This is a genomic window from Parabacteroides sp. PFB2-10, from assembly GCF_029893085.1.
GTDB lineage: Bacteria > Bacteroidota > Bacteroidia > Bacteroidales > Tannerellaceae > QVMG01.
On sequence record NZ_JARXWI010000004.1, the window covers coordinates 57,672 to 115,342 of the forward strand.

The window sequence follows — 57,671 nt, forward strand, 5'->3', positions numbered from 1 at the left end:
GCTGAAAAGACGGAAAGTGGTAGCATGCGCATACTGGGTAGTCCCGATCCGGCGCAGGAAGAGAAGCGGGGACGCTCCCCCGAATGGCTCGAACTGATCCGGCGGGTAAACGAAGGCAGCGACCAGCACCTGATGAAACTCTATTCGCGCAAGAAGTCAATCACCGAATTCTACAAAGAGGTGACCGAAGAAACACTCGAACGTTATATCTATCCCCGGATCGAACAAATCAACCAGAAGGTGACCCAACTGGCTATACGAACCGGAATCCGTGCTTTTCTGCGGACGGATCTCTCGAACAATACCCTGTTTGTGCAAAACGAAATAGAGGTTTTGCCGGAAAAGACCACCTGCCTCTTCCATTTTGTGAAAGACGAACAGGAGGGATTGCGCTATTTCATTTCGCTTACCAACCGGGAAAAAGAGATCAATCTGAAGGGAAAACGGGCGGTGGTGTTATGCAACAAACCCTCGGTCGTATTGCTTGACAAAGAGATCCACACCATTGAGACGATCGACTCCAAGAAGCTCGAGCCATTCCTGACCAAAGATTATATCAGCGTGCCAGCGGCCTCCGAGAAGATGTATATACGCAACTTCGTGACCAAGGCTTTGTTGGAATACGATGTGCATATCGAAGGCATACCCGTTGCTGCGATTCGTCCTACGCGCCAGGCGAAACTGACGCTCGAGAAGGATCTGAATCAGGATGATGTGTTATTGCTTTCTTTCCTCTATCAGGGCAACCGCACCTTCTTTCGGGAAGACAAAACCCGGAAGGTGGTCGAACTAAAGGAGGAGAAGGGAGAGGTGGCTATCGAATGGTATATGCGCGACATAAAGTGGGAGGAGGAACTGGTTGGCATTCTATTGCGGGAAGGGCTGCAAAAAGAAGGAGTCAACCACTATGTGGCTCCGCCAAAAGAGGATCCCTACCGCCTGATCGAATGGCTTTACCAGAAGAAAGAGATACTGCAATACGACTTCGAACTGGAACAGACCGGCGAACAGGTTTATTACATCGGACCGATCCGGAAAGAGTCTGATCTGGACGAGAAGATCGACTGGTTTGAAGTCAACATCACGGTGGTGGCAGGCGCATTCCGCATTCCGTTCAGCCGTTTCCGCAAGCATATTCTCGAAGGGAGGAAAGAGTTTCTGTTGCCCGACAAGACGATCCTATTATTGCCCGACGAATGGTTTGTGAAATACACGGAACTGTTCCGCTATGGCAGGGAGAAAAACGACCGCCTGCAACTGAAAAAGATACATATAGGCGTCATGGCCTCCGCGCTTATGGAGGAGATCCCAGCCGATAAGCAGGAGCGGCTTCGCAAGCTCTTAGAGGTGCCGGTGCAACATCCTTCGCTGCCTTCCCAGTTGAAAGCGGAATTGCGGCCTTACCAGAAAGAGGGTTTCTATTGGTTGTCGCACCTCTATAATCATCACTTCGGGGGATGTCTGGCCGACGATATGGGGTTGGGTAAGACCTTGCAAATGATCACCCTGTTGCAATCGGTCTATGCCGAGGCAGACCGGAAGAGTGCCGCACCGGCAACAGGGCAGCTCTCCTTGTTCGATCCCTTCCGCTCTGCCTTGCCTGCCAGCCTGGTGGTAGCGCCTACCTCGCTGTTGCATAACTGGAAAAACGAACTGAAGCGCTTCGCACCCGAACTGCGGGTCTTTGTCTATGCCGGAACAAACCGGATGCGTTCCCACTCGGTCCGGGAGGTATTCGACCGGTTCGAGGTGGTGATCACCTCCTATGGTACGATGCGCAACGATATAGAATACATGGCTGCCTATCCGTTTCAGATGATTATACTCGATGAAAGCCAGTATATTAAGAATCCCTCTTCGGTTTCCTACAAGGCGGCCAAACAATTGCAGTCGGATCACCGCTTTGTATTGACCGGTACGCCGATCGAAAATTCCTTAGAAGATCTGTGGGCACAATTCCATTTCATCAACGAAGGACTACTGGGCAATTTCTCTTTTTTCAAGAAAGAGTATATCCAGAAGATCGGGAAAGAGAAACAGGAGGAGAGGGAAAAGCAATTGCGCCGGTTGATCTCACCGTTTATGCTGCGCCGCACGAAGGAAGAGGTAACGCCCGAACTGCCTCCATTGCTGCAGGAGGTGGTCTATTGCGACATGACGGAGGCGCAGGAGGAGGCCTATCTGGCCGAAAAGAACCGGATTCGCAACACCCTGTTGAAAGCAAAAGAGCATCCCGATCAGCGAAACAACACCTTTATTGCCTTAGAAGGATTGAACAGACTACGCCAACTGGCCAACCATCCGCAGATGATCGATCCCGGTTATAAAGAGGATTCCGGCAAGTTCGAGCAGATCATTCTCTTCTTCGAAAACCTGAAAGCACGCGGGCATAAGGTATTGGTCTTCTCGTCGTATGTGAAACACCTGAATCTGCTGGCGGAAAAGTTCGACCGGGAGAGGTGGAAGTATGCCATGTTGACCGGAGAGACCACCAAGCGGGAGGAGGAGATCGAACGATTCAGTAAACGCGACGACGTGCATTGCTTCTTTATCTCCCTGAAAGCGGGAGCAACCGGCCTGAATCTGACGGCGGCCGACTATGTGTTTATCATCGATCCCTGGTGGAACCCCGCGGCGGAGATGCAGGCGTTGAGCCGGGCACACCGTATCGGGCAGGAGAAACCGGTCATTGCCTTCCGGTTTATCTCCTCCAATACCGTAGAAGAAAAAATCATACACCTACAGGAAACCAAAACAGCACTATTCGAAACCTTTGTACAAAACAACAATCCGCTTTCCATGCTTAATTGGAACGAGATCGAGGAGTTGTTTTAGTGTGCGAATCAGCACGAAATTCGTGCGCTTACGCACGTACATCCTATACTCTTTATCCCTATATTTGCCTAACTTAAAGAGGAATGTATGAAAGAAGGCAAAATACTGATCGTTGATGACAACGAAGATGTTCTCTTTGCGCTCCACCTGTTGTTGGAAGCTTATGTGGGACAGATACGTGTGACCACGCATCCGGAAAAGATCGAGCAGTTTATGGAAGCCTATCATCCGGATGTGATTATCCTGGATATGAATTTCAAACGGGATGCCATCAGTGGGCAGGAAGGCTTTCAATGGTTGGAAAAGATCAAAACGGTCGATCCCCAGGTCGTAGTTCTTTTCATGACAGCCTATGCCGATACCGATAAAGCCGTTCGTGCCATCAAAGCCGGTGCCACCGACTTCATTCCCAAGCCCTGGGAGAAGGAGAAACTATTGGCCACCCTTTCGGCAGCGATGGAATTGCGCAAAAGCCGGACGGAGGTGCAGCAGTTAAAAGAGCAGGTCGCGGCATTGGGCGAGACGGCGCACGACAGTCAATATGAGATCATTGGCGAGAGCCAGGCGATGCAAGAGGTGTACTCGACCATTGAAAAGCTACGCGATACCGATGCCAACATATTGATACTGGGCGAGAACGGCACAGGCAAAGACCTCGTTGCACGCGCCCTATACCATCAGTCGCCAAGGGCTGAACGCATCTTCGTGGGTATCGACCTGGGCAGCATTCCCGAGCAGCTCTTCGAAAGCGAATTGTTTGGTTATGAGAAAGGTGCCTTTACCGATGCCCGGAAAGACAAATCGGGACGCTTGGAGGTCGCTTCGGGGGGAACACTTTTCTTAGACGAGATCGGCAACCTGAGCCTGCCGATGCAGGCGAAGCTCCTGACTGCCATTGAGAAGAGGGAGATTGTGCGATTGGGTGCCACCCGGACGATACCGATCGATGTACGATTGATATGCGCTACCAATATAGATATCCACGGCATGGTGGCCGAAGGGCGCTTCCGCCAGGACCTGCTTTACCGCATTAATACCATCGAATTGCATATACCGCCTCTGCGTGAGCGGGGATCGGATATTCAATTATTGGCCGATTACTTCCTGGCTCGCTATGCGCATAAATACAAAAAAGAGATAAAAGGCATTACGCGCGATGGGCGCAATAAGATACAGCAATACGGCTGGCCCGGCAATGTGCGCGAACTGCAACATGCTATCGAGCGTGCCGTCATACTATCCAACGGATCCATGTTGAGGCAGGAAGACTTTATGTTGCGCCCCGCCCCGCAGACAAGTAAGAACACCTCTGAGGAACTCAACCTCTCCCTTCTTGAAAAAGAGGCCATCGAACGGGCGCTCCGCCGGGCTGACGGCAATGTGACACGGGCGGCCGAACTGCTGGGCATCACACGCTTTGCCCTATATCGCAAACTGGAAAAATTAGGATTATGAGACATTCCATGGTCATCCTAAAGATAGCCGGGATCATACTATTATCGCTGGCCGCCGCTTACTTAGTTGTGAAGGGACTCTATTTCACGGCGATCATGGTCGGATTCGGCATCATGGCCTTGGGCATATCGCTCTACCGTGAGCAACAAAAGAGCCTGCGCCGCATGAAACAACTGATATCCAATATTCATTACGGTGACTTAAATGTTTCCTTCCCTATTCAGCCGGGGAAAGAATACGAAAAACAACTGATCGAGGCTATGAACGAAGCCCTGTCGGCCTTTCGCGACCGGCTCTATCAATCGGTCGTTTCGGAAGCGGAAACGGAAGCCTGGCAAAAATTGATTCGTGTATTGACGCACGAGATCATGAACTCTATCGCTCCCATCATCTCCCTCTCGGAAACCGTGACGGAGCGAGCAGAGCAGAATGGCATGAACGAAAAGGATTACGAGATCATGCTGCAGGCCATCCGCACGATCCATCGCCGAAGCAAAGGTTTGTTGGACTTTGTGGAGAACTATCGCAAGCTCACCCGGATACCGGTTCCCGTGTTGCAGCCATTCAGCGTAAAGCCGTTGTTTCAAGATATACAGGAACTATTGTATGCCGAGCAGATCACTTTTACCTATAATGTAAAACCCGACACCTTGCGCATGAATGCCGACCGTTCCCTGATAGAACAGGTATTACTCAATCTGATTAAAAATGCGGCGGAAGCCTGTAAAGAGGTAGAAAACCCGACAATCGAACTCGAGGCTTACCAGCGGGAAGGAAAAACCGTGCTTACGGTTTTCGACAATGGGGAAGGCATTGTTGCTGAAGCACTCGACAAGGTATTTGTGCCTTTCTTCACAACAAAAACAGGAGGATCCGGCATCGGATTAAGCATTTGCCGGCAGATCATCAACCGACACGGAGGCACCATTGCTGTGGACTCCATGCAGGGAAAAGGAACTTTGTTTACGTTGAAAATACCCAATCAACCCTCGTTGTCGTGATAGAGGTAGTCATCGATGAGATCCAATAACTTTTCGGGATTGATAGGCTTTGCCAGATAGTCGTTGAAACCGCTCTCTTTCACCCGCCGCTCGTCATCACCAAAGGCATACGCTGTTACGGCTATGATCGGAACCGTCGTGTTTAATTTACGGATCTCGGCAACCGCTTCATACCCATCCATATTTGGCATCTTGATATCCATCAGGATAATATCCGGATTGTTCTCTTTGAAAAGCCTTACTGCCTCTACGCCGTCGTGGGCATGATAGAGTTCAAAGTCTTTCAGCATGGATTTGAAAAGCGTGTAATTACTGCTGTTATCTTCTGCAATCAATAGTTTCAATCGTTTACCGTCGGCTTTCTGTATCACCTGAACAGCCGTTTTTTTCTCTTCACTCAGGATCGAATCGTCGTAATCCTTTGAAGAACGGATAATATTGTCAGGCAATGTAAACCAGAAGGTAGAGCCTTTGTCCAGTTCCGAATCGACCCCGATCTCGCCGTCCATTTTCTTTACGATCATCTCACAGATAGACAATCCGAGGCCTGTCCCTTGGGCAAAACTGTTTAGTTTTACAAACCGGGTAAATACCTGGCTTGCCCCCTCTTCCGACATACCGCAACCGGTGTCTTTCACATAGAAATAGATTATTCCGTCGCGGTGCTCGTAGCCGAAAGTGATGCTGCCTTCATCGGTAAACTTAACAGCATTGTTAATGAAGTTGTTTACCACCTGGGAAAGCCTGTTCTTGTCTGTGTAAATCATGAAATCAGGCTGCTTGTCGACGAAGGCTAAGCGCACACCCGGTTTCACCTTCAGGCGACCGGATTGTTCGATGTCCGAAAACAAACGGTTGACATCCACATCACCATAAACGAAATCTAAGGTACCGGCTTCAATCTTAGCCAGGTCAAGAATATCATTGATCAACTGCAGCAATAAATCATTGTTGGCATTGATCACGCTAATATATTCTTCCCGCTCCTGCTGGTCTTCGGTCACAGCCAACAAGCCCGAGAAACCAACGATCGCATTCAGGGGCGTGCGTATTTCATGGCTCATATTGGCTAAGAAGGCTGACTTCAGACGATCGGATTCTTCCGCTTTTTCTTTGGCTTGACGCAACTCATGCTCTACAATCTTCTGCCCGGTAACGTCTTCTTTCTTGAATACGACGCCCAACAGAGTGCCGTTATCATCAAAAACAGGAGTCGACAACACATGGATATAGATACCTTCTTCGTTGCAGTCACGGGTTACTTCAACCACTTCTCCCGTTTGCATAGACTTAACTACCGTACATCTGTCGCAATAAGGCAGTTTGCTATCTTTGGAAAGGAAACAGTTATCCGGTCCATATTGCGGACTGCAGGGATAATCGATCTGGTTTTGCCACTTCACCGAAAAGTCCGGCTTGATAAAACGGATCGACGACTGCATATTGTTCATGATAAGCACATTGTCCTCCTGCAGATCCACCAGGCTGTCTTTCATTTTTTTCATACGTAAGAAGAAAATAAAGACCATCACTAAGAATATGCCCAATACAGCCACCACGGCGATCAGGATTTCAAACCGGTATTTCGACAAGAAGTTCTCTTCATCATTGATCAACATATAATGGGCGGGTAGTAACTTCTTGTCAATTCCCAGTTCTTTCAATTTAACCGCGTCAAAGGTATAGACACTCGGTACAATTTCTGGCTTTAGCCTCTTATGATCCACCTTTCCGGAAAGAATATCATAGGCTTGCTTTGCCAAGTCTCTCCCCATATTGCGGTTGTCGTAGTCCGGGATATACCCGCCAACCGCCCAGTGACCCAGGCCGACCGCCGTCAGGGTGAACGTAGGAACGGAAGAGTTGGCGCTCATCATCGTATAGGTCGCATTACCTACAAAATGACCGTCGTTCACATCCACCCGCCAGGTTCCCATCAGGATTGCCGTATGCTCGGGCAGGTTGCGGATTTGTTCGACATTGTCATAGATACCGTTCACGCGTCCATCGATCAAAATCAGGTTATACCCCTTCAAACGTGTCAATTCCTGTTTGACAAACGCCTGAAGAGCAATCCCTCCGTAGGTGTTGTCGGTAATCAGAGCAATATTCTTTGTCTCGGGATACAGGTGATTGATCAATTCCAGGGTGTTTTCCACGTCGTATGAATACAAATAACCCGTCAGGGGAAACTCGCTTTCATACGTTTTGATATCTACATACTCCGGTTCCCATGTTTTCAGCTCCTCCGGAGTGATCTCCGAATCCGGTAGAATAATGGCGTTACGGCTGATCATACCACAAATAATAGGCACATCTTTCAAAGGAATCTCGTCTTGCGAAATATACGACGACCAGGCCTCTTGCCCGAGAATCAATATCAGACCCGGCTCGCGTTCTCCGGTATGCTTTTCCAGTAAATGCTTCATGCGCTCCTTCCATTCCGGCGCTTCGGGCAGACTCTTGCAGTTCATATTCTCCAACTCGATCGGCGCTTTTCCGCCCAACCGGTTATACTCTTCCATGAACTCTGCAATGTTGGCAGACATATTCCGGGTGTCCGGATTATAGGAACTGATGATCAGTATAGGTTTTGTATCATCCGCCCATACTTCAACAGGAAAAATTATCCCTAAAACGAAACATACGATAGCACATCGTAAAGACAATATAATGGAGCGTTTTATGACGCTTAAGCAATTAATCATCGATTAATAAGTAAATATGTTTATACAAATGTAAGAATAATTGGAAGAATCAACAAATTTGCCTTTAAAATCATAGCTATGAAGAAAATAGTATCTTTGCCCTATGATTCCCCAAGAACGAATTCTTACTAAAACAGAAGACGGCAGCCACACGCTGTTTATCCCCTCCATGAATGAGCATTATCATTCCACCAAAGGTGCCATTCAGGAGTCTACCCATGTGTTTATTCAGGCAGGATGGCAGGCAATGCCTCAGCAACGAATCCGCATACTGGAGATTGGTTTTGGTACGGGGTTGAATGCTTTTCTAACATTATGCGAAGCAGATAAATCAGAAAAAGAGATTGATTATTATGCTATCGAGCGTTTCCCGTTGGAAGAGAGCTTGATCGAGGAGCTCAATTACGCCAATGCGGTCGCGCCGCAGAAAAAAGATCTTTTCATATCATTGCACCGGGCACACTGGGGGGAAGCGGTAGCCATCACCGATCGGTTTTCGCTTTATAAGATGGAGGGGGATATCAATAGCTGTCAACTGCCGGAAGGGATAGACCTGATCTTCTTTGATGCCTTTGCTCCCGAGAAACAGCCGGAGATGTGGAACCTGCCATTGTTTGAAAAGCTCTACGCCTCGGCATCGCCGGGCGCTATCTTTGTGACCTATTGCGCCAAAGGCGAAGTGCGTCGCAACCTGCAAACGGCCGGTTTCCAAATGGAACGCCTACCGGGACCTCCGGGCAAACGCCATATGCTGCGCGGGAAGAAGCCATAAAAAAAGCGCTGACAGGCAGCGCTTCTATATTATGAAATGAATTGTTTTTTTACAATAGAGATTCTATTTTCTCTACAAATTTATCTTTTGTCGTAGCACCTACCAGTTTGTCGACCATTTTTCCGTCTTTAAAAAACAACACAGTAGGGATATTGCGAATGCCAAACTGACCTACCACATCATTGTTTTCATCCACGTCCATTTTGCCAATGGTTACACGTCCTTCATAGGCTTCTGCCAGTTCGTCAATAATGGGGGCAACCATGCGGCAGGGGCCACACCATTCTGCCCAGAAATCAAGAACCATAGGTTTGCCTGAGTTTACTAATTCTTCGAAATTTGCATCTGTAATCTGTAGTGCCATAATTGTTTATCTTTATATTTTATTAGTTAATTGTTCGTTTTGCGAAGCCAAAAGTAGTCATTCTTTTGAGCTCAGGCAAGAGCTATCCGTTTATTTTAAACTCGATTTCCTCGTTGCTTTTCAGAAAGTCAATCAGTTCAAGGGTTACTTCCAATTTAATATCTTTTGAAATAAAATCGAGCATCACATTATACTCTTTGTCGACCATTTTGAAGTATAACAAGCTATTTCCCGGATTGTTCTTGATCAATACAGACAATTCGTTTATTATTTTATCGTTTAGACAATGTATCGGAAATGTAATCCTTATAGATTCAATCAGTGTCTCTTTTACATCCTGCAATAGAGCGATCGTTCCAATCTTGAATTCCAATTCCTCTTCGCGCCAACGGCGAGGTTCCATTTTGCCACGTATTAAGAGATACATGCCCGGGCGCCCGTATTTCCCATGTTCGATATAATCTTTTCCAAACAATGGGATTTCGGCGCTGCCAGTGAAGTCTTCTATCTTGAGAATACCATACTGATGACCCGTTTTGGTCGTCCCTTCGCGGAAGTCGGTCACGATCCCTCCCAATACAATATCCCTGCCTTTCAACAGCTCTTTATCATTCAACTCGGCTACGCCGGTATTACAAGCGTAGGTAAGAATCACCCGATACTCGTCGAGTGGATGTGCCGACAGGTAGATTCCTACCAATTCTTTCTCCCGGTTCAATCGTTCCAGATCGCTCCACGATTCGCAAGTCGGAATGGCCGGTTTCGATATCTCCACCACATTGTCCATGCCGAAAAGGGAATTGGCGGCCGATGCCTTATCAATCTGGTATTTATTGCCGTAGCGAATGAGTGTGTCTAAGAACATCTCCCCATCTTTTTCCCCGGCAGCGAAGAACTGTTCGCGTCGGATGCCGAAATTATCGAAAGCGCCTGCCAATGCCAGGGATTCAATATTCTTCTTATTGCATGTAGTAAGCGAAACACGTTCCACGAAATCAAACACACTCCTGAAAGGTTCTTTTTTGCGTTCCTCTATGATATTCCGCACAGCGCTCTCGCCGACTCCTTTCACCGCGCCCAGTCCGAAGCGGATATCTCCTTTTTTGTTGACGGCAAACTTCAGGTTCGACTCATTGACATCAGGACCAAGCACCTGAATATCCATCGCTTTACACTCGTCCATGAACTTGGTGATTTCCGTAATATTCGAAATATTCCGGCTCAACACCGCCGCCATATATTCGGAAGGATAGTGCGCTTTCAGGTAAGCCGTCTGGTAGGATACCCAGGAATAGCAGGTAGCATGGCTCTTGTTGAACGCATAGGAGGCAAACTTCTCCCAGTCGCCCCATATTTTCAACAGGGTCTTCTCATCATGTCCGTTCGCCTTCCCGCCACTGAGGAACTTCTCCTTCAAGGCGTTCATCTTGTCGATAAGCTTTTTCCCCATCGCTTTACGCAACTCATCCGATTGTCCCCGGGTGAAGTTGGCCAATAAACGCGACAAAAGCATGACCTGTTCCTGATACACCGTGATACCGTAGGTGTCTTTCAGGTAGCGTTCCATAATCGGAATATCATACGCAATCTTTTCCCTACCATGCTTACGGGCAATAAACTGAGGAATATACTCCATCGGTCCCGGCCGGTACAGGGCATTCATCGCGATCAGATCCTCAAACTTGGTCGGTTGCAGTTCGCGCAGGTATTTCTGCATCCCCGCCGATTCAAACTGGAACGTACCGGTGGTCTTTCCCGCGCTATATAACTCATAGGTTTTCGCATCCTCAATATCGATCTTGTCGATGTCGATCTTTACGCCGGTGGTTTGCTCAATATTATCGATGGCCTCCTTGATGATCGACAGGGTCTTCAGCCCCAGGAAGTCCATTTTGATCAGTCCCGTATCTTCAATGACCGAGCCTTCATATTGGGTCACCAGCATCTCTTCGCCGGTCTCTTTGTCTTTCGCTGTGCTGACGGGCACCGTGTCCGAAATGTCCGATTTTCCGATGATCACCCCACAGGCATGTACCCCCGTGTTGCGCACGTTCCCTTCGAGCATCTGTGCATATTTCAAGGTGTCGCGCATGATGGGATCCGGCGAGTTGGCCGCCTCTCTGAGTTCGGAAACATGTTCGATTGCTGTCCGCAGGTTCACCTTTTTTCCATCGGGCAGCTTGTCCGGAACCAGCTTGGCCAACCGGTTGGAATCCGCCAGCGGCAGCTTTTGTACGCGCGCCACATCCTTGATGGCCGACTTGGTGGCCATGGTGCCGTAGGTGATGATATGAGCTACCTTCTCTTTTCCGTACTTTTCGGTTACCCAGTCCAATACCTTTCCGCGCCCGTCGTCGTCGAAATCGACATCGATATCAGGCATCGAGATACGGTCGGGATTCAGGAAACGTTCGAACAGCAAATCGTATTTGACCGGGTCGATATCGGTAATGCCCAGACAATAGGCCACGGCAGAACCCGCCGCTGAGCCACGTCCCGGCCCGACAGCCACGCCCATCGCACGTGCCGCCGCAATAAAATCCTGCACAATCAGGAAGTATCCCGGGAATCCCATGCCTTTGATTGTCTCCAATTCAAAGTCGATGCGCTCCCGTATTTCGTCGTTCAACTGTTCGCCATATTTCTTTTCCGCCCCCAGATAGGTCAGGTGGCGCAGGTATTCGTCGTCGTCTTTAAACTCAGGAGGAATAGGGAAGTCGGGCATCAACGGCCCGCTGTCGATCGAATAAAACTCGACCTTCTCAGCAATCTCGAGCGTATTACGCAAGGCCTCCGGCACATCCTGGAACAAGGCGTTCATCTCCGCGGTTGTCTTCATCCATTCCTGCTTGCTGTAACGCATACGCGACGGATCGTCCAGGTCTTTCCCTGTGCTGAGGCAGATCAGGCGATCGTGTGCTTCGGCATCTTCCGCGTTCACAAAATGCACATCGTTCGAGGCAATCAATTTGATATTATGTTTGCGCGCCAATTCGATAAGCACCTTATTGACCTCCACTTGCCGCGGATAGGTTCCGCGCTCGGCATTCGGATCGTTTGTCGGATGCCGTTGCAGTTCGATATAGAAGTCCTCACCGAAAAGATTTTTGAACCACAACAGCGACTCTTCTGCCGCCTCAATATTTCGGTTCATGATATGTTGTGGAAGCTCGCCCCCCAGACAGGCGGAGGTGACGATCAGGTCTTCGTGGTATTTCTCCAGCAACTCTTTGTCGATACGCGGACGCCCGTAGAACCCTTCCGTCCAGGCATACGAGACCATCTTGATCAGGTTTTTATAGCCTTTCAGTGTCTTGGCCAATACAATCAGGTGCCAACCGCTCAGATTTTCTTTGCCCTCTTTGTTGTGTCTCCCGTTTCGGGCGCAGTAGCACTCGCAGCCAAGGATCGGCTTGAACCGCTTTTCCTCTTCCTCCGGCGTTCCTTTGTATTTGGCGTTTAGTTTGTTTACCTTATTGAAAAATTCTTTGACACCAAACATATTACCATGATCGGTAATTGCAATCGCTCGCATACCATCTTTATGCGCTTTGTCCAAAAGGGCATCGATCGATGCCTGCCCGTCGAGCATGGAGTATTGCGTATGTACGTGTAAATGAATGAAAGGTTCCATATCTGTCTTTTTTTCCTGAAAAATTCCTTCAAAGTTACAAAAAGAAGATAGGAGAGACAGCCTATTGTTGATAACTTTTTCAGATTATTCGGCGAATATTTGTTTCTGTTGCATAGGATTGAATGGAGGGAAAAATCGGTTGCAACAATGTGAATATATGTTAATTTGCCCGTTTTCAGATAAAACCCGAATTTACGATTTGTAATTTCGGCAGGACTTTTCGCGCAAAAAAGCGGGACTTCGGAGACAAACTCCCGGGAGAAACACTTTTTAACGTATGGATTTGTAAGTAAAACGTCCGTTTTGCTTACAATCGAGTTTTTAACAATTGAAAAACAACTGCTTCCTCAGAGCAGTTGTTAGTGGATAGTGATTAGTAGTACAGATTGTGCAGATTACACAGTTTTAAATATTCAAATCGGAGAGAAGTTGAAGATACAAGGTATATCAGATCAGTATCTAAAAGCTCCCCTTCTTAGAAAAGAAGGGGGGGACCGCTGCTTGCAGCGGTGGGGTAATTTGAATTCTTTATAAATGTTTTTCCTATTTCTTTGATAGTCACAAATACACAAAACAGAACAAATGTGTGATTTTAAATACATCAAACTACCCCACCATCGCAAGCGATGGTCCACCCCCTTCTTTTCTAAGAAGGGGAGCCTTGGATAGTGATTTCTATAACCTTCACATATTACCTCATTTGATTATTCCGCCGATCTTCGATTTCCATCCAATCTTACCACTACCTACAAATAGGTATATTTAATCATCCTATAACTACGCTCCACACTTTGTCGTATCTTTGTTGCCGGAAAAATAAAATATAAATCATCTGTTGAGGCAAGAAATACATAAGGTGTGCAAATGGCTACTTCCGGCATTATTTATAATGTACTATGGGATCGTAGCCTGCAATACGCATATTCACATTGAAAACGGGGTAACAATCGTACATGCCCACCCGTTTCAAAAAGCACCCGATCAAACGCCTCACACCCATCACTCGCTGGCCGAAATGGTTCTCTTCCACGCCTTGTCGTCCATCCATGCCCTGGATGGAGCCGTACATACCCTATGCGTAGAAAAGAGTATCCAACCGATTATTTTTGTTTTTCATTCCAACCCATCCTATGTTGTCATAGATACCTATCTCTGCAACCATTCACTCCGGGCGCCGCCTGCCGCCTGATCCTCCCGGATAACAGCCTTTTTTTTCGGTTGACAGACACTTTTGTGAAAGTGTTGTTGTTTAGCCTTTTTCACCGCGTGAGAAAAAATCTCAACGCTAAAAAAAGTGTGAGAATAATCTCCTTTTGTTTATCTCCTAAAAAATATAATAATGAAAAATAGTATCCTTTTAGTATTCCTGTTTATCTGTTTGCCGGCCTTTACAGCTTGGGCCGACGACGACGTCGTATTGAATCCTTCCGATGCCAATATCATTGGGCACGTGATAGAGAAAAAAACCGGCGAACACCTCTCGTTCATCAATATCTACCTGGAAGGCACCACCATCGGAACCATGACCGATGCCACCGGCCACTACTACCTGAAGAATCTGCCGGAGGGGAAATTCCGGATATCCATGAAGTCGCTGGGGTATATCACCCAAACGAGGGAATTTACATTAAAAAAAGGGAAAACACTCGAGGTAAACTTCGACGCCGAAGAAGACGCCATTTCATTGGATGGGGTGGTTGTCTCTGCCAATCGCAACGAAACGACCCGTCGACTGGCTCCCTCATTAGTCAATGTGTTGGATACAAAAACATTTGAAACCACCCATTCGACCACCCTGGCCGGTGGACTGAACTTCCAACCGGGCATTCGTGTGGAAAACAATTGCCAGAACTGTGGATTCCAACAGGTGCGCATCAATGGGCTGGAAGGGCCTTACACCCAGATTCTGGTGGATAGCCGACCGATATTCAGCGCCTTAACCGGCGTGTACGGGCTGGAACAGATTCCGGCCAACATGATAGAACGTGTCGAAATCATGCGTGGCGGAGGCTCTGCGCTCTTTGGTTCTTCCGCCATTGCGGGCACCATCAATATCATCACCAAAGAGCCTCTTCGCAATTCGGCACAAATAGCCCACTCGCTGACGATGGTAGGCGGTGAGCGTCCCGACAACAACACCACATTCAACGCTTCGTTAGTGACCGACGACCACAAAGCCGGCATCTACATTTTTGGGCAGAAGCGTTACCGTTCGGCTTACGATCACGACAACGACGGATTCACGGAGTTGGGACTTCTGAATGCCAAAACATTGGGATTCCGCTCATACCTCAAGACAAGCACCTACTCCAAACTCACCTTTGAATATCATAACATAACGGAATTTCGCCGTGGGGGCGACCAGTTAGACCTCCAACCCCATGAAACGAATATCACGGAACAAACCGATCACGACATCAATGGCGGCGGATTGAAATTCGATCTTTTCTCGAAAGATTACAAACACCACCTCAACCTCTATACCTCCGCGCAACATACCGCTCGCAAAAGTTATTACGGCGCCGGGTTTAACGACAAGGCATACGGCAGCACGACCGACCTCACCTTTGTCGGGGGAGCGCAGTATTCCTACGATATGGATCACCTGCTTTTCATGCCGGCGCAACTCACCGGCGGATTGGAATACAGCTACGACGACCTGCAGGACCGTATGCTGGGATATAACCGTACGATCGAACAGACTACGCATATCGAAAGTGCCTTTCTGCAAAACGAATGGAAAAACAACCGATGGAGTTTCCTGATCGGCGGCCGTTTAGACAAACATAACCTGATCGATCATGCGATCTTCAGTCCCCGGGCAAATATGCGTTATAACCCGACCGAAAACATCAACCTGCGCCTCTCTTATTCCAGTGGTTTTCGTGCTCCACAGGCATTCGACGAAGACCTGCATATCACTGCCGTAGGGGGTGATGTGGCGCTGATCAGCCTGGCCGACGACCTGGAAGAGGAAAACTCACAAAGCCTGAGCGCCTCTGTCGACTTTTATCATCGCTTCGGAGGGGTACAAACCAACTTTCTGGTCGAAGGGTTCTACACAGACCTCCGGCATGTATTCATCTTAGAAGAAAATGGGCGCGACAGTCAGGGCAATCTGTTGCTCGAACGTCGCAACGGATCGGGAGCCCGTGTGATGGGGATCAATATGGAAGCTAAAGTGGCTTACTCCTGGATGCAGATACAGGCAGGCGCCACCTTGCAACGCAGTCGCTATAAAGAGGCGGAGAGCTGGAGTGAGAACGAAAATATCGAGCCGCAAAAGAAGATGTTTCGCTCGCCCGACTTCTACGGCTACTTCACTTCTACCTTCACACCGATCCGGCGACTGGGCATTTCGCTGACCGGAACCTATACCGGGAGTATGCTGGTGCAGCACTATGAAGGAGCTATCCCCGAGGATCGCGAAGAGACAACACCGACCTTCTTCGACATGAATGTGAAACTCACCTACGATATACCGCTGTTTCGCTCCACCACCTTGCAGATCAACGGAGGCATACAAAACATCTTCAATGCCTTTCAGAGCGATCACGACAAAGGTCCCGACCGCGATGCCGGATATGTGTATGGTCCCTCTCTCCCTCGCAGCTTCTTTCTGGGATGCAAGTTGAGTTATTAATTTCTTCCAAATATCGACAGAATGATATGAATTTCTGCGGATGTGGTTATCTTTGTGGGAAACAAAGAAGAAACGATGAAAAAAGCAACATTAATCGCTCTGATACTCCTATTGGCTTTTCCTGTTTGGGGGCAAATAGCATGGGGCGTACGTGCCGGAGGGTCGTATTCTTCGCTTGTGCAAAAGGTTGGCGACAAAAATGAGTCGGGCTCCCGTATGGGATTCAGTGTGGCTGGTATGGCCGATATTCCTTTACATTTCATCTATAAGCGATTATCCGTTCGAACCGAGCTGGCTCTGGTAAACCAGGGCGGCTCTTGGTATTCGGGACAAGACATAGAGGGGATGGCTTTTTACAACAGATGCTGGTATAACTCGCTTCATATTCCGATCAACCTGGCTTGGACCTTCCCGTTTTACGATATACGGATAAGCCTGTATGCCGGTCCCTCCCTCGATTTCTCGCTATTCGGGCATATGACCAGCCGGGAAGAGAATCAGCACCTGCTTTTCGGACATACGGCCGAAAAAGACCTGAAGGCCTTTGACCTGGGCATCAATGCCGGATTTGCCGTTGCCTATCGGAGATACTTCCTTTCGGTCAATATCAACGGTGGCACCCTCGATCGCCGGGCGGTTGTTCGTGAAGGCGAATCGCCAGTCTATCAGAACAATGTTACCTTTTCTATCGGATATTACTTCCGCACCCATCACTGAATGGATTGGAGAGGCAGTGCGGTTACTCTTTTTTACACGATAAAAGGGAAAACGATGGATTGTTCCCAGGGGCTTACGCATAATTCATTAGTTTTTTGTTTCTTTGCATGAAAGATATGAAAGAGGTATGGAAAATGAAGAGATGATTCTCCGGACAGAGGATCTGGTAAAGAAATACCGGACGAGAACGGTGGTAAATCATGTTTCCATTAATGTGAAACAGGGTGAAATCGTGGGTCTGCTGGGTCCGAACGGGGCCGGTAAGACGACGACGTTTTATATGACGGTTGGACTGGTAACGCCCAACGAAGGAAGGATATTCCTGAATGATATGGAAATCACTAAGTTTCCGGTCTATAAACGTGCCCGCCACGGTATCGGCTACCTGGCGCAGGAGGCCTCTATCTTCCGGAAGATGACGGTGGAAGACAATCTTCGTTCGGTATTGGAAATGACCGATAAGCCGATGGATTACCAAAAAGATAAACTGGAAAGCCTGATTGCTGAATTTGGTTTGCAGAAGGTGCGCAGAAACCTGGGCGACCAGCTATCGGGAGGGGAGCGTCGTCGCGCGGAGATAGCCCGTTGCCTGGCGATCGACCCGAAATTCATTATGCTCGACGAACCGTTTGCCGGCGTCGACCCGATTGCTGTGCAGGATATTCAAATGATTGTGGCGCAGTTGAAACACAAGAACATCGGTATTCTGATTACCGACCATAATGTGTACGAAACACTGAGTATCTGCGACCGTGCTTACCTGTTGTTTGAAGGAAAGGTGCTTTTCCAGGGATCAGCCGAGCAACTCGCTGACAATGAGATTGTGCGCGAGAAATACCTGGGTAAAGACTTTGTGTTGCGGAAAAAGGATTTCCAAGGCTAAGGCTCTAATCAATAGAGCCTCTTACTATACCTCTTTCAGAAGATTTAATAAAGCCGAGAATCAGATCACGCTCTTTACTCGGTTCGTATTCTGTTTCAATGCTGTGGATAGCCTGCGAGTTGTTAAGCCCGCGCGTGTAAAGCGTACGGTAGATATCCTGGATAAGGAATACCTGGTCGTTGGTGAATCCGCGCCGACGCAATCCAACAATATTAATCCCACAATACACAATCGGGTCGCGTCCGATCAAGGTGTACGGAGGAATATCTTTCCCTACGCGCGAACCTCCCTGAATCATGACATGCGATGAGATGCGGGTGAACTGGTGTACCAGGGTTCCGCCGCTTATAATGGCATAATCATCTACCTCTACTTCGCCGGCCAACTGGGTCGCATTACCAACGATGATATGATCTTTCAGAATACAATCGTGAGCGATATGCGAATAGGCCATGATCAGACAGTGGCTGCCGACGACGGTTCTTCCTTTGGCTTTCGTTCCACGATTGATCGTGACACATTCACGAATGGTGGTGTGATTGCCAATCTCTACCGTTGTTTTCTCTCCCACAAATTTCAAGTCTTGCGGAATACCGGCGATAACGGCTCCGGGAAATATGGAACAATCACTTCCGATACGCGCACCATCCAGAATGGTGGCATGTGGGTAAATGCGACAGTTGTCACCGATAACAACATCTGCTTCAATAACGGCGAAAGGATCGATAGTTACATTCTCCCCAATCTTTGCTTCGGGATGAACAACAGCTAAAGGTGAAATACTCATATCTGTATTATTATTTATTTTTTATTATTTGCGCCATAAATTCCGCTTCGCTTACCAGTTTCTCGCCAACGAAGGCATATCCCTTCATCGTAGCGATGCCACGGCGGATAGGACTTGTCATCTCCAGGCGGAGGATAAGGGTATCACCCGGTACCACCTTCTGGCGGAACTTCACATTATCTATCTTCATAAAGTAGGTCGAATAGCGTTCCGGATCTTCCACGGAGTTGAGAACAAGCAATCCGCCGGCCTGTGCCATAGCTTCGACCTGCAACACACCCGGCATAACCGGTTCCTGCGGGAAGTGACCCGTGAAGAAAGGTTCGTTTGTGGTGATATTCTTAACACCCACAATGTGCTGGCTTCCTACCTCTATGATCTTATCGACCAAAAGGAAAGGATAGCGGTGCGGCAACAACTCACGGATGCGGTTGATATCCATCTCCGGAGCTATGTTCGGATCATATACCGGTGCCTGCACGTCATTTAATTTGATATCCTTGCGGATCGTACGCGCCATCTGGTTGTTGATCTTATGTCCCGGGCGTGTAGCAATGATACGTCCGCGGATCGGCTTGCCGATCAGGGCGATATCGCCAATCACATCGATCAGTTTATGGCGAGCCGGTTCGTTGACAAACACAAGGGGTTTGTTGTTGATATAACCCATCTCCTGCACATTCTTATGCGGAAGCCCCATCATATCGGCCAGTTGATCCAATGATTCTTGCGGGATTTTCTTATCATAAATAACGATAGCGTTATCCAGATCGCCCCCTTTGATCAGGTTGTTCTGCAATAAAGCTTCCACTTCGCGCACAAAAACAAACGTACGTGAGGCAGCCATCTCTTTTGAGAAGTCGCTCAGGTCGTCTAAAGTGGCATATTGATTGGATAATATGGGGGAGTCGAATGAGATAAGTACATTCAGACTGAATTTATCATCGGGAAGAATGATCAGGGAAGAGCCTGTCTTTTCGTCGACAACCTCTATCTTATGCTTGACAATATAAAAGTCTTTCGGGGCATCTTGCTCTTTCACACCAACCTTTTCGATCGCTTCTGTGAAGAAGATAGAGCTACCGTCCAGAATTGGAAACTCCGGAGCGTTTACTTCGATCAGGCAATTGTCGATTTCAGCTGCATACAGAGCCGCCATGGCATGCTCTATGGTGCTTATCTGCACATTGTTTTTCGCAATAACAGTACCACGCTGTGTGTTTACAACATTTTCGGCAAGGGCGTCAATAACGGGCTGATCTTCCAGATCGACACGTTTGATCTTATATCCGTGGTGCTCTGGTGCGGGATGGAAAGTGATTTTGATATCCAGGCCTGAGTGCAGCCCTTTGCCTGCTAAAGAGAAACTATTCGCAAGCGTCTTTTGTTTTTGCATATACTTATTGATTGTTAAGTTTTTCTTTGAGTTGTTCGATCTCCCGCTGCATCTCCCCTAAGGATCTATAGATATCCGGCAGGCGGCGTATGACAGCGCTGGATTTGAAAAATGTTTTTACCTCTATGGCGGGCGAACCCATCAGGTTTGATCCCTCTTTCAGGTTGCTTATGACGCCCGACTGAGCACCCAGATTGACATTATCGCCAATCGTAATATGGCCTCCCAGGCCGACTTGTCCGCCAAACATACAGTGCTTGCCTATTTTAGTAGAACCGGCAATACCCACTTGTGAGGCCATTACCGTGTTTTCGCCTACCTCTACGTTATGGGCAATCTGGATCAGATTGTCTAATTTCACCCCTTTGCGAATGAGGGTCGAGCCCATCACCGCACGGTCGATAGCCGTATTGGCTCCGATCTCTACGTCGTCTTCCAATACAACATTCCCCACCTGCGGGATCTTATTGTAGTTCTCTCCGTCGGGTGCGAAACCAAAACCGTCGGAACCGACCACGGCTCCGGAGTGAATAATGCAACGATCGCCTATGCGACAGTCGGCATACACCGACACATGCGGGTAGACGATACTGTTTTCTCCTACCGTTACGTTGTCACCGATATAGGCAAACGGATATATTTTGCTGCCGGCACCGATCTTTGCCCCTTCTCCGATATAAGCAAAACTGCCTACATAACAATCCTCTCCCAGCGAGGCGGAAGCGGCAATAGATGCATTAGCGTCCACTCCTGTCTTCTTTGGCTTAGCCTGTTCGACCATATTCAGGAGCATGGCTAAGGAGGCATACGCATTGGCCACCCTTATCCGGGTTGCTTTCATTGGTTTTTCAGGCACAAAATCCTGGTTGACAAGGACGATACTGGCCTCTGTCTCATAAATATAATGCGCGTATTTGGGGTTGGCCAGAAAGGTGATTGAACCGGATTGGGCTTCTTCAATCTTTGAGAATGTACACACTTTTACTTCCGGATCGCCTTCCACTGTACCTTTTAAAAAAGCAGCGATTTGTTGAGCAGTAAACTCCATTGCTGTCAAATATATTAATTACACTCTAATTTTACGAACTTTTCATTGTAACCAAAAATGCAAAAATGAGAAAAAATCCTCGTATCGCCTATGATTTGCGGAGAATTATTCCTTTATCAAGCAGATACAAGGCCATTTCCTGTTGCACTTCGCGCGCCGCTTCACGTGCTACCCGCGCAAAATCTTCCGTATGATCGGCATAGATAATCGCCCGGGAAGAATTCACTAACAGGCCGCATTGGTCGTTCATCCCGTAGCGAGCCACCTCTTCCAGACTGCCTCCCTGCGCACCAACACCGGGTACCAGCAGGAAATGATCGGGTGCACACTTACGGATATCTAAGAACATCTCACCCTGGGTCGCGCCAACCACATACATCATCTGATCGTCTGTCGCCCATTCCTGCGACTTCTTCAATACCTTTTCAAACAGGCGCTCACCGTTGGCATCCGTCATAAACTGGAAATCCTGTGACCCTTTGTTGGAGGTCAACGCCAACAGTATAACCCAGCTCTCCGGGTACACCAGGAAAGGCTTCACACTGTCTTCGCCCATATAAGGGGCTACCGTAACGGCATCTACCTTGACATGATCGAAGAACGAACGCGCGTACATCTCGGAGGTATTACCAATATCTCCACGTTTGGCATCCGCAATAATGAATTGATCGGGATAGTTCTCCCGTATATATCGTACTGTCTCTTCAAAAGCAAGCATTCCTTTGGTACCCAGGCTTTCGTAGAAGGCCAGGTTCGGCTTGTAAGCTACGCAGTAGTCGGCCGTTGCGTCAATGATTGCTTTATTAAACGACAGGATCGGATCTGCTTCCTGCAACAGGTGTTGGGGTATTTTCTTCAGGTCGGTATCCAGGCCGACGCACAGGAACGATTGTTTCCTTTGTATGTTTTCGAATAGTTGTTGTTTGTTCATAATAACCAATGAGTTATTTTTAGAGTTCTGATTCTTTCATTCTCTCCGCATTTTCCGCTACGATCAGGTGATCGATACAATCTTGTATGTCACCATCCATAAATGCCGAAAGATTATAAATCGTATAGTTGATACGATGATCCGTAATACGTCCCTGCGGATAGTTGTAGGTACGGATCTTCGCCGAACGGTCACCGGTCGATACCATCGTTTTTCTTTTCGATGAAATGGCCGACAGATGTTCCTGCATTTTCATATCATAGAGACGGGTACGAAGCATCTGCAACGCCATCTCTTTGTTGGCCAACTGCGAACGCGACACCTGACATTGGATCTGTATCCCGGTAGGCTTATGATAAAGCTGCACTTTCGTTTCCACCTTGTTTACGTTCTGTCCGCCAGCCCCGCTGGAACGGGCGGTTTGAAACTCCAGGTCGGCGGGATTGATCTCCACATCTACCTCTTCCGCTTCGGGAAGAACGGCTACCGATGCTGCCGATGTGTGTACCCTTCCTTGTGTTTCCGTGGCCGGAATACGTTGTACCCGGTGTACGCCACTCTCATATTTAAGCGTTCCGTACACATTATCACCGCTTACGGTGAGGATTATTTCTTTGAAACCACCCGACGAGCCTTCGCTACTGCTGGTCACCTCGGTTTTCCAACCTTTCGATTCGCAATATTTCAGATACATTCGGAACAGGTCGCCGGCAAAGATCGCCGCTTCATCGCCACCGGTTCCTCCGCGTATTTCCAGAATCGCGTTTTTGCCATCTTCCGGATCGGCCGGGATCAACAGCAATTTGATCTCTTCCTCCAGTTCCGGAATCCGCCGGGTACAGTTTTCCAGTTCCTCCTTGGCCATCTCGCGCAATTCGGGATCCTGTTCGCTGTCCAAAAGCTGTCGAGCCTCTTCCATCCCGTTCAGGTTGCGAATATATTCTGCTCTTGCCTGGATGATCTTCTCCAGATCGTGATATTCCTTATTCAGCTTGACATACCGTTTCATATCGGCAATCACTGCCGGGTCGGTAATCAATGTACTTACTTCTTCGAAACGGCTTACCAGTCCGTCTAATCTATGTAATAAACTGTTATCAGCCATTTAATTTTTATCAATAAACAAAGCGACCCTTTTCGCTTTCGATGATCAGCTCGTTCGCCGGTGCCTCTTCGACATAGCCTACGATTTGTGCCTCAATGCCGAATTGACGGGATATATCGATCACCTCCCCGGCATGTTCTTCGGACAGATAGATCTCCATGCGGTGTCCCATATTGAATACCTTATACATCTCATCCCAGCTTGTCGCGCTCTGTTCCTGAATGATACGGAACAGCGGCGGGATGGGGAAAAGATTGTTCTTTACCACCCGTTTGTTGTGTACAAAATGCATCACCTTTGTCTGAGCCCCGCCCGAACAATGAACCATCCCGTGAATCTCAGGACGTAGTTTGTCGAGCAACTGCTTGATCACCGGGGCATAGGTGCGGGTCGGCGATAAAACCATCTTACCGGCTGTCATGCCTATCTCCTCGATCACATCGGTCAACTTCAGATTCCCTGAATAAACAAGATCGTCGGGAGTTGCGTTATCATAACTTTCCGGGTATTTCTGCGTCAGGTACTTGGCAAACACATCGTGGCGCGCCGAGGTAAGCCCGTTGCTTCCCATACCGCTATTGTATTCCTTTTCGTAGGTTGCCTTCCCGTAGGATGCCAGTCCGACAATCACATCACCGCCCTGAATACGGGCATTGTCGATCACATCGGCTCTCTTCATGCGGCAGGTCACCGTGCTGTCGACGATGATGGTACGCACCAGGTCGCCCACATCGGCCGTTTCTCCACCGGTAGGATAGCATCCGAATCCCAATTCGCGCAGTTCCGCCAACAATTCGTCGGTGCCATTGATGATCTCTGCAATCACCTCGCCGGTGATTAGGTGTTTGTTGCGTCCGATGGTAGAAGAGACTAAGATATTGTCCGTCGCTCCTACGCAAAGCAGATCATCGATATTCATAATGAGTGCGTCCTGCGCAATGCCTTTCCATACCGAGAGATCGCCTGTCTCTTTCCAATACATATAGGCCAGGGAGGATTTGGTTCCCGCCCCATCCGCATGCATGATATTACAATAATCAGGATCACCCCCCAATATGTCAGGGATAATCTTACAGAAAGCGAAAGGGAATAATCCCTTATCGATATTCTTTATCGCATTGTGTACATCTTCTTTGGAAGCGGAAACTCCACGCTGATTATAACGTTTGTCGCTCATTACCTTCTGTTTTTGGGTGACAAAGGTAACTCTTTAATTGTTAATTGACAATTGACAATTGACAATTCTTTGGTTCATACAGCTATAGAGATGGTCATTTTTCCCTCTATCAGCGTAGCTTTAATACATCCCCCTCCTCAGGGATGTATTCCGGATCCTTTTTATTCATTTTATAAAGGCTCTTTATCTGTATGCCATATTGCTGTGCAATGCTATGCATTGACTCCCCGATCACCACCACATGATCGTAATAAGGCTTGTCGGCTTTCTTTTTCTTTTTCTGCAGATAAACGATATCACCCGGTTGCAATGGGAAGTCTTCCGGCACTTCATTGTATTTGCGTAGGTTTTTCACTTTGAAGTCCAAGTCGTATGCGATTTTCTCAAAGCTATCGTTATTTAATGCTTGCACATAGATCAGCCCGTGTGTCTTATACACGTTTCGCCGGTGTTTCGGTTCCGATTTGATCTGTTTTTCGATCTCTTTTGCAGAGACCTTTTTAGCGCCTTTTCCGCTGTCGAAACGATATAATTCATAGTCTTCGATCATCTTGATCAGTTTGTTGGCGTAGGCTCTATCGGTCGCGTATCCACATTTCTGCAGACCCTGTGCCCATGCTTTGTAGTCGGTTATGCGCAACTTGAAAAGAGAGGCATAGCGCGGTCGATCTGCCAAAAAGTGCGAATGGTCTTCATAGGAATCTTCCACCTTGCGGTATTTGCGAAAACATTCTCCGCGAGCATCATCGTCGTGATAGGCACGCTCCCCTTTCCAATCGGAATGACATTTGATGCCAAAATGATTATTTGATTCGCGTGCCAGTTTGCTTTGCCCGGCACCCGATTCCAAAATTCCCTGCGCCAGTGTGATGCTGGCGGGAATACCATATTTGCGCTGATGCTCGACAGCAAGGCTACTGTATTTGTCGATATATTTTTGATAAGAGGGATTCTTACGCTGAGCCGTAACGGTTGCCGTTGTAAATATCAATAGCAAAAAAATAAAATAACGATGTTTTATTGTCATGACAAACGATCTCATTATAAATTACTTCCCGCAAAGATAGGATTATTGAATTTATTCTTTATATTTGTTGGTATTAATAATCCTTATTGCCATGAAAGAAATAAAAGTTGACGTGAAATTCGAAGAACTTTCTGTTGCTGAATTATCACCTTTGGATGCGGAGCTGATGAACAGAGCCATAGCGGCAGCCCGCGATGCCTATGCTCCCTATTCTCATTTTCATGTGGGTGCAGCCTTGATGTTAACCAATGGGAAGATGGTTGTAGGAAGCAATCAGGAAAACGCTGCCTCCCCTTCGTGTGTGTGTGCCGAAGTAGCTGCCCTTACGCAGGCAGGCGTTCTTTATCCCAAAGTAGCTATTCGTGATATTGCCGTCGTAGCGATGAAGAAAGATCAGGTGACAGAACGGATCTCGCCCTGCGGGAATTGTCGCCAGGTCATGTTGGAACAGGAAAAACGAGGCGGGTCGCCTATCCGTATATTGCTTTGCGGCAAAGAAAAGGTGCAGATCCTCTCTTCTGTAAAGAGTTTGTTGCCACTGTCGTTTTCGGAAGAGGAGCTTTAGTCTTGCTCCGGAGTTGTGTGCGAAATGTTGAATATAAAACAAAGTGTATATTTCTGATCCATCGTAGAAATAAATAAAATAATTGCTTTCGAATTCTTTATTAAGAAAACGATTGTTATTGATGCGTCTGTTTTCGCCTCCTCCCCCTCCCAAAAAAATCCCAAATGTTAAAATATCGATTGTAAGCAAAATGATCATTTTGCTTACAATCTCATACGTTAAAAAATGTTTCTCCCGGGAGTTTGTCTCCAAAGTCCCGCTTTTTTGCGCGCAAAGTCGGGCGGAAATTACAAATCGTAAATTGGGGTTTTTGTCGAAAAGGGTTGATTTAACATTTTGTTACATTTTCGGAATGGCTGAATCGTTACACAATAGGGAGGTAGTAGAATCGCTTTTCCGTTATTATTTCGTAGTTTTATGCTGGAATTCATAAATAGAAAAGACATGATACACGATTCATTACAAAACACCGCTTGGGTGGAGGCTTTACACCCCTTGTTTAAGAAGGCTTTTGATTATATCCTTTCCACTGACCTGAATAGTTTGTCGGATGGGCGTTACGAACTGGAAGGCGACCGGATGTGGCTGAATATTAATACCATCGAAGCGAAGACCAAAGAGGCGGCAGCGATGGAAACACACGATAAATACATCGATATACAGATGCCGCTCTCGGGGGTGGAGACGATTGGCTGGAAGGCCGGAAGCGATCTTGAGGAGACGACGAAACCCTATAACGACGAGAAGGATATCACCTTCTTTGCCGACAAACCAACCTCGTATACAACCATCCATCCGGGTGAGTTTGCGATCTATTTTCCGGAAGACGGACATGCGCCTGGTATAGGCGAGGGAACGATCCGCAAGGTGGTGGTGAAAGTAAAATTGTAAGGATGGAAGAGATCAAACAGCTAATCCATGCCGGCCGGGTGGAGGAGGCGATCGAACAGCTCGACCGCTACCTGGAAACGAATGAGACCTCGGATGAGGCATGGTACGTAAGAGGCAATGCCTACCGCAAGTTGGGAGACTCGCGGCAGGCATTGAACAGTTACCTGCGGGCTATGGAACTGAATCCGGATAGCCCGGCTGTGCAGGCGCATAATATGTTAATCGATATCCTTAATTTCTACAACAAGGATATGTATAATCATTAGAAACTGAGCGTAAACCCACCCATCAGGTTGAATCCCTGCATAGGATAACCTGTGTAGAGCTCATACTTCTGGAACAGCAGGTTGTTGAGTTTTACATACAACCCGAAGGTATCATTGATCGCATAGGTGCCAGTGAAGTTGAGATCGTTCAGGTTTTTCATCTTCTCATCGCCAAAAGAGGGACCGATGTAACGTCCTGTCTGCAGGTTGTAATCCAACGCTAGGGTCAGTTTCTCGATCGGGCGGAGCGTGAAGTTGGCTGTAAACTCAAAGGCGGGAGCGCCGTACGGTTTGTGTTCCGTTACAACGCCGTCATTGTTTTCCGTTGTGACCTTCCAGTTGTTATACACCCCTTTCAATCCCACCTCAAACAGGTTCTGATAAGCATATTTCAGTGAGGCACCAAACAGAAAGTGCTTGGCATCCGGCATAAACAAGGTCATCGCCTGGCTGAAGTCTCTGTTGCTGTTGTATTCGGTCGGGATAAAGAAGCAGTTGTAGTCGGTGATCTGATATCCGCCGAACACATCAAACCAGAAGCCCGGGGCTACGCCACTCTTGATACCCACCATGGCATCCAATAGGTTATAGGACTTTGGTCCGGTGCTCCAGGGGTTGGCATAGCGGTTGACCCGTGAGAGTTCAAACAGGCTGTTGTTGCGCACATGACCACCGGCTTTAGCATAAAACTGGGTCTTATCGCCTATCTCCACATCGAAAGCTACATTGGGAGCAACACGGATCATGTTGAAATCGCCGGTGTTGAACATGATATGGGCGCCCAACAGCAAATGCCAGCTGCCTCCTTCCACCTGATAATAGGGGGAGACGGTGCCGACCAGGTAGTTGTTGTAAGCCGAGTCGAGCGGTGAGCTGTAGAGGAAGTAGTTCATATTCGCCCGTACACCCACCTGCTGGGAGGTGGCGATGGGGGCAAAGAAGTCGACTGTTCCCTGCACGCTGTGTTCGGTGACGCCGTCAATCTCTTTCATATAGGCATACTTCTGGGAGAAGTTGGTATAACTCAGATCTATTTTATAGCCTAAATCGGTGGCTCCGGGATTGGTACCCAAGCCGAGGTTCGCACCAAAACTCTGGTGTACCTGGTTGGTTTCGCGGTCACCGTAGGGCGACACCACATTATCACCCTCATCCTCATCCCCGTTTACAATAGGGGAAGGATATATGCCGAAGTAATTGAAAGCGCTGTATCCGTAGTGTCCGCCCATAGTCAGGGTATGGCGGTCGAACACATGGCGGAAGTTGATGCCTCCCAGGTTGTCGTTCAGTTTGGCTTTGATCTTCTCATTATCCATCCACTCCTGTACATACTTGATGTTCCCGTTCGACGAACGATGTGAGAAAAAGATATTCAACTGATCTTTGGGTGTACTCAGGATATGGTAACCCACATCGCCATTGACGTTGGTGTAATTACCTACCCCGAAGTTCAGGTATCCGCGGCGTTTGTTGTATTCCATTTCGGCGGCAATGTTGCCGGAAGGGAGCAATGTCACCTCTTTGGCAGGAAAGCCTGGGATGGTCGTAGCCGAATAATCGATAGGGATCTTCCGTATTTCCGGCTCTTTCGCCTTGGGTAGGCTATTCACCTTATTGGCATCCTGTACCGTTGGGTCATATTCGCGTTCGAGCGTCATTTCCCGGCTGAGGTTTACCTCTTCCTGGGCGTTTGCATGGAATGAAGCCAATACAAATGCGATGGCACCAATGGCTTTTATATACTTCGTTGTTTTCATCCTCTTACTCTTTGATTTTTTGTAAACGATCTTCTATCATGCCGGCAATATCGTCATTGCCTTTGTAATTATTATTTAAGCTGTTCAGGTAGACCCGTGCCTGCACGTTGTCGCCCTGGCGGATATAGATGTCAGCCCAAAGGATAAATCCACGCGCCAACCAGTATTGGTGCGGAGTGCCGTTTGTGGCAAAATCATCCAATAGTTCGATGGCTTTCGCGTCTTCGTTAGTGTCGTAATAGAGCTGTGCCAACAGGTATTTGGCTTCTGCTCCGTAGGCGGTACGGGTATCGCGGCTTACCTCGCGGAGGTCGTCCATGGCGGCTGTCGCTTTGCCTGCTTTCAGATTGGATTTGGCACGAATGTAGCGCGCTTCGGCAATTAGTTCGGGCGAGAGCTTACCGTCTTTCAACAGTTCGTTGGCGGCAAACAGGGCATCCTGCGATTGGTTGGTGTAATAAGCCGAACGCATCACACCCACCTTGGCAGCCTCTTTATTGACCGGATTCTCGGCAAAGAGTTGCAGTTGCTTGAATGTTTCCAGGGCATCGCCATACCGTTCGCCGATATACTCGATCTCTGCCTTGCGGGCAAGCGATTCTTCGCGGAAATTGGTATCGCCGCTATCCAACACACGGGTGAAAAAGCTGTGAGCCTCGTTGTATTCTTTGTTTCTGAAAGCAATATTCCCCAGGTAATAGTTGGCATTCGAGCTGAAGGCTCCACCCGGGAATGTTTGCAGGTAGTTGGTCAGGCTGCGGCGTGCTCCGTCGTAATCGTTACGCATAAAGAGGCGTTCGGCAGCCAGGTAGGTGAGTGAATCCTGCTCGCTTACTTCGATGCGGACGCTTCCGCCCAGCGAATTCACATATTGTGTATAGGCATTGATATCGTTCAATTCGATATAAACCGAACGCAGGTCGTTCAATGCCACACGAGCCTCTTCGCTTCCCGGGTAGCGGCTGATTACCTTTTTGTAGGCATCGGCAGCCTTTTGCGGTTGGTCTGTATTGAAATGGATCAGGCCCAGTTGCACGCCTGCCTTGCGCGACAAGCTACTGTTGGGGAATTGATTCATCAAAGATTCAAAGGCAGCGACCGCCTGGCTGTGCTCATTCAATAAGACATAGGTGCGTCCCTTTTCGTATAAGGCATCGTCGACATACTGAGATTCCGGGAATTCACGGATGATACGATCCATTTCTCCAATCTTTCCGCGGTAGTCTTTCTGCAATCCCAACACATATCCCTTCTGATAAACCGAATAATCACCGGCTGAAGGCAATGCCTGAGCCGCGCGGTTGTAGTTGGCTTCCGCTTCGGCAAACTGGCGGTTCTGGAACAGACAGTCGCCGATCCGGTTGAAGGCATCGGCGTATGTGGCGGCCTGTTGGTTGCGTTCCAGTTGTGTGTACTGGCGGAATGTTGCCAATGCTTCGTGATAATTCTTTTGTTTGAAGTAGCCGTAGGCCATATTGTAATGAGCCAGGGCAAACATTTCCGTATTGCGTTGACGGCTGTTATTGATAAAGGTGCGGTAGTCCGTGATGGATTGTTGGTAGCGTTCCAAACGATAATAGGACTCTCCGCGCCAGAAATAGGCCTCGTTACGCGCTTCGGGATTCTGGTTCCCCATATCGATTGCCCGCGTGAAGTAACGGATCGCCTCGTCTGTTTTTACGTTTGTGAAGGCCTGTGTACCGAGTTGCAAGAGGATATCCTGTTTAGCTTCCAATATCTTACTGCTCGGTTGTTTGATCTTTTCGATCGAGGTCAAGGCCGCTTCGTAGTTCTTTGTTGTCAGATAAACCTCCACTAAGTAGTCGTTTACCTTATCGGCATAACGGGAATTGGGGAAATCATTCAGGAAATCTTCGAAGATAGAAACCGATTCGCCAAACCCAGTGAAGTTGGTTTCGTGAATAAGCAGGGCGTAATTGTAGAGGGCAACTTCGCGGATCTGCTCGTTGAACGGGGCGGTAGCCGCCGCTTCGAACGCCATTCGGGCATTGTTCTTATCCTTTTGTTTCAGATAGGCCTGCCCGAGATAGAGGTAGGCATTCTGGGTCAGTTCGTCGTTTTCGCTCACCACGCGTCCTAAAGAACGAACAGCCTGGTTCTGGTCTCCTTTGTTAAAGTAGCAGACCCCCAGGATATACAGATCGCCCCGTTTGGGAGAGGTCGCCGCCGCTACATATTTACTCAAGCGATCGATGGCTTTCTCTTCATTGCCTGTGTTGTAATAGGAGTTACCCAGCATGCGATACACCTCAGCATTGTTTTCATTGCCGGGATATAAAGAGAGCATCTCTTCGCCTTCCTGTATGACACGTTCGTATTTATTCTGGATAAAATTGATTTGGGTGATATAGTAAAGCGACTGTTCTTCGTAGGCTTTGAAATTGCGTAAGCGGGCAAATTCCTGCAAGGCACTGTCATAATTGGCTTCGGCATAGTCGATATAGGCCACGTAATAGGCTGCTGCTTCCCGATAGGTAGAACCTATCTGCCGGATGCGGTTGAAGTAACCCTTCGCGGTGCCTCTGTCGCCTGTCTGCAATAAGGAGTAGGCTAAGCGGAATGAATAGGCCTCTTGCTGTTCCGCGCTGAGCATATCGATGTTCGATTCGCGCAGCCAGAAAAGCGCTTTCTGATACTCTTCTTTCCCAAAGTGAACCGAACCGATCATATAATTGATCTCATCCGCATGGCGCGTGTCGGGATAGGTGTCCAGAAAATCCTTTAATACCAGTTCGGCCTCGCCGCGTCCTTGCTGAAAAAAGGCAGAGGCGATCATGTAATCGGCCTCCTGGCGACTGTCGGTGTCGATAGGTTGCTGCTTGAAAGCCTGAAGCTTATCGATCGCTCCCGCATAGTTTTTCAACTCAAACAACTCTTTCCCTTCAATAAACAAACGATTGGGTGATTCGAACTGATAGGTTCGCTGCCCGATGGCCCCATGAGAGGCCAGGATCAGGCATAATGGAATAAGTAATTTTCTCATCACTGCTTAAGCTTTTTTGTACTAATACCTAACAAAGTAACCATTGCCGTGAGCGGCGACCTTCGGTTCAGTTAAAGTCCGCAAGGACTTCTATGTGGATAACCCCGTGCAAGCCATAGGCGCAGCTCGGGGTGGCTGTCTATCCCACGCAAAACAACCCCGTAGCGGGTTGAACCCACTTCGGGGTTCAGCGAGAGGAGCGATCCACGACCCCGGGTTGACACCCGGGGTTATCCAAATGAAAGTCCTTCCGGACTTTGACTGAACCGAAGGTCGTCGCTCACGGCAATAGTTACTTAACAATACTTCGTGTTGCGGACAAAGATAGTGGATTGTTTTCTACAATCCACTAAAATCCACATCCTTAAATAAGATAGACGGAATTTTCCAGCTTGTATTGTGTCGCGGGTCATTTCCTATCTCCAGGATATTGTTACACAAGGTCAGGATATTTCCGGTAATATTCATTTCGGAAACCGGTTGCGAAATCTTTCCGTTTTCGATCAGAAAACCTTCGATACCATACGAGAAATCGCCGGTCGAACTATTGCTGTTTCCGCCATTGAAGCCGGTCACTAAGATCCCTTTGTCCATCGTTCGGATGATGCCCTCTTTGTCTTTCGTACCTAAAGGCATCGTGATAATCGAGGGACCCGATATGGTTGGCTCGACTCCCATCTTATTGGCATTGTAGGTATCGATGAAATAGGTTTTCAACACCCCGTTTTCAATGATCGGCATGCGTTGGGTTGCAATACCTTCCCCGTCGAAATAGCGGGCGCCGAAGGAGCGCATCTGGTGTGGTTCGTCCATAAAGGTGAGGTTTTCCCCTACCACTTTTTGCTGAAGCTTGTCCAACAGGAACGAGTTCTTCTGTTGAATAGCGGATCCATACATGGCGCTGAGAAGCGGAGAGATCAACCGGCTGATATTGAGGTTATCGACAAGCATCGTGTATTTGCCTGACGCCACCTTGCGTTGCCCCAGCTTTTGCAATACGCGCTCTAAGGCGGTTGTCCCTATCCCTTGCTTTTGCAGGGTATCGAAATAGAGCGAAGAGTCCGACCAATAGGATTCGGGACGGGCTTCTCCCTCTCCGTGAATGCTGACACCGGCCGACAGGTGGAAGTAAGAAGAGCTGTTCTCCCCTTCAAAACCATTGCTGGTTACCCGGTAAGAGGCCTCTTTCCCATCTCCATATGAGGTATTGACGGAGATAATACGTGAATCTTTTCCCATGATCTCATCACAGGCTTTCATTGCCAACTCCACTTTACTGTCAGGGTCTATCGAGTCGAACCGGGCATCAAACAATTGAAGATCCGGCTCTCCCCCTTTGTAATAACGCGAAGGATTGGGTAGGGTGCGCGCTTTGTCTTCCGCCAGGAAGCGGGTTGCCTCGATGCCCCCTTTGATAAATACTTCCAATTCCTTCTTGTCTAAGCGATTGGTAGAGTAGCTTCCATAACGTCCGTCGACAAACAACTGGATACTCATACTGTTTTCCGATGCCTGTTGCAGGCGGTCGATCTTGCGGTCGCGCACCTCGAACGAGGAGTTCGATCCATAGTAAATACTGATGCGCGAGGCCTGACATCCGTTCTTCAGGGCATATTCCATCGCCCATTGTGCCAATTTCTTATTTTCTTCCGTTATCATATTAGCTTTCTCCTCCTACCGTTAGTTTACTTACAAGGGCCGATGGCATACCGCAGGTCACCGGACAGCTCTGTCCGTCCTTGCCGCAGCTCCAGGTGCCGTTGTCCATCTTATAGTTATTGCCTACCATCGTCATGTCGGCCAGCGCTTTCGGGCCGTTACCGATGATATTGATATCTTTGATCGGCTGTGTCAATTTGCCGTCTTCGATCAGGTAACCGTCTTTCACAAAGAAGGTGAAGTCGCCGGCACCGATCTGTACCTGTCCGTTGGTGAAATTGGCGGCATAAATACCTTTCTTCACCGTCGAGATGATCTCCTCTTCCGATACATTACCCGCCTCCATATAGGTGGCGCGCATACGCGGTATCGGCATGTGGCGGAACGACTCCCGGCGGCCGTTGCCCGTCGAGGCGATGCCATAATGTTTCGCACTGATGCGGTCGTGCAGGTAGCTGGTCAATACCCCTTCGCGCACGATATAGGTCTTTTGTCCCTCTACCCCATCGTCATCGATATTCACCGATCCGCGGTTGAACGGAATCGTGCCGTCGTCGACCACATTGATGTTCGCGTTACATATTTTCTTATTCAACTGGCTGGAGAATATAGAGGTGTTCTTGCGGTTGAAGTCGGCTTCAAAGGCATGCCCGATTGCTTCATGCAACAGGATGCCCGAACCTCCGGCACCCATCACCACCGGCATCTCGCCTCCCTTCGGCTTGATGGCCTGGAACAGGATAGATGTCTTAGTCACTGCCTCTTTTGCCATCGTGTCGATGATCTCGTCGGTCAGGAATTCCGATCCCATGCGGAACGAGCGCGAAGCATACGAGTTCTCCACCTTATCGCCATCCTGCATGATGCATACCGCTACCATCGTTGCCATCGGGCGGTAGTCGTAATACATCTGTCCTTCGGAGTTGGCAAAAAGAATATGCGAAGTGCTGTCGCCTAAGCTTGCACTCACCTTGATGACCCTGTTGTCTAAAGCGAAGACTCTCTCATTCAACTTCTGTAGATAAGGCATTTTCTCCTTGATGGCGATCTCATCCCAGGCTGTTTTTACCTGATAATAATTATGGCCGATCGTCTTCTCCGTCAGGCCGACCGGCGCTTTGGCACTGACCGTGCCCGTCGCAATACGGGCGGCTGTGCGGGCGGCTGTGAGCATTTCGCTCAGTGTCACGTTTTCCACGTAGGCATAACCGGTCTGATCGCCGGCCAATACACGCACACCCATCCCAAAATCGATATTTGAATGGGCAGAGTTGACCGCACCATCCTGCAAACTGATGTTATTACTGAACGAATGCTCGAAGAAAAGATCCGCATAATCGCCTCCCTTTTCCAGTGCAGCCGTTAACACTTTTCGCAAATCACTCTCCGTCACTCCAAAATGCTCCAGGGCATAAGGAATACTTACCGCCTGATTGATGGCACCCGACGAAAGGGTCTCACCCAATAGCGAGGGTGCAGCTAATGATCCAAGCATCACCATTCCTCCTGTTTTAATAAATTCACGTCTTCTCATTCTATTTATTCATTATCCATTATACGAGTTTTTTTTAGAAGCTCCAATAAAATTCAAATCAGCTTCTTATAATAGGCCAAAGATAATGTTTTTTTAGAAAATCTTTTCAAATACACATTTACCGAATAAGCCTTATTGCTTTGGGAGGAAGGTGTCGATAATATTGGTTTTCAGCGTATAGATGAGGATAACCGGATTGCTGTCTTCGGTAAGGTCGGCGATCAATTTCTTTAAATTATTGTCCGTATTTTTCTCGATATCTTCTTTTTTATCAAGAAAATAGGGAGGTGTGGAATAACCAATGACATAATGATTGTCTGTTGCGTGAAAGGACGAAGCCATCAGGAGCTCATGATAGTTCAAATTATTGACTGTCCCATCGAAGCGAATGCCCTTTTTAAGCTCTTTGTCCCATATACAGGTGTATTGATGTTCCGTTAATAACAATAGGTACTGGTCGGTTTCAATGATTTTGTTAATGCCGGTGAATAGGTTTTGGTTAGCCATTTCTTTAGATAAATCAAAGTAATCCTTCTCCTCGTTTGATTTAAAAAAGAGATCTCCTCCAACCTCTTTAGAAGTTGCGACCTGATATTCGGGCACTATTTTCTGTCCCTTTACAGCATAGATCATAGTGGAAAAATGGGGCGCGAAAAGCATTCGCTCCTTGGAGTAGGAAATGGTCTTATTGGAACCACTCATTAGACCCGTTGGATTTTTAATCCTGTAATTGACGATGTCCTCTACTATCTCATATTGCTCATCGTTCTCTTTAAGAAGTTGATACTCATAAGGTGAATCCATATATCCCGAAGGAATGGGGTAGTGGCATAATAGGATGTTATCGGATGTCATTTCAGTAGTAAATGGGAAAAGCATGGCTTCCGCATAACTGATCTCTCCCAAATAATTTCCTTCATAATCGTATTTCAGGGTTTTGCGTTTGTAATTATCCATAACGCCTACCTGTTTGTTGTTTCTGTCTATGTAAAAAGAGTAAATATGTATATATTCTCCGGGACCGTTTCCTTTGCGACCAATCGTATTTTTAAAAACTCCCAGGCTGTCGAATACAAACAGCCCGGGTTGAGAGTCCAAGATAAAAAACAAACCGGAGTCTATTCGGATATCTTGAATATCCATCAACATAGCGTTGTCGGTTGTCTCTAATGGGATATAACGTATTTCAGAGATAATGTCTGCAGACGGCATCTTTTTATCCTTTGTGATCTCCCCAAAAGATAACGCCTCCACATCTTCCGATATAACAGTCGGGTGATTGGCGCACGATTGTGCGAATAACAAAATGGCAATGAAGAATAAACTGTGTCTCATGTGGTTCCTTTCCCTGTTCAACTATTCTTGGGGTAAATATATGTAAATTAAGATGAAATACCCCCCCAAACGTGTCGTTTCTTATAAAACACAAATAAGGAATCATCACCGATAGCATTTTTTTTCTCGCAGGGAATAGTGAACAACTGCCATTCTGGCATTATTGTTTGCGGTCTGAAAACCGGGGAAAAGGCAAAGTGACCTGTAAGCAAATGGGTGGCTTTTGGTAACTAAATGAGGGTGTTTTACTTACAATCCGAAGTGTTAAAAAGTGTTTCTCCCGGGACTTTTTGAAAATACTCCTTGCATTTCGGCGAGATTCTCCCGCCGAAATATCAAAATGATAATTCGGGATTTTTCGCGCGAAGGAGTTTTTTTTCTTCCGGGAAAGCTGTTGCTGTGACAAAATGGCATCTAAAACAATTCCGCCATCTGTATTGTTGAATTTTATAGGGAGACAATAAGTTTCCTGATACATAACAACATATAAAATTAAGCATATGAAAACGCTTACAAATGAAAAATTTACAATCGTTGGAGCAGCCGGTATGATCGGTTCCAATATGGCTCAATCGGCTATCCTTATGGGGCTGTCGTCGGAAATCTGTCTGTATGACCCGTATGCGAAAGGGCTGGAAGGTGTTGCGGAAGAATTGTTGCAGTGCGGATTCAAGGGGGTTCATATCACCTATACCGATAAGATAGAAGAGGCTTTGAGAGGTAGCCGCTATGTTATTACCTCGGGAGGCGCTGCCCGCAAAGAGGGCATGACGCGCGAAGACCTGTTGAAAGGCAACGCGGAGATCGCCATTCAATTCGGAAAAGATATCAGGCAATACGCTCCGGATGTGAAACATGTCGTGGTGATTTTTAATCCGGCGGATATAACCGGTTTATTGGTATTGCTCTATTCGGGATTGAAACCATCGCAGGTCTCTACGCTGGCCGCCTTAGACAGCACCCGGTTGCGCAATGAACTGGCTAAACACTTCGGCCTTCATCCTGACAAAATCACCAACAGCCGCACCTATGGCGGGCATGGAGAGCAGATGGCTGTCTTCTCCTCAACGGCACGTGTGGATGGCAAGCCTTTGAACGAATTGATCGGAACACCGGCGCTTACGGCCGATGCCTGGGCAGGTATCAAAGAACGAGTGGTGCAGGGTGGCAAACGGATTATTGAATTGCGTGGGCGTTCCTCCTTCCAGAGTCCGTCCTATCTGTCATTGGAAATGATTGAGGCGGCCATGGGTGGTAAAACCTTCGACTGGCCGGTAGGTGCTTATGTCTCCAACGAGCAGTTTTCACACATCATGATGGCCATGGAGACGACATTGGATGCCAACGGCGTGCATCTCCAATCATTGAAAGGAACAGCGGAGGAGCAGCAAGCACTGGAACAGAGTTATAGTCATCTCTGCGCCCTCAGAGACGAACTCATCCATTCCAACGTCATCCCTTCCATAGAAGCTTGGAAGCAGATCAATCCGAATTTGTGACAAGAAGTAGCCTAAACGATTGCTGATTGAGTTTTAAATCACAATGTAGTACACTTTTCTTGCGAAATAGTAATAAATTTATTACTTTTGTATGGTAGAACGAGAACCAAAATCGATTCGAAAAGTTATCTTTTCTGATGAGTTCGAGGAGTATTTCAAGAACTTAGACGTTAAGGTTCGGGAAAAGTATTCTTATGTGATACATATCATACAAACTCAATATGTGGTGAGCGAGAAATTTGTAAAAAAGCTACCGCCAACTGAATTGTATGAAGCCCGGATTACTCTCGGAAATAATGAATATAGAACGATCTTAATAGCTGTTGAAACGAGTAGTTTTATGGAGGCAAGGCGGGTCGTTTTACTCAATTTATTTGTAAAGAAAGATACCAAACAGTACAAAAAAGAGATTGAAAAGGCATATTCAATTATAAAGAAAATGGAGGGGTAGGAGATGAATTTAGATGAAACGAAATTAGCAAAATTGGCTGTGGCGGATGATATGCTTGAAGAGGCTTATGGCAAGCCGGGAAGCTCTACGCGGAAAGAGTTCGAAGGCAAAGCAGAGGCCTGGTACTACGCTGAATTGTTGAAAGAGGCGCGTAAAAAGAACAAAATCACGCAAAAGCAATTAGCAGAGATGATTGGTAAGAAAAGAGAATATATCGTTTTATTGGAACGTGGTGAAACAGATATGCAACTGTCAACCTTCTTGAACATTACGCATGCGTTGGGCTTGCGGTTTGGACTGATCCCCTGATTTTCTTGCATTCACTTCTTATAATCCGCTATAAATCCTTCGCACAGCCATTTGGCTAATGCGTCGCGGTTATTAACCGATAGGAAGCGTTCCTGGTCGGCGCTGTTTTGGATATTTCCCAGTTCCACATACAAGGCTACGGGGGTAGCCTCTTTGAGGACATACAGGTTGCGTTGTTCGACTGTCCCCGAAAAGCCTCTTTGCGGCTGGTGCTGGCGGTATTTGTCGGAAAAAGTTTGCCGCATGGTCTGTGCCAACCGGCGACTGGCTTCGGTATGTGAATGGTAGAAGAAGACATCCAGCTGCTTATGGATAGAGCGGCTGTCGATATGAATGAAGATAGCCCGGGCATACGCGGGCTTTTCTTTTTTATAGAGTTCGTTGATTTTCTCGCAACGTTGCTTCAGGCGTTCGACCTGTCGAAGCGGAATCGGATCGCCCATGCAGGTCTCTGTTTTACTGTTCTTCAGGATGGTTTCATTGCGTATGCCGTCTTTGGCGTCCTGAATAATTATATGTGCCTTGGCACCCCGCATCATCAGGTTGCGGGCAAGACGCAAGGCAATGTCGTATGCATACTCATCCTCATGCAACTCCTGTTTCCCCTTCTTCCCGATCGCACCCGGATCAGGCCCGCCATGACCGGAAACGACATAGAAGGTCGCCCCTTTTAGTTCATCGGATATAACTTCATATTCTTCCAATGCCTTTCCAAACAAAGGCTCACGCAGTTTGATGATTGGCGCAGACGTTGCAGTCGATGGTGCTGCCTCGCCTTCTTTGAGGGGAGGGAGCGTGTATTCTACGCCTTTTAATAGGGATTGGTTCTTGCCGAACTTCCCTTTGTTGAGCTCCAGGAACTCTTTTTGATAAGTTGCCCCTGAGCGGTTATTTCGCCGAAGAAAAGCATATATGCCTTCGCCTTCGCGTGGACGATCTTTCTCTTGGGCAAAGAGTACGACGCTTCCCAGGAAGAGGAACAGGAATAAAGCGCATATTTTTTGTGTAAACCGATATGTTTCCGATCTGTTTACCATTTCCCCAGTTTATGGTAGACCATCTTCGTTAGCTCGATGTCGTATGCCGCATCGTGCAAACGATCCACATCGGGTTCGATGCCCAGCTTACGGGCGACGGTTTCCAACTTGAAATCAGGCATCAGGCATCGCTCTTCCATCAGGTGGTGAGTGGCCAACACCATGATATCGATAGAGTTTACCCAAAACCAGGAATAGAAAAACTGATCGTCATTCTGTACAAAGAAGGCCTTCAGGAAGTAGTTGTCGAAGGAAGCATTGTTGTAGCCTACCAGGAAGAACTTGTCTTTTCGGTCGTACTTGTCGACATATTTCCCCAGCATATTGATCAGTTGCGCATAAACTTCGCGCATGGGAGGATAAGCCATGATCTGTTCGCGCGTTACATTGCATACCTTAAGGGCATCCTCCTCTATGTCACATTTCGGATGTGGCTGTACTTTAAAGTTGAAAGATTCTTTCGTTTCGCCGTCAATAACCACTTCGCCGCTTATCTGGTGTATCCCGTTACGCCAGTATTTTATCCCGGTCGTCTCCAAATCAAAGAAGAGTAATTTCATCTGTTGTTCTTGTTTTTTGTTTCGACAAAAACAGCCATACGCTGTTCTTTCACCACAAATATAATACGATCCGGGTGATTGGACGTTTTCTTCAGGTGCTTTTTAGAAATCCTACGAATGATACTCCAATCCGAAAGCTTTGGCTACTGCTTCGCAAACAATTTTTCCGTCGACCATATTCAGACCTGATTCGAGCGACGGATCCTCCTTGCATACATCTGTCCAGCCCTTTTCCTCGACCGGATGGAATCCCACCGTGCGGAGGTTTATGCCTTGCGCAGCCGTTTGCGTTTGTATGAACCCTGAAAGGCGTCGCGCGGCATTTTTTAATTTTCTTTACGATTTCAGAAGCTTTCTGCACTTGACTTTCAATTGGCAGATATGAAAAAAAAGGTATCTTTGAGCCAGGTATTCCAGGTTTTATTTTCTTTTATTGGAAACTTACTGTCTAATAGTTAAATTGAAAAACATATTATGAAGAGAAGAAAGCTAAGAATGGGCATGATAGGCGGTGGAAAGACCGGTTTTATCGGAGCTATTCACGTCAGAGCGGCCCTCATGGAGAATCATGTAGAGTTAGTATGTGGATGTTTTAGTACCAATCCGGAGGTGAACAAAAGTTCCGGTCTCTCTTACTTCCTACCGGAAGATCGTATTTACAATACGTATCAGGAAATGTTCGATAAGGAGATGGCTTTGCCTGCCGACGAACGAATGGATTTTGTCGTGATTGTCACGCCGAATCACCTTCATTTTGAACCCGCCATGATGGCCTTGGAAAGGGGGATGCATGTGGTGCTCGATAAGCCGATGACCTTTTCGTTGGAAGAGGCGAAATTGTTGCGTGACAAGGTGGAAGAGACCGGCCTGGTGTTTGCCCTGACTCATGTGTATACCGGCTATCCGGCCGTGAAAGAGATGAAAGCACGTATTGCCAAAGGTGAACTGGGCAAGCTGCGCCGCGTCTATGTGGAGTATCCACAGGGCTGGTTGTCGGAGCGGATCGAATTGCAGAGTGGTAATAATGCCGGTTGGCGTACAGACCCGAAACTATCGGGGAAAGCCGGTTGTATCGGCGATATCGGTACCCATGCCTGGCATCTGACGGAATATGTCACCGGACAGCAGGTGACGGAGCTCTGTGCCGAACTGAATACCTTTGTGCCCGGACGTCCGATCGACGACGACGGAGCTGCCTTCCTGCGTTTAGACGGCGGGGCGAAAGCGACCCTGACCGCTTCTCAGATCGCGATTGGTGAAGCTAACAATATCCGTCTCCGTGTCTATGGCGAAAAAGGTGGATTGGATTGGCATCAGATGGATCCGAATCGCTTGATCGTGAAATGGGGCAACAAGCCGGAAGAGGTGATCCATGTGGGCAATAATACCTATTTAGGCCCCGAAGCCTTATGGGATACCCGTACTCCCGCCGGACATCCGGAAGGCTTTATTGAAGCCTTTGCCAATATATACCGCAACTTTACACTTACCGTAATGGCCAAGCAGATGGGCGAAGAGCCTACCAAAGACATGCTTGACTTCCCGAATGTTTACGATGGCCTGCGGGGAATGCAGTTCATCGAAACGATGGTGACAGCCGGCTGGAACGATGAGGTGAAGTGGCAGAAATGGATGGAATAAACCTGAGTTTAGATAATTCTTTGTAATGATCCCAAGGCGTTGTCCTTGGGATCATTATTAACTCTATAATCATTATACACATATGAATTTTAAATGTTTATTGCTTTGTGGTTGCTCCCTGTTGGCGGTAACCACTTTTGCACAAAAGAATGAATGGCTCGACCCGACTGTCAATCAGGTCAACCGTGCACCGATGCACACGAATTATTTTGCCTATGAGTCGGCAGAAGCCGCTCAAAAAGGCTGTAAGGAGTCGTCAGAAAACTTTATGACACTCAATGGTATCTGGAAGTTCAACTGGGTGAAAGACTCGAATATGCGTCCGACTGACTTTTTTAAAGTCGGATTCAATGACAAAGGCTGGGGCACTATGCCGGTTCCGGGCAACTGGGAACTCAACGGCTATGGCGATCCTTTGTATGTAAATGTGGGCTATCCCTGGAGAGATCAGTTTAGAAATAATCCTCCTCACTTCCCGGAGGAAAACAATCATGTAGGTTCTTATCGTAAAGAAATCGTTATTCCGGCAGGCTGGAGTGGGAAAGAGATCTTTGCTCATTTCGGTTCGGTTACCTCTAATATCTATTTGTGGGTAAATGGTCAATTCGTTGGATATAGCGAAGACAGCAAATTGGAAGCCGAGTTCAATCTGACAAAATACCTGAAACCGGGTAAGAACCTGATTGCTTTCCAGGTATTCCGCTGGTGTGACGGTACCTATCTGGAAGACCAGGACTTCTTCCGTCTGAGTGGTGTGGGACGCGATAGCTACCTCTATGCCCGCACTCCGAAATACATTCAGGATATTCGCTTGACACCCGATCTGGATGCGGCCTATCAAGATGCGACATTGAATTATGAGCTCAACCTGAAAGGCAGTGCGACTGTGGAACTGAAACTGACGGATTGCCAGGGAACCGAAGTGGCTTCGGCTACGGTGAAAGGTGCCGGCAAACAGACCGGAAGCATGGCGGTGGCCAATCCAAAAAAATGGTCGGCAGAAACGCCAAACCTCTACACATTGACTGCTACATTGAAAGATGGCAATAAAGTATTGGAAGTGATTCCGCAACGGGTCGGATTCCGTAAGATCGAACAGAAAGGTGGACAGATCTTAGTGAATGGGCAGCCTGTTCTCTTCAAGGGAGCCAACCGTCATGAGATGGATCCCGATGCCGGATATGTGATCTCCCGCGAGCGGATGCTGGAAGATATTAAGCGAATGAAAGAGTTTAATATTAATGCGGTGCGTACTTGCCACTATCCGGATAACAACCTCTGGTATGATCTCTGTGATGAGTATGGCTTGTATGTAGTGGCTGAGGCCAATATTGAGTCACACGGTATGGGTTACGGCGAACACACATTGGCGAAGAACCCATCCTATGCCAAGGCACATATGGAGCGCAACCAGCGTAATGTGCAGCGTAGCTTCAACCATCCTTCCGTGATATTCTGGTCGCTCGGTAACGAAGCCGGTTTCGGATCCAACTTCGAAGCCTGCTACACCTGGATTAAAGCAGAAGATCCTTCCCGTCCCTGCCAGTATGAACAGGCACACGGCAATGAGTTTACGGATGTCTATTGCCCGATGTATATGGGTTATGAAGGAAGTGAAAGATATGTAAGCAGAAATCCTTCCAAGCCGCTTATCCAATGTGAATATGCCCATGCAATGGGTAACTCACAGGGAGGTTTCAAAGAATACTGGGATCTGATCCGTAAGTATCCGCACTTCCAGGGTGGTTTCATCTGGGACTTTGTCGATCAGTCTTTACGTATCACGCGTCCTGATGGCATTTCCTATTATGGCTATGGTGGCGACTGGAATCCGTATGATGCTTCCGATAAGAACTTCTGTGACAACGGGCTGATCAGCCCCGACCGGGTTCCCAATCCGCATATGTATGAAGTAGGACATATTTATCAGTCGATCTGGGCAACTCCGGTGGATATGACCAACGGAACGGTAAGCGTTTACAATGAAAACTTCTTCCGTGACCTCGGTGGGTATTATGCTGAGTGGCAGTTATTGGCCAATGGCGAAGTGGTACAATCGGGCATTATCAATGATCTGAAAGTAGCTCCACAGCAAAAGGGCAACCTGAAGTTTGATTATACCACAGAGGGTATCTGCGGCTGCAAAGAATTGTTGTTAAACATTGCGTTCAAACTGAAAAAGGCGGAAACCATGCTACCGGCAGGTTATGTGGTGGCTAAGAATCAGCTATTAGTTCGTGAAGGCAAAGAAGCGGATATGGAACTGAAGAATAAGGAACAGATGCATATCGCAACGGTTCCGGCTACTCTCGTGGAAAGAGACCATCACTTCCTGATCGTGGAAGGCGAAACATTCCGTATGGACTTCGGACGTCGTGACGGTTTCTTGTCGCGCTATGAGGTGAACGGACAATCGATGCTGAATGAGGGCGGTAAACTGACACCGAACTTCTGGCGTGCTCCGACGGACAACGATATGGGTGCTAACCTGCAACGCAGATACCGTGCCTGGTTGAATCCGGGGTTGAGGTTGAAATCGTTGAAGGGTGAGACGGTCGATGGCCTGGTGGTTATCAAAGCGGAATACGATATGGAAGCGGTCAAAGCAAAGCTCTATCTGACCTATGCGATCAATAACGAAGGAGCGATCAAGGTGACCCAGCAGATGGTGGCCGACAAATCGGAAAAAGTTTCCAATCTGTTCCGTTTCGGTATGCAAATGCAGATGCCAAAGACGATGGATCATATCCAATTCTATGGACGCGGACCGATTGAAAACTATTCAGACCGTAACAATGTAACAGATATAGGCATTTACCGCCAATCGGTAGATGAGCAGTTCTATTCGTATATCCGCCCGCAGGAAACGGGTGCGAAAACCGATGTACGCTGGTGGAACCAGACAAACCGCGGAGGAAACGGCCTGCAGTTTGTTAGTGAAGCGCCCTTTACGGCTTCCGCTTTGCATTATTCTATCGAGTCGCTCGACGACGGAATGGAAAAAGAGCAAAACCATTCGGAGTTAGTTCCTCAGATTGATTATACGAATTTCTGTATCGACAAAGTGCAAATGGGTCTGGCTTGTGTGAACAGCTGGGGTGCATTGCCATTGAGCCAATACACTATTCCTTACCAGGATATGGAATTCACCTTCATTATACAGCCCGTGAAATCGGCTCTGTAAAAAGCTATTATATGACTAAGAAAGGAGGTTTTCTCAGAGCGAGAAAGCCTCTTTTTTTGTCAGCCCCTTGCCATTTCTTTACTGTCCATGCGCTTCGACAGTACTGTCGAAGCGCATGGACAGTACTGTCGAAGGGCATGGACAGTACTGTCGAAGCGCATCGACGATAGAATTCTCCCAGTTAAAAATGTGCAAAGTGAAGCGTGAAGATGGAAGAAATCAGGGGTAATTGTAAAACCCGCTATAAGGAAGATCGGGCAGTAGGCGGCGGGTGTCTAAGTAGAACTCTTCCATGCGATAACGCCTTTCCGCATCCAGGTCGTATTTTCCGGGATCATGGTAAAACCGGTTGACGGGTATCAGACGGTACGCCGCTTTGTCTTCCGTCTGAAACCGATTCACCCAAACTGGTTCGTAGGCAAAAGAAGCCGCCAGCGATGCATCCTCTTTTTTGATCAACGTCACATCGAACACAATGCCACCATCGGCATAGCGCCACTGCTGATTGGAGATAAAATTGCCCAGGGAATAGATCACCGGCACGACCTCTCCCGTTTTTCGGGTGATCTCCTTATAGGGTTGCACCACATGCGGGTGGCCGCCTACGATCAGATCGACCCCCTCTTCGGCCAAGAAATGGGCAACCTCCCGCTGTTCGGCATGTTCCTTTCGTTGGTATTCATACCCCCAATGCAGGCAAGCAATGATATAATCCGCTTTTTGTTCTCGCGCCTTGCGAATATCCTCGCGCATCTGAAGGGTGTCAATCAGGTTGATAACGGCAGGCTTCGATACGGGTATCCCGTTGGTTCCATAGGTGTAATTGAGTAGGGCAACGCGGATATTATTCCGATCGATCACCAAAGGGTATTGCTTGCTTCTCTCTACCGAGTCGCGAAAGGCGCCGGTGTGTTCCAACCCCAGGCGATCCAGGTAGTCCAGCGTACGCCCTAAGCCTCTACGTCCCCGGTCGACGGCATGGTTATTAGCCAACAACAGGATATCGAATCCGGTCTCTTTCACCGCATCCGCTATCTCCGAAGGGGAGGAAAACATCGGATAGCCACTATAAGGCTTCCCGCCCAAAGGTACCTCCAGGTTGGCGATGCTGACATCGGCTGAAGAGATATATGTTTTGACATCACGAAAAGGAAGCGAAAACCGATAGCTGCTGTCGCCCCCTTCCGACCAGGCGGAGGGATAGAGCGCCGTATGAATAAGCAGATCGCCGGCAAACAATAAACAAAGTGTATCGGATGGGATGATTTCCGCCGTAGTCTCCTCTTGCAAAACAGTGGACTTTTCCTTTTTTGAGGACAGGGAACAGCCGGTTACAAGGCATAATATCATGCCAAAGATAACCGGAACGATCTGTTTTCGCCACCTCATAGAGCGGAATCTTTCTTTTACTTTTTAGGTATTTCTACCCGGCAGTTCAACGGATGGCGCAGGTTGGCAGACGAGCTGTAATAGGCTTCCATGGCGCCCAGCTTCAGTTTGGCTCTCACTTTTACAGGGAGGTGGTTTGCGTCGTCGCCAATCCATATCTCCATCGCCTCCTTGCTTTGGGTGAAGGCATCGTCAAAGATGTCGATGATAAAATAGCGGGCGCGGTATTTCACATGGTTCTTCTCCACGATCTGTTGCCCTTCATACCGGTAGCTAATAGGGATAACCGTTTTGCCCATCGCTACCTGTAATTGGTAGTGCTGGCTTTGTGTCATCTTGTTCCAGTCGAAAGAACGGGCATACATAAGGGCACCCAGAATATCCAACACACAGTTGCCCCCGACTAATACCGTGTCGGCCTTCACCCGTTCTATGTTACGGCGGAAAGCATGTACATGGGTCTCTTCGCCCTGGTAGGAATAGGTCAGGTTGTCTATCTGGTAGTAGCCTCCTTCGTCGGAGCGTTTGGTGGCAAACAACAGGCGTTGATCCACTTTGCCTATGTGATTTTCAATCGTATCACGAATACGGAAGACCTTATCGACCACGCCGGTCGACCACAATAACAATTCGCTGTTCCAGGAAGGCACTCCTTCATACACACCCTCTTTGATCGTGATAGAGGCACTTCCGCCTTTGGTCATCAGGATTCCCCATTTGAAATAGAGGTCGAATTCCACCGTTTCACGCGGGGTAAAGACATCTGTGTTTTTCAGACATTGCGCATGAGCAGTGTATAGTATGCCTGAGAAGAGAATAAGGAACAGGCAGAAAACCGTCTTAGAACGGCAGTCCTCCGCTACGCGACGACGAGCTATTTTTTCCTTCATTTCTATGATCTCTTTGTCTTTCTTGTTTTTCTTTCGGCTTATTCTTGGTGATATCCAATGGCTTCTGCTGATCGATCGGTGTATCGAGTACATACCAGTCTTCCTCTGTCTCCCAGTTGACAATGATCTCCATCGCTTTCGGACAGTAATAGACCTTCTCCGGCTGGCGCTTTTCCGCATAATGCCCGGTGTCCCATAATCCGTTGTCGTTCTCATCCACAATCAAGCGGGCATAATAGGTGCTCGGAGCCAGATCCATAAAGAGTACACCTCCACGGGTCACTTTTGCCTTTCGTACCGGTTGATCGCTTTTATCCAATAATTCTACGAAAGCATTCGAATCGATCCCATGTATGTTGATATAGAGATGCCCGTATTCTTCCCTGGTTTTAAACTTGAAGGTGCCGCTATAGGTGTCGTTCCAACGGTCGTAGACACTGAGCAACAATGCTGAGTCGACCGTCAGGCGGTATTCCTCCCCGTAACTCCATTTGCGTTCGATCAGATAACGGAGCGAATTGGTGCTATCCGGCTTCATCTCGAATTCGACCGGCATCCACAAGGTATCGACTTTTTGATCCAGACAGAATATCTCGGGCGGCACCTCTCTAACCGGCTCGTTGAAGGTGACAAAGAGGGTATCGTGCAGGTTCATCGACGATGCATTGGATGCACTCATCCCCAGGAAGGTAATAGGCTCGGGTTCCTCTTCATTCCGGCGCGAGCGGCGATTGTCGTTCGGACGGCGACGCATGGTGGCCATGATCGTGTCGGTCTTGGGTACCAATTGGTTCAACGAATCACTCATCGCGTAGGTCAGTTCCATCTGCAAGGTGTCCAATGGCCATACAGTCGAATCGGTGATCCAGAAATTGGCTGTCCGGTTTTCGTCTGCGGTCTGAATCACATACCAGCTACTGTCGGCCGGTTCAAAATTGAGAGGGACAGGCAGAGGCACCGTATCGAGCGGCGCATTAAACTTCAACGCGAACAAATGATTTTCCGGTCTTTCGGGACGCAGCATATACTGCCGTTCAAATTTCTCTTTGAAAAGGAAAAGCGTCACATCGTCGGGCAGAAAGTGGGTATAAGGAACGAGGTTGATTGAATCGACCGTTACGCTGTCTACCCAGACAGTATCCATCCGTTCGGCAAACTCAAAGGTCGGGGTAATGGGGATCTCCTCAAAGGCAATATCTTCAGTCGGGTTATCAAACTTATAATCCCGGCTCATGTCATTCAGAGCATACAGGCGGTAGGTGCCCGTCGCAATATTGCGGATCGTAAACCGTCCCCGTTCATTGGTGCGCGACGTACGGGTAAAGACTTCTTTTACAAATGCCGAATCCTCCAGGTTGCTGTGCAAACCGACTGTGATGCCCGGCATAGGTTCGAGGTTCTCCGCGTTGAGCAATATCCCGGCGATCTCCAACGTATCAATCACATCGCCGGTAGAGAAGGCAAACGAGTAGTTTTCCAATACATTCTTTTCGTTGTTGTCGACAATCGAATTGGTAAAATCAAATGTATAGGTCGTACTTTCCAACATCGTATCTTTCAGTTCCACCGACACCTTCTTCCCGGTTGCCCGTATCACAGGCATCTGCCGTTGGGGAGGCGTGATGATTACATTTTCAGCCGGTTTCTCCAGTTGTATCAATTCATCGAACAGGATTTCTATCTTTTTCCCTTTGAAATTGGTCTGATTAGGAGCAGGAGTACTCGATACATATTTAGGCGGTTCTTTGTCGTAAGGTCCCCCATTAGGGCTTCCGATACTGGCACACGAATAGATCAGGATCAACAACAGTACGCTATTGATCAGAATCAAACTACCTCGGGTATATTGATTGTTCATGTTGTTTATTTCTTGTCGCAGGGACAAAAATAGAGAAAATTCCTGTCAATAACTCGCTATGGGTTCGTAATAATTACGTAGCGAGCGATAACTCCCGGATTGGGATAGCGCTGATAGAGGGAATTATATAGTTAATATGGACTTAGCGTGCCGTGATCAATACGGTGGCATAGGCAGCCATGCCCTCTTCCCGGCCGACGAACCCGAGGCGTTCGCTGGTGGTGGCTTTGATGGAAATATCGTTCTCGTCGACCTCCATAACAGCCGCCAGTGTTTGTTTTATAGAGGGGATGTGTGGGTTGATCTTGGGGCGTTCGGCGGCGATGGTCGCGTCGATATTGCCCAGTTCGTAACCGGCTTCGCGGATAAGACGCATGGTGTCGCGCAGGAGTATTTTGCTGTCGATGTCTTTGTATTCGCCGGCTGTATCGGGAAAGTGATAACCGATGTCGCGCAGGTTGGCAGCGCCCAACAGAGCGTCGCAGATGGCATGGATCAATACGTCGGCATCGCTATGTCCTTTGAGTCCCAACGTATGGTCTATCTGTATGCCTCCCAGCCACAGAGCACGGTCAGGCACCAGTGCATGCACATCATATCCAAACCCTACACGAATCTTCATTCAATTAACAATTAATCATTAATAATTAACCATTAACGAAACAGATTCCGTAATCCGTCCATATCGAAGGAGAGGGAGAAACGCAATGTTTGGTCGAGCGGGTTGCTGGGAACGGTACTGATCAGGTAGGCAGCATCCAATTGGAAAACGCTCATCTTGAATCCGGCTCCCAGGGAGAAGTATTGACGGTTACCCATGTTTTCGTTTTCATAGTAATAACCTCCCCGTAGGAAGAACTGGTCGTTGTATCCATATTCCACCCCGAACGAAGCCATGACCTCTTTCATCTCGCCACTGAATCCCTGGGGGGAGTCATGGAACGATTTGAATACCCCTTTGATCGATCCCATATTTTCATATTCGACCTTGTCTTTGTCGTACTGTTCGATCTCTTCCTGGCTGGGGTTACCGGACAGGATAGGCATCGAGGGTACGAGGTATTTGCTCAGGTCTACATAGAATCCGATCGTATTGAAGTCGTCCAAAGGATAGAGCAGCCCGGTACCGATCTGCAATTTGGCAGGAAGGAATTTATTGGTATGCCCTCCGTCGTAGGTGATTTTCGTACCGATGTTCGAGATGTTAAACCCGAAACTCCAAAGGCTTTCGCTGTATCCCAGCATCACATATTTCTCCAGGTAACCGGAAACGTCGGCAGCGAAACCATTGGCGGGCGACATGTCGTCGGTTGATTGCGCGTTCATGTCGGAACGGATATAGCGCAAAGCAACGGCCATGGAGTAGGACTCAGACAGCATACGGCTGTAGCTCACGTCGACAGCCATTTCATACGGATTGATAATCGCCGGTATACCACCGATCTCTCCCTGTGTATCGTTTACCTCACCCAATGAGAAATAGCGGATAGAACCACCGATTGCCTGCAGGTCGCTGTCGCCGATCTTATAGAAGCCGGAAAGATAAGCCAGACCAACGTCGTTTACCAGCTTGCGCAACCAGGGGGTATACGAAAGGGATACCCCGGCTTTGCTGTAATTGAAAGCATATTTAGCCGGATTCCAGTATTGCGAGTTGATATCCGGAGTGGTCGCCACCCCGTTATCACCCAAAGCGCCACCACGGGCATCGGGAGCAATGGAAAGGGAGGGTATAGCTGTATAGACAGGAGCAAACTTTGTTTTAATATCATCTCCTTCGGCTTGAAGATAGACGAACGGAATAGTCAGAAGAATGATCATCAAACCAATACCTATGCGAGAAATTTTCATCATATATAACTTATTTGTTGATATGTTAGCCGACAGTTAGATCTAACACCGGGTGCTAAACGTACTATAATAACTGTTTTATGGCAGCTTTATTGTCCGAGTACAATTAATTTATTGCCTTTTGTCGCCTCTTTGGAGTAATTGGTTTGGATGGCTGCTTTGTAGATGTAGACACCGGGACGAAGCCGTGCGCCGTCGTTGCCCACCATATCCCAACTCACGACATAGGACTTGAACAGTTCCGAAGAACCTTGTTCCTGATGTTGCCAGCGCAGGCGACCAGCGGTGTCGTATACATAGAGCGATACGGTCATCAGCGTCTCCGGGCGGTTGTGGTCAAGGCGGAACTCGACGCGTTCGCGTGCCGGGTTGGGAGTCGCGTTTATTTCGATCAGATCGGGTTTCAATCCTTTTTCTACGATGAATGTGATCGTATCGCGTGTGGAGTTGCTATGGATATCCCATATCATAAACTCGGCGGTGTGTTCTCCTTCCGATAATTCGGGGATAGGGAATACGATCCGCACCTCTCCTTCATGGCCGGAAATGTTTTCGAAGTAGTTATTCAATGAATAACTCAGGGAAGAATTACCATCGATAATCAGCATGATATCCTGCCCAACGGTATTGTTGCTTACATTGATACCGCTTTGATCCCACACATTGGCCACGAACAGGGGAGCGGGATTTACCTTGTCTCCGCTTACGAAAGTGGAGTCGTTCAGATAAAGCGAACGGATCTCCGGACCCTCGTTGTCTTCCGGTTTATTGGGATTGGTGCCGCCCAGCTTGAAGTAGGAGAAGTTGCCGTTGGCCTCGGTGCCGGTTGTTTCGTCCAAAGCGTATAAGTTCATTTTCCCAAAATCATTGGAGTAGGAGATCTTATCGGTCAATTGGAAAGAGAAACGGAAACGTCCGTTCTCTACCTGAGCATTTCCTGTGTGGAGTATATTAGCGTATTCCGTAAATTCCCTTGTGTCGAAATTTGAATTGTTATTGTTCAGCGTTACCCTATTCGCTTTACTGTCGAAGAAGGTGAAATAGGCAGATCCTTGGAAGTCGGTAACGGGTTGGTTGTCGTAGTCAACGATCTCCCCTTCGATCACGACCTGGTCATAGGCACGTAGTGTCTCCGGTTCGTTGCCGACAGGGTTGCCGTTTATCGTTGTTATTTTCATGGACAGATCCGGATAGGACAATTTCATGGCCGGGTCGCCGATCAGGATGAAGTTGAGGCGGTTTCTGTCGTTGAGGCTGTTTTTTGTCAATCGCATAACTTCGCCTAAAGCGAGCTTTTGCTTGTCTCCTTTTGGGAAAAGATTTTCGAATAATGCTTTGTTGAGAGGGCCATTTTCCCGGGACAAGACAACGCGCGTGGTGGTGAATAGCCCGATACCACCGCTGGTACGGTTCAGGAATACCTGTTCGCCGGCCGAGGTGGCGACCGCATCGAATCGGGTGAAGTCGCAGGTAGCTGTGACCCATAAGGGCAAATGTTTGTAGCTGGCGGTATTGATATCCGATTCGATCAGTATTTTTTCATCGCTCCATGCCTGGGTGTCTCCGTGGCCAACGTAGTTGACCGCCAGTAACCCCGTCTTAAACAGATCCAATAGACGCTTACGCACCTCCGGATAGGTCGCCGGGGAGGAGGCTTTGTCTTTCTTATAGGCATCAAAATAGAGCTTGTTTAAGTGGAATTCCGGCCGGTAGCTTTCCATGTGTGTGGCAATACTTTCTGTTTGCACCAGGTGGCGCGTAGTGAATCCGTCGGACACATTCCCATCATCTGCTACTAAAGCGATACTGTTTTTCCAGATACCGGTCTCTTTATTATTCATGTAGTTGATGATCTTTTCCACGGCATAATAGGCTTCCGATTGCGTGCGAACCGGCAAACGTCCGATGCCGATATCCATTTTCCAGTAGGTAAGCGAGTCGTCTATGGAAGAGATTATGGCCTCCTGATCCTGGAGGATGCCGAAATAATCATCCGTTACATACGAGTTGATATCGAGGGAGTTTATGGATTGATAGGTGAGCAATAGGCGATTGTGTATCTCTTCCGCAGGGAAAGCGCTCTTTACCTCTGCCACAATGCCCCGGTTGTCGTATATCCCATCTCCGAAGAGCAATAGGTATTTAGGCTTTTTATCTTCAGTTGCCTGGTCATAAAGCATTTTCATCAATCGGCGATAGGCGCTGGCATCGGGTGTTCCACTTGAAAATTCGTTGTAGATATCCTGGGCAATCACCACTTCAACCGAGAGACCATTTGCTCTATGCGCGTCGGCCAGACGCTCTGCCTGTTCGCGGAGGAAGGGGAGGGTGATAATAATCATTTCGGTATCTGCCAGGCTATGCAGGTTTTGATTGGCCACATCTCCTGTTTTTTGCGGGACGATAAATCCGTTGTTGTTCGTTTGCACCAGTGCGAATTCGCGCAAAGAGCCGCTTTCGATGGCAAACGAGAGCTCGGAACCGTTGAGGGATGTCTGCATCAATTTTACATCGGCCGGGTCTGTTACGTCGAATACCAGCGAGTTGGCATCAGCTCCCTGGATCATAAAACGGGAATCCATTCCGACTGACTCCAGACTGCGAAACAAAGTGTATGCGCCGTAAGGCTGTAATAGTCGCTTCACCTGCAGACGGATATAATCCAGGTGGCAGTTCTCGTGGCTCGAGTGATCGTAGGAGACTTCTACTTTGATCTTTTCCGTTTTGTCTCCTTCCCAGGTGTCGTTGATTATTCCTTCTACTGCTCTTGTGTAGGTGCTGCTATCGGAACCTATTTCGGCAGAAAACGTTGTATTTCCGTTGACTACCATCGTGTAAACACCCGTTTCTTTGTTTGTGCGGGCAATAGCGCGCATCGTCACTTTCGCCTCGTCGTGGGTGATACCCGGGATGGAGAAGTCGATGGTGCGGCTTGTTCCGCGCAGAGATTCGCCGAACAGCTCACGACCCGACTGGTTCACAGACACCAGATCGCGCTCATGCACAGAATAATCATCGAATGTTTCTATAACTCTCCCTGTATTGTTCGCTTTCCCAGGATCGGTTTCCATCTCCTTCGGTTCGGAAACGTCGCTCAGGAAGTAATATCCTTTGGTAGAGTAGGGGTTGTTGGTATGCTCAAATTGTCTATTTTTTGTGCTGTATTCCCATCGTGTCACGCCCCGTCCGTAGAAAAGAATGAAGCTGTTTCCCCGCCAAACCGGTACGGCCGGCAGGTCGTCGTGCCAGGGTTTGGTGAAATCTTCCTGCAAAGGCCAGCCGCCATAGCCATACACACCCACCTTTTCGGGGGCACTGAATCCCATTTTCTTCAGATCGTCGTAGGTGAGTTTGCATATACCCGTCTCTTCGATCTCGATCTTTACCCATTTCCCTTCATTCAATTTGGAAACAGGAGCATAATCTGTCGCTGCTGCCCGGGCAAATAGTCCGGCAACACACAAAAGGATAGCTATGTATAACGTACGCTTCATCAATAAATTTATTTCACATGGAAATCCAACAATTTCTTGTCGCCAAGCCATCCGGTCAGATGATCATCTATTCGTACCGAACCGACACCTGCCGGAGTTCCCGTATAAAGCAAATCGCCTATCTTCAGTGTCATAAAACGACTCACGTATGCAATCAGCCGGTCTACCTTAAAAAGCATATCCGAGGTGTTGCCCGATTGCACGGTATTCCCGTTTATCTCCAGGTGGAAGGAGAGGTTATTGATATCTCCTGCCTCTGAAAGAGGAACGAACTCCCCGATAACAGCCGAATGATCGAAAGCCTTACTCAATTCCCACGGCAGCCCTTTGGCGCGAAAATCACGTTGCAGGTCGCGTGCCGTAAAATCGATTCCTACCGTTACTTTGTCGTAATAGCGGGACGCAAAGCGTTCGGCGATATTCTTACCGAGCCTGTTGATCCTGACGACCAGCTCCGTTTCGTACTCTACCTGCGATGAAAAATCGGGAATAAAGAACGGTTTTCCATCTTTGAGCAACGACGAATCCGCTTTCATAAAGATTGTGGGCTCTGCTAATTCTAACGAATGATGCATCTCTTTATTGTGAGAAGCATAATTCATTCCGACCGCAATAATTTTCATAAGTCTATTGATTGAGCGAGTTTAATCGGTTGTACATCACCGCTAAATGGGCGTACATGGAGGTGTTTTGTACCACGATATGTTCCGGGACGCGTATGCGGAAGGGGGTAAAGTTCCAAATCGCTTTGATGCCTCCGGCTATCACCTGGTCGGTAATCTCCTGGGCATTCTCGACCGGGACGGTGAGAATAGCGATGGTGGCATTCAGCGTCTTTTGTTTTTCCATGAACTCACGGATATGATACACCGGGATGCCGTTGGTGATCCGTCCCGCCATTTCCTCTTTGCTGTCGAAGCCTGCCACGATTTCCACACCGTATTGTTTCAATCCCGAGTCGTGCAATAGGGCTCCCCCCAGGCTTCCGACGCCGAAAATGCAGGCTTTGTGTTGAGCCGTAAAGCCCAGGAAGTCTTCTAAAACATCTATTAATGACTGGATTTCGTAACCCACCCGCGTTTTTCCTGAGAGTTTTACGTATGAAAGATCTTTGGCCACCTGACTGGCATCGACGCTGATCTCTTTTGCTATTTGGGTAGAAGAAACAAAAGTCTCCCCTCTTCCCTTGAGGAGTTTCACAAAAGCCAAATACCAAGGTAGCCTACGAAGCGTGGGCTCAGGCACTTTCCAGACTTGTTTTAAGCCATTATTATCTATCATTGTCTGTTGGTATGTCTTTTTTCTAAAATGCTTATAATGAACAAAGGTACATATTTCAGCTGGTTTATGCATGGCTCGAAATAGGTTTTCTTCGACAAGCCTCCGAAAAAGATCAGCCCCGAAAGCAAAAGAGGCATTCCTTTCGGAACACCTCTTTGTATAAAGAAAGCCGCACTCATGGATATGAACAAACTCCGTATGACAGGATTTGAGTGCTTCGTCGCCTTTGTAATCCGCTGTGCTAAGCATACCCCGAAGGGCGCGGCCCGCCATTGGCAACGAGAGCGATGTCTCGGAATTGAAATAAACTTGATGAGTTTCCCAATCGAAAAAGTGCGGCTTAACTCCTCTTGTTTTTTTCTTAAGACAAATATACATAATGGTAGCGACACTACCAAATATTCGTCGGTCAATTTCTTTGTTATATAACAGAAAAAGGAGCCTCTTTGTTTAAAAGAGACTCCTTCGGGTTTCATAAAGTTATGACATTTACTTTACTTTATCCACAATTGCTTTGAATGCTTCCGGGTGGTTTACTGCCAGGTCGGCCAACACTTTGCGGTTGATTTCGATCCCATTGGCATGTAATGCGCCCATCAAACGGGAGTAAGACATTCCTTCCTGACGTGCAGCCGCGTTGATACGTTGGATCCACAGTGCGCGGAATGAACGTTTCTTGTTACGACGGTCACGGAATGCGTAGGTTAATCCCTTTTCCCAAGTGTTTTTTGCTACGGTCCATACGTTTTTACGTGCGCCATAGTAACCCCTGGTAAGCTTTAAAATCCGTTTTCTTTTTGCTCTTGAAGCAACATGATTCACTGATCTAGGCATAATTCTAATCTGTTTTTGAATGTTAGCGCCATCTTTTCAAGGATGGTCTTTCAGGCTAATGCATTCGGTTAATAAAAATCTTTTTTCTAAACTCGCTTTTTGGAAGATTACTTCAGGCAAAGCATTTGCTTCACGTTGTTTACATCCGCCGGAGCAACCACACCGATATGGGTCAGGTTTCTCTTTTGTTTTTTCGTCTTCTTGGTCAGAATATGACTTTTGAAAGCGTGTTTTCTTTTGATTTTTCCTGTTCCGGTAAGGGCGAACCTCTTTTTGGCACCGGAGATAGTCTTCATCTTAGGCATTTTGCTTTTATTTATTTAATGTTTATAGTAAAGATCCACTGTGGATCTTTTTGTTTTATTCTTTTTCCGCCTCGTTGTCGCCGTTTTCTTCTTTGGGGCTTTCCTCAGACGGTTTCTTGATCACTTTTGGCTTGGCAGCAGCAGGTGCAGCAGCAGCTTTCTTCGGCGAAAGCATGATGATCATGCGCTTTCCTTCCAATACAGGCAACTGTTCCACTTTACCGAATTCTTCCAGGTCGTTGGCGAAACGAAGCAATAATACTTCTCCCTGCTCTTTAAACAGGATCGACCGTCCCTTGAAAAAAACGTATGCCTTTACCTTGGCTCCCTCCTGAAGGAATCCTTTGGCATGTTTCAGTTTGAAGTTGTAGTCATGATCGTCGGTCTGCGGTCCGAAACGGATCTCTTTTACAATCACCTTGACCGATTTCGCTTTCTGTTCCTTCTGTTTCTTCTTTTGTTGATAAAGAAACTTCTGGTAATCAATGATCTTACAAACGGGGGGCACAGCATTCGGTGATATTTCCACAAGGTCAAGCTCACGCTCTTCCGCCATTTTCAGCGCCTGAAAGATCGGATATACTCCTTGCTCCA

Annotated in this window: 45 protein-coding genes (2 of these 45 cut by a window edge); 16 read left to right on the forward strand and 29 right to left on the reverse strand. The window is 47.8% G+C overall.

Annotated features, from left to right (window positions below; all coding sequences use genetic code 11):
* The 3 genes from M2137_RS04705 to M2137_RS04715 form a co-directional block, all read left to right on the forward strand.
* On the forward strand, positions 1-2,835 hold the 3' portion of the coding sequence (locus tag M2137_RS04705; RefSeq protein ID WP_280765311.1) for a DEAD/DEAH box helicase. Its footprint begins 72 nt before the window's first position; the window shows 2,835 of its 2,907 coding nt (coding positions 73-2,907); its start codon lies beyond the left edge, outside the window; it ends in the stop codon at positions 2,833-2,835.
* A gap of 87 nt (positions 2,836-2,922) precedes the next feature.
* Positions 2,923-4,290 carry a sigma-54 dependent transcriptional regulator gene (locus tag M2137_RS04710; RefSeq protein WP_280765312.1) on the forward strand — a complete coding sequence of 456 codons (1,368 nt, stop codon included), beginning with the start codon at positions 2,923-2,925 and terminating at the stop codon, positions 4,288-4,290.
* A complete protein-coding gene (locus M2137_RS04715; RefSeq protein WP_280765313.1) occupies positions 4,287-5,291 on the forward strand; it encodes a HAMP domain-containing sensor histidine kinase in 1,005 nt (334 codons plus the stop codon). Before M2137_RS04710 ends, M2137_RS04715 begins: the two co-directional genes overlap by 4 nt.
* Here the strand turns inward: M2137_RS04715 and M2137_RS04720 are convergent.
* A complete protein-coding gene (locus tag M2137_RS04720; RefSeq protein ID WP_280765314.1) occupies positions 5,273-7,999 on the reverse strand; it encodes a response regulator in 2,727 nt (908 codons plus the stop codon). The two genes, M2137_RS04715 and M2137_RS04720, sit on opposite strands and share 19 nt — an antisense overlap.
* Positions 8,000-8,102: 103 nt before the next feature.
* Between M2137_RS04720 and mnmD the strand changes: the two genes are divergently transcribed.
* Positions 8,103-8,771, forward strand: coding sequence for a tRNA (5-methylaminomethyl-2-thiouridine)(34)-methyltransferase MnmD (gene mnmD, locus M2137_RS04725; RefSeq protein ID WP_280765315.1), 669 nt, complete (start codon positions 8,103-8,105; stop codon positions 8,769-8,771).
* Positions 8,772-8,820: 49 nt separating this feature from the next.
* On the opposite strand, the gene trxA is transcribed toward mnmD, so the two are convergent.
* Positions 8,821-9,135, reverse strand: a complete 315-nt coding sequence (gene trxA, locus M2137_RS04730; protein WP_280765316.1) for a thioredoxin — start codon at positions 9,133-9,135, stop codon at positions 8,821-8,823.
* 82 nt (positions 9,136-9,217) lie between these two features.
* Positions 9,218-12,769, reverse strand: a complete 3,552-nt coding sequence (gene dnaE, locus M2137_RS04735; protein ID WP_280765317.1) for a DNA polymerase III subunit alpha — start codon at positions 12,767-12,769, stop codon at positions 9,218-9,220.
* 835 nt (positions 12,770-13,604) lie between these two features.
* Here dnaE and M2137_RS04740 point away from each other — a divergent pair.
* From M2137_RS04740 to lptB, 4 genes are all read left to right on the forward strand, one after another.
* A complete protein-coding gene (locus M2137_RS04740; RefSeq protein ID WP_280765318.1) occupies positions 13,605-13,958 on the forward strand; it encodes a hypothetical protein in 354 nt (117 codons plus the stop codon).
* Between the two features lie 150 nt (positions 13,959-14,108).
* The gene (locus tag M2137_RS04745; RefSeq protein ID WP_280765319.1) at positions 14,109-16,412 is read left to right on the forward strand and encodes a TonB-dependent receptor; all 2,304 of its coding nucleotides are present in this window, start codon (positions 14,109-14,111) and stop codon (positions 16,410-16,412) included.
* Positions 16,413-16,487: 75 nt separating this feature from the next.
* Positions 16,488-17,129 carry an outer membrane beta-barrel protein gene (locus M2137_RS04750; RefSeq protein WP_280765320.1) on the forward strand — a complete coding sequence of 214 codons (642 nt, stop codon included), beginning with the start codon at positions 16,488-16,490 and terminating at the stop codon, positions 17,127-17,129.
* A 127-nt stretch (positions 17,130-17,256) separates the two neighbouring features.
* Positions 17,257-18,012: an LPS export ABC transporter ATP-binding protein gene (lptB, locus tag M2137_RS04755; RefSeq protein ID WP_280765321.1), complete on the forward strand. Its 756-nt coding sequence runs from the start codon at positions 17,257-17,259 to the stop codon at positions 18,010-18,012.
* A gap of 4 nt (positions 18,013-18,016) precedes the next feature.
* On the opposite strand, the gene lpxA is transcribed toward lptB, so the two are convergent.
* The 7 genes from lpxA to M2137_RS04790 form a co-directional block, all read right to left on the reverse strand.
* Positions 18,017-18,799: an acyl-ACP--UDP-N-acetylglucosamine O-acyltransferase gene (gene lpxA / locus M2137_RS04760; RefSeq protein WP_280765322.1), complete on the reverse strand. Its 783-nt coding sequence runs from the start codon at positions 18,797-18,799 to the stop codon at positions 18,017-18,019.
* A 10-nt stretch (positions 18,800-18,809) separates the two neighbouring features.
* Positions 18,810-20,195, reverse strand: coding sequence for a bifunctional UDP-3-O-[3-hydroxymyristoyl] N-acetylglucosamine deacetylase/3-hydroxyacyl-ACP dehydratase (locus M2137_RS04765; protein ID WP_280765323.1), 1,386 nt, complete (start codon positions 20,193-20,195; stop codon positions 18,810-18,812).
* 4 nt (positions 20,196-20,199) lie between these two features.
* Positions 20,200-21,243, reverse strand: a complete 1,044-nt coding sequence (lpxD, locus tag M2137_RS04770; protein WP_280765324.1) for a UDP-3-O-(3-hydroxymyristoyl)glucosamine N-acyltransferase — start codon at positions 21,241-21,243, stop codon at positions 20,200-20,202.
* An 88-nt stretch (positions 21,244-21,331) separates the two neighbouring features.
* Complete coding sequence (pyrF, locus tag M2137_RS04775; protein WP_280765325.1) at positions 21,332-22,174, reverse strand: orotidine-5'-phosphate decarboxylase; 843 nt, start codon at positions 22,172-22,174, stop codon at positions 21,332-21,334.
* A gap of 19 nt (positions 22,175-22,193) precedes the next feature.
* Positions 22,194-23,279, reverse strand: coding sequence for a peptide chain release factor 1 (gene prfA / locus M2137_RS04780; protein WP_280765326.1), 1,086 nt, complete (start codon positions 23,277-23,279; stop codon positions 22,194-22,196).
* A gap of 10 nt (positions 23,280-23,289) precedes the next feature.
* Positions 23,290-24,456, reverse strand: coding sequence for an AIR synthase related protein (locus M2137_RS04785; RefSeq protein WP_280765327.1), 1,167 nt, complete (start codon positions 24,454-24,456; stop codon positions 23,290-23,292).
* 109 nt (positions 24,457-24,565) lie between these two features.
* A complete protein-coding gene (locus M2137_RS04790) occupies positions 24,566-25,483 on the reverse strand; it encodes a glucosaminidase domain-containing protein (protein WP_280765328.1) in 918 nt (305 codons plus the stop codon).
* Positions 25,484-25,574: 91 nt separating this feature from the next.
* Between M2137_RS04790 and M2137_RS04795 the strand changes: the two genes are divergently transcribed.
* The 3 genes from M2137_RS04795 to M2137_RS04805 all read left to right on the forward strand — a co-directional run bounded on the left by M2137_RS04795 (position 25,575) and on the right by M2137_RS04805 (position 27,205).
* Positions 25,575-26,048: a cytidine deaminase gene (locus tag M2137_RS04795; RefSeq protein WP_280765329.1), complete on the forward strand. Its 474-nt coding sequence runs from the start codon at positions 25,575-25,577 to the stop codon at positions 26,046-26,048.
* 444 nt (positions 26,049-26,492) lie between these two features.
* Entirely contained in the window at positions 26,493-26,939 is a 447-nt protein-coding gene (locus M2137_RS04800) for a YhcH/YjgK/YiaL family protein (RefSeq protein WP_280765330.1), read from the forward strand.
* A 2-nt stretch (positions 26,940-26,941) separates the two neighbouring features.
* Entirely contained in the window at positions 26,942-27,205 is a 264-nt protein-coding gene (locus M2137_RS04805; protein ID WP_280765331.1) for a tetratricopeptide repeat protein, read from the forward strand.
* On the opposite strand, the gene M2137_RS04810 is transcribed toward M2137_RS04805, so the two are convergent.
* The 5 genes from M2137_RS04810 to M2137_RS04830 form a co-directional block, all read right to left on the reverse strand.
* Entirely contained in the window at positions 27,202-28,962 is a 1,761-nt protein-coding gene (locus M2137_RS04810) for a TonB-dependent receptor (protein ID WP_280765332.1), read from the reverse strand. The genes M2137_RS04805 and M2137_RS04810 overlap by 4 nt on opposite strands.
* A 4-nt stretch (positions 28,963-28,966) precedes the next feature.
* Complete coding sequence (locus tag M2137_RS04815; RefSeq protein ID WP_280765333.1) at positions 28,967-31,966, reverse strand: tetratricopeptide repeat protein; 3,000 nt, start codon at positions 31,964-31,966, stop codon at positions 28,967-28,969.
* Positions 31,967-32,305: 339 nt separating this feature from the next.
* Positions 32,306-33,625 (reverse strand): TldD/PmbA family protein, encoded by a 1,320-nt coding sequence (locus M2137_RS04820; protein ID WP_280765334.1) that lies wholly within the window; start codon positions 33,623-33,625, stop codon positions 32,306-32,308.
* A 1-nt stretch (position 33,626) separates the two neighbouring features.
* Positions 33,627-35,159, reverse strand: coding sequence for a TldD/PmbA family protein (locus tag M2137_RS04825; RefSeq protein ID WP_280765335.1), 1,533 nt, complete (start codon positions 35,157-35,159; stop codon positions 33,627-33,629).
* Between the two features lie 132 nt (positions 35,160-35,291).
* Positions 35,292-36,494 carry a 6-bladed beta-propeller gene (locus tag M2137_RS04830; protein ID WP_280765336.1) on the reverse strand — a complete coding sequence of 401 codons (1,203 nt, stop codon included), beginning with the start codon at positions 36,492-36,494 and terminating at the stop codon, positions 35,292-35,294.
* A 500-nt stretch (positions 36,495-36,994) separates the two neighbouring features.
* Here M2137_RS04830 and M2137_RS04835 point away from each other — a divergent pair, with 500 nt between their 5' ends.
* The 3 genes from M2137_RS04835 (at position 36,995) to M2137_RS04845 (ending at position 38,753) form a co-directional block, all read left to right on the forward strand.
* Positions 36,995-37,993, forward strand: coding sequence for a malate dehydrogenase (locus M2137_RS04835; protein ID WP_280765337.1), 999 nt, complete (start codon positions 36,995-36,997; stop codon positions 37,991-37,993).
* Between the two features lie 91 nt (positions 37,994-38,084).
* Entirely contained in the window at positions 38,085-38,444 is a 360-nt protein-coding gene (locus M2137_RS04840; RefSeq protein ID WP_280765338.1) for a type II toxin-antitoxin system RelE/ParE family toxin, read from the forward strand.
* Positions 38,445-38,447: 3 nt separating this feature from the next.
* A complete protein-coding gene (locus M2137_RS04845; RefSeq protein WP_280765339.1) occupies positions 38,448-38,753 on the forward strand; it encodes a helix-turn-helix transcriptional regulator in 306 nt (101 codons plus the stop codon).
* Between the two features lie 11 nt (positions 38,754-38,764).
* Here the strand turns inward: M2137_RS04845 and M2137_RS04850 are convergent, their stop codons facing one another.
* The 3 genes from M2137_RS04850 to M2137_RS04860 form a co-directional block, all read right to left on the reverse strand.
* Positions 38,765-39,790, reverse strand: coding sequence for an N-acetylmuramoyl-L-alanine amidase (locus M2137_RS04850; protein ID WP_280765340.1), 1,026 nt, complete (start codon positions 39,788-39,790; stop codon positions 38,765-38,767).
* Positions 39,784-40,350, reverse strand: a complete 567-nt coding sequence (locus tag M2137_RS04855) for a 3'-5' exonuclease (RefSeq protein ID WP_280765341.1) — start codon at positions 40,348-40,350, stop codon at positions 39,784-39,786. Before M2137_RS04855 ends, M2137_RS04850 begins: the two co-directional genes overlap by 7 nt.
* A gap of 111 nt (positions 40,351-40,461) precedes the next feature.
* Positions 40,462-40,605, reverse strand: a complete 144-nt coding sequence (locus M2137_RS04860) for a hypothetical protein (protein WP_280765342.1) — start codon at positions 40,603-40,605, stop codon at positions 40,462-40,464.
* A gap of 219 nt (positions 40,606-40,824) precedes the next feature.
* Between M2137_RS04860 and M2137_RS04865 the strand changes: the two genes are divergently transcribed.
* Positions 40,825-41,991: a Gfo/Idh/MocA family oxidoreductase gene (locus tag M2137_RS04865; protein ID WP_280765343.1), complete on the forward strand. Its 1,167-nt coding sequence runs from the start codon at positions 40,825-40,827 to the stop codon at positions 41,989-41,991.
* An 82-nt stretch (positions 41,992-42,073) separates the two neighbouring features.
* Positions 42,074-45,175 (forward strand): glycoside hydrolase family 2 TIM barrel-domain containing protein, encoded by a 3,102-nt coding sequence (locus tag M2137_RS04870; protein WP_280765344.1) that lies wholly within the window; start codon positions 42,074-42,076, stop codon positions 45,173-45,175.
* Positions 45,176-45,394: 219 nt separating this feature from the next.
* On the opposite strand, the gene M2137_RS04875 is transcribed toward M2137_RS04870, so the two are convergent.
* From M2137_RS04875 to infC, 11 genes are all read right to left on the reverse strand, one after another.
* Entirely contained in the window at positions 45,395-46,564 is a 1,170-nt protein-coding gene (locus M2137_RS04875; RefSeq protein WP_280765345.1) for a CapA family protein, read from the reverse strand.
* 17 nt (positions 46,565-46,581) lie between these two features.
* Complete coding sequence (locus M2137_RS04880) at positions 46,582-47,454, reverse strand: DUF3108 domain-containing protein (protein ID WP_280765346.1); 873 nt, start codon at positions 47,452-47,454, stop codon at positions 46,582-46,584.
* Positions 47,405-49,312 (reverse strand): Ig-like domain-containing domain, encoded by a 1,908-nt coding sequence (locus tag M2137_RS04885; RefSeq protein ID WP_280765347.1) that lies wholly within the window; start codon positions 49,310-49,312, stop codon positions 47,405-47,407. The genes M2137_RS04880 and M2137_RS04885 overlap by 50 nt, the downstream gene beginning before the upstream one ends.
* A gap of 142 nt (positions 49,313-49,454) precedes the next feature.
* The gene (ispF, locus tag M2137_RS04890) at positions 49,455-49,934 is read right to left on the reverse strand and encodes a 2-C-methyl-D-erythritol 2,4-cyclodiphosphate synthase (RefSeq protein WP_280765348.1); all 480 of its coding nucleotides are present in this window, start codon (positions 49,932-49,934) and stop codon (positions 49,455-49,457) included.
* A gap of 32 nt (positions 49,935-49,966) precedes the next feature.
* Positions 49,967-51,166 (reverse strand): type IX secretion system outer membrane channel protein PorV, encoded by a 1,200-nt coding sequence (gene porV / locus M2137_RS04895; RefSeq protein ID WP_280765349.1) that lies wholly within the window; start codon positions 51,164-51,166, stop codon positions 49,967-49,969.
* An 86-nt stretch (positions 51,167-51,252) separates the two neighbouring features.
* Complete coding sequence (porU, locus tag M2137_RS04900) at positions 51,253-54,657, reverse strand: type IX secretion system sortase PorU (protein WP_280765350.1); 3,405 nt, start codon at positions 54,655-54,657, stop codon at positions 51,253-51,255.
* 8 nt (positions 54,658-54,665) lie between these two features.
* The gene (locus tag M2137_RS04905) at positions 54,666-55,280 is read right to left on the reverse strand and encodes a fumarylacetoacetate hydrolase family protein (RefSeq protein WP_280765351.1); all 615 of its coding nucleotides are present in this window, start codon (positions 55,278-55,280) and stop codon (positions 54,666-54,668) included.
* Positions 55,281-55,284: 4 nt separating this feature from the next.
* A complete protein-coding gene (locus M2137_RS04910; protein WP_280765496.1) occupies positions 55,285-55,935 on the reverse strand; it encodes a redox-sensing transcriptional repressor Rex in 651 nt (216 codons plus the stop codon).
* 492 nt (positions 55,936-56,427) lie between these two features.
* Positions 56,428-56,772 carry a 50S ribosomal protein L20 gene (rplT, locus tag M2137_RS04915; RefSeq protein WP_280765352.1) on the reverse strand — a complete coding sequence of 115 codons (345 nt, stop codon included), beginning with the start codon at positions 56,770-56,772 and terminating at the stop codon, positions 56,428-56,430.
* 107 nt (positions 56,773-56,879) lie between these two features.
* The gene (rpmI, locus tag M2137_RS04920; RefSeq protein ID WP_280765353.1) at positions 56,880-57,077 is read right to left on the reverse strand and encodes a 50S ribosomal protein L35; all 198 of its coding nucleotides are present in this window, start codon (positions 57,075-57,077) and stop codon (positions 56,880-56,882) included.
* Between the two features lie 55 nt (positions 57,078-57,132).
* Positions 57,133-57,671, reverse strand: partial view of a translation initiation factor IF-3 gene (infC, locus tag M2137_RS04925; protein ID WP_280765354.1) — the 3' portion only. Its footprint extends 97 nt past the window's final position; only the last 539 of its 636 coding nucleotides appear in the window; its start codon lies off the right edge, out of view; its stop codon occupies positions 57,133-57,135.

Bases quoted from the DNA above. Each gene is read 5' to 3' on its own strand.
- M2137_RS04805 (WP_280765331.1), top strand. From the start codon at position 26,942: ATGGAAGAGATCAAACAGCTAATCCATGCCGGCCGGGTGGAGGAGGCG.
- M2137_RS04765 (WP_280765323.1), bottom strand. From the start codon at position 20,195: ATGCAAAAACAAAAGACGCTTGCGAATAGTTTCTCTTTAGCAGGCAAA.
- M2137_RS04750 (WP_280765320.1), top strand. From the start codon at position 16,488: ATGAAAAAAGCAACATTAATCGCTCTGATACTCCTATTGGCTTTTCCT.
- M2137_RS04715 (WP_280765313.1), top strand. From the start codon at position 4,287: ATGAGACATTCCATGGTCATCCTAAAGATAGCCGGGATCATACTATTA.
- M2137_RS04790 (WP_280765328.1), bottom strand. From the start codon at position 25,483: ATGACAATAAAACATCGTTATTTTATTTTTTTGCTATTGATATTTACA.
- rplT (WP_280765352.1), bottom strand. From the start codon at position 56,772: ATGCCTAGATCAGTGAATCATGTTGCTTCAAGAGCAAAAAGAAAACGG.
- lpxA (WP_280765322.1), bottom strand. From the start codon at position 18,799: ATGAGTATTTCACCTTTAGCTGTTGTTCATCCCGAAGCAAAGATTGGG.
- M2137_RS04710 (WP_280765312.1), top strand. From the start codon at position 2,923: ATGAAAGAAGGCAAAATACTGATCGTTGATGACAACGAAGATGTTCTC.
- M2137_RS04880 (WP_280765346.1), bottom strand. From the start codon at position 47,454: ATGAAGGAAAAAATAGCTCGTCGTCGCGTAGCGGAGGACTGCCGTTCT.
- lptB (WP_280765321.1), top strand. From the start codon at position 17,257: ATGGAAAATGAAGAGATGATTCTCCGGACAGAGGATCTGGTAAAGAAA.
- dnaE (WP_280765317.1), bottom strand. From the start codon at position 12,769: ATGGAACCTTTCATTCATTTACACGTACATACGCAATACTCCATGCTC.
- M2137_RS04865 (WP_280765343.1), top strand. From the start codon at position 40,825: ATGAAGAGAAGAAAGCTAAGAATGGGCATGATAGGCGGTGGAAAGACC.
- M2137_RS04870 (WP_280765344.1), top strand. From the start codon at position 42,074: ATGAATTTTAAATGTTTATTGCTTTGTGGTTGCTCCCTGTTGGCGGTA.
- M2137_RS04845 (WP_280765339.1), top strand. From the start codon at position 38,448: ATGAATTTAGATGAAACGAAATTAGCAAAATTGGCTGTGGCGGATGAT.
- M2137_RS04815 (WP_280765333.1), bottom strand. From the start codon at position 31,966: ATGAGAAAATTACTTATTCCATTATGCCTGATCCTGGCCTCTCATGGG.
- porU (WP_280765350.1), bottom strand. From the start codon at position 54,657: ATGAAGCGTACGTTATACATAGCTATCCTTTTGTGTGTTGCCGGACTA.
- M2137_RS04825 (WP_280765335.1), bottom strand. From the start codon at position 35,159: ATGAGAAGACGTGAATTTATTAAAACAGGAGGAATGGTGATGCTTGGA.
- pyrF (WP_280765325.1), bottom strand. From the start codon at position 22,174: ATGAACAAACAACAACTATTCGAAAACATACAAAGGAAACAATCGTTC.
- M2137_RS04785 (WP_280765327.1), bottom strand. From the start codon at position 24,456: ATGAGCGACAAACGTTATAATCAGCGTGGAGTTTCCGCTTCCAAAGAA.
- porV (WP_280765349.1), bottom strand. From the start codon at position 51,166: ATGATGAAAATTTCTCGCATAGGTATTGGTTTGATGATCATTCTTCTG.
- rpmI (WP_280765353.1), bottom strand. From the start codon at position 57,077: ATGCCTAAGATGAAGACTATCTCCGGTGCCAAAAAGAGGTTCGCCCTT.
- M2137_RS04810 (WP_280765332.1), bottom strand. From the start codon at position 28,962: ATGAAAACAACGAAGTATATAAAAGCCATTGGTGCCATCGCATTTGTA.
- M2137_RS04885 (WP_280765347.1), bottom strand. From the start codon at position 49,312: ATGAACAATCAATATACCCGAGGTAGTTTGATTCTGATCAATAGCGTA.
- M2137_RS04835 (WP_280765337.1), top strand. From the start codon at position 36,995: ATGAAAACGCTTACAAATGAAAAATTTACAATCGTTGGAGCAGCCGGT.
- M2137_RS04875 (WP_280765345.1), bottom strand. From the start codon at position 46,564: ATGAGGTGGCGAAAACAGATCGTTCCGGTTATCTTTGGCATGATATTA.
- M2137_RS04745 (WP_280765319.1), top strand. From the start codon at position 14,109: ATGAAAAATAGTATCCTTTTAGTATTCCTGTTTATCTGTTTGCCGGCC.
- M2137_RS04795 (WP_280765329.1), top strand. From the start codon at position 25,575: ATGAAAGAAATAAAAGTTGACGTGAAATTCGAAGAACTTTCTGTTGCT.
- M2137_RS04820 (WP_280765334.1), bottom strand. From the start codon at position 33,625: ATGATAACGGAAGAAAATAAGAAATTGGCACAATGGGCGATGGAATAT.
- M2137_RS04800 (WP_280765330.1), top strand. From the start codon at position 26,493: ATGATACACGATTCATTACAAAACACCGCTTGGGTGGAGGCTTTACAC.
- lpxD (WP_280765324.1), bottom strand. From the start codon at position 21,243: ATGGAGTTTACTGCTCAACAAATCGCTGCTTTTTTAAAAGGTACAGTG.
- ispF (WP_280765348.1), bottom strand. From the start codon at position 49,934: ATGAAGATTCGTGTAGGGTTTGGATATGATGTGCATGCACTGGTGCCT.
- mnmD (WP_280765315.1), top strand. From the start codon at position 8,103: ATGATTCCCCAAGAACGAATTCTTACTAAAACAGAAGACGGCAGCCAC.
- trxA (WP_280765316.1), bottom strand. From the start codon at position 9,135: ATGGCACTACAGATTACAGATGCAAATTTCGAAGAATTAGTAAACTCA.
- M2137_RS04850 (WP_280765340.1), bottom strand. From the start codon at position 39,790: ATGGTAAACAGATCGGAAACATATCGGTTTACACAAAAAATATGCGCT.
- M2137_RS04905 (WP_280765351.1), bottom strand. From the start codon at position 55,280: ATGAAAATTATTGCGGTCGGAATGAATTATGCTTCTCACAATAAAGAG.
- M2137_RS04840 (WP_280765338.1), top strand. From the start codon at position 38,085: ATGGTAGAACGAGAACCAAAATCGATTCGAAAAGTTATCTTTTCTGAT.
- M2137_RS04830 (WP_280765336.1), bottom strand. From the start codon at position 36,494: ATGAGACACAGTTTATTCTTCATTGCCATTTTGTTATTCGCACAATCG.
- prfA (WP_280765326.1), bottom strand. From the start codon at position 23,279: ATGGCTGATAACAGTTTATTACATAGATTAGACGGACTGGTAAGCCGT.
- M2137_RS04720 (WP_280765314.1), bottom strand. From the start codon at position 7,999: ATGATTAATTGCTTAAGCGTCATAAAACGCTCCATTATATTGTCTTTA.
- M2137_RS04855 (WP_280765341.1), bottom strand. From the start codon at position 40,350: ATGAAATTACTCTTCTTTGATTTGGAGACGACCGGGATAAAATACTGG.